This is a genomic window from Paraburkholderia sabiae, from assembly GCF_030412785.1.
GTDB classification, from domain to species: domain Bacteria; phylum Pseudomonadota; class Gammaproteobacteria; order Burkholderiales; family Burkholderiaceae; genus Paraburkholderia; species Paraburkholderia sabiae.
This window is the reverse complement of record NZ_CP125297.1, coordinates 461,372-519,042: the sequence shown is the minus strand read 5'-3', so window position 1 is coordinate 519,042 and position 57,671 is coordinate 461,372. Positions and strand designations below refer to the sequence as shown.

Annotated in this window: 38 protein-coding genes and 19 pseudogenes (2 of these 57 running past the window's edge); 39 read left to right on the top strand and 18 right to left on the bottom strand. The window is 57.6% G+C overall.

Going from position 1 to position 57,671, the window contains the following annotated elements; genetic code table 11:
• Together nifA and QEN71_RS42170 are read right to left on the bottom strand one after the other, a co-directional pair.
• A protein-coding gene (nifA, locus tag QEN71_RS42175) for a nif-specific transcriptional activator NifA (protein ID WP_201661220.1) crosses the window boundary here: on the bottom strand, positions 1–1,467 show its 5' portion. The gene continues 177 nt to the left of window position 1, outside the view; the window shows 1,467 of its 1,644 coding nt (coding positions 1–1,467); it begins with the start codon at positions 1,465–1,467; the stop codon falls past the left edge of the window.
• A 730-nt stretch (positions 1,468–2,197) separates the two neighbouring features.
• Positions 2,198–3,094 carry a LysR family transcriptional regulator gene (locus QEN71_RS42170; protein ID WP_201661217.1) on the bottom strand — a complete coding sequence of 299 codons (897 nt, stop codon included), beginning with the start codon at positions 3,092–3,094 and terminating at the stop codon, positions 2,198–2,200.
• Between the two features lie 550 nt (positions 3,095–3,644).
• Here QEN71_RS42170 and QEN71_RS42165 point away from each other — a divergent pair.
• From QEN71_RS42165 to QEN71_RS42140, 6 genes are read left to right on the top strand one after another with little or no spacing between them, the layout of a single operon-like run.
• Positions 3,645–4,343, top strand: a complete 699-nt coding sequence (locus tag QEN71_RS42165) for a hypothetical protein (RefSeq protein ID WP_201661214.1) — start codon at positions 3,645–3,647, stop codon at positions 4,341–4,343.
• An 11-nt stretch (positions 4,344–4,354) separates the two neighbouring features.
• Positions 4,355–4,663, top strand: coding sequence for a hypothetical protein (locus tag QEN71_RS42160; RefSeq protein WP_233472145.1), 309 nt, complete (start codon positions 4,355–4,357; stop codon positions 4,661–4,663).
• Entirely contained in the window at positions 4,647–4,916 is a 270-nt protein-coding gene (locus QEN71_RS42155) for an ATP-grasp domain-containing protein (RefSeq protein WP_307792598.1), read from the top strand. Before QEN71_RS42160 ends, QEN71_RS42155 begins: the two co-directional genes overlap by 17 nt.
• 52 nt (positions 4,917–4,968) lie before the next feature.
• Positions 4,969–5,223, top strand: coding sequence for a hypothetical protein (locus tag QEN71_RS42150; protein WP_233472143.1), 255 nt, complete (start codon positions 4,969–4,971; stop codon positions 5,221–5,223).
• Positions 5,216–5,398 (top strand): hypothetical protein, encoded by a 183-nt coding sequence (locus tag QEN71_RS42145; protein ID WP_233472142.1) that lies wholly within the window; start codon positions 5,216–5,218, stop codon positions 5,396–5,398. The genes QEN71_RS42150 and QEN71_RS42145 overlap by 8 nt, the downstream gene beginning before the upstream one ends.
• Positions 5,399–5,410: 12 nt before the next feature.
• Positions 5,411–6,742 carry an ATP-grasp domain-containing protein gene (locus QEN71_RS42140; RefSeq protein ID WP_233472141.1) on the top strand — a complete coding sequence of 444 codons (1,332 nt, stop codon included), beginning with the start codon at positions 5,411–5,413 and terminating at the stop codon, positions 6,740–6,742.
• On the opposite strand, the gene QEN71_RS42135 is transcribed toward QEN71_RS42140, so the two are convergent.
• A complete protein-coding gene (locus QEN71_RS42135; protein ID WP_201661213.1) occupies positions 6,710–7,624 on the bottom strand; it encodes a LysR family transcriptional regulator in 915 nt (304 codons plus the stop codon). The two genes, QEN71_RS42140 and QEN71_RS42135, sit on opposite strands and share 33 nt — an antisense overlap.
• 232 nt (positions 7,625–7,856) lie before the next feature.
• On the opposite strand from QEN71_RS42135, the gene nodB reads away from it, so the two are divergent.
• From nodB to QEN71_RS42020, 23 genes and pseudogenes are all read left to right on the top strand, one after another.
• Positions 7,857–8,537 (top strand): chitooligosaccharide deacetylase NodB, encoded by a 681-nt coding sequence (gene nodB, locus QEN71_RS42130; RefSeq protein ID WP_201661210.1) that lies wholly within the window; start codon positions 7,857–7,859, stop codon positions 8,535–8,537.
• 402 nt (positions 8,538–8,939) lie between these two features.
• A complete protein-coding gene (gene nodC / locus QEN71_RS42125; protein ID WP_201661208.1) occupies positions 8,940–10,283 on the top strand; it encodes a chitooligosaccharide synthase NodC in 1,344 nt (447 codons plus the stop codon).
• A gap of 47 nt (positions 10,284–10,330) precedes the next feature.
• Positions 10,331–11,263, top strand: coding sequence for a nodulation factor ABC transporter ATP-binding protein NodI (nodI, locus tag QEN71_RS42120; RefSeq protein WP_290468315.1), 933 nt, complete (start codon positions 10,331–10,333; stop codon positions 11,261–11,263).
• Positions 11,264–12,055 (top strand): ABC transporter permease, encoded by a 792-nt coding sequence (locus QEN71_RS42115; protein ID WP_290468282.1) that lies wholly within the window; start codon positions 11,264–11,266, stop codon positions 12,053–12,055. It begins immediately after the preceding gene.
• A 97-nt stretch (positions 12,056–12,152) separates the two neighbouring features.
• Positions 12,153–12,908 (top strand): sulfotransferase, encoded by a 756-nt coding sequence (locus QEN71_RS42110; RefSeq protein WP_201661205.1) that lies wholly within the window; start codon positions 12,153–12,155, stop codon positions 12,906–12,908.
• A 214-nt stretch (positions 12,909–13,122) separates the two neighbouring features.
• Positions 13,123–13,713: a NodA family N-acyltransferase gene (locus QEN71_RS42105; RefSeq protein WP_201661203.1), complete on the top strand. Its 591-nt coding sequence runs from the start codon at positions 13,123–13,125 to the stop codon at positions 13,711–13,713.
• Between the two features lie 89 nt (positions 13,714–13,802).
• Positions 13,803–14,432, top strand: a complete 630-nt coding sequence (nodS, locus tag QEN71_RS42100) for a nodulation methyltransferase NodS (RefSeq protein WP_201661201.1) — start codon at positions 13,803–13,805, stop codon at positions 14,430–14,432.
• Positions 14,433–14,444: 12 nt separating this feature from the next.
• Positions 14,445–16,163: a nodulation protein NodU gene (nodU, locus tag QEN71_RS42095; protein WP_201661199.1), complete on the top strand. Its 1,719-nt coding sequence runs from the start codon at positions 14,445–14,447 to the stop codon at positions 16,161–16,163.
• A gap of 201 nt (positions 16,164–16,364) precedes the next feature.
• Positions 16,365–16,964: an adenylyl-sulfate kinase gene (cysC, locus tag QEN71_RS42090; protein WP_201661196.1), complete on the top strand. Its 600-nt coding sequence runs from the start codon at positions 16,365–16,367 to the stop codon at positions 16,962–16,964.
• A 203-nt stretch (positions 16,965–17,167) separates the two neighbouring features.
• Positions 17,168–18,766 (top strand): efflux transporter outer membrane subunit, encoded by a 1,599-nt coding sequence (locus QEN71_RS42085; protein ID WP_201661193.1) that lies wholly within the window; start codon positions 17,168–17,170, stop codon positions 18,764–18,766.
• 109 nt (positions 18,767–18,875) lie between these two features.
• Entirely contained in the window at positions 18,876–20,027 is a 1,152-nt protein-coding gene (locus QEN71_RS42080; RefSeq protein ID WP_201661190.1) for an efflux RND transporter periplasmic adaptor subunit, read from the top strand.
• Positions 20,028–20,037: 10 nt separating this feature from the next.
• A complete protein-coding gene (locus QEN71_RS42075) occupies positions 20,038–23,091 on the top strand; it encodes an efflux RND transporter permease subunit (protein ID WP_201661187.1) in 3,054 nt (1,017 codons plus the stop codon).
• 354 nt (positions 23,092–23,445) lie between these two features.
• Positions 23,446–23,652, top strand: coding sequence for a hypothetical protein (locus QEN71_RS42070; protein ID WP_233472149.1), 207 nt, complete (start codon positions 23,446–23,448; stop codon positions 23,650–23,652).
• Positions 23,579–23,908 (top strand): annotated as a pseudogene (locus QEN71_RS42065) (helix-turn-helix domain-containing protein); the annotation flags it as partial. The gene QEN71_RS42070 and the pseudogene QEN71_RS42065, both read left to right, overlap by 74 nt.
• A gap of 250 nt (positions 23,909–24,158) precedes the next feature.
• The gene (locus QEN71_RS42060) at positions 24,159–24,527 is read left to right on the top strand and encodes a substrate-binding domain-containing protein (RefSeq protein WP_233472140.1); all 369 of its coding nucleotides are present in this window, start codon (positions 24,159–24,161) and stop codon (positions 24,525–24,527) included.
• Positions 24,528–25,108: 581 nt separating this feature from the next.
• Positions 25,109–27,778, top strand: coding sequence for a glycosyltransferase (locus QEN71_RS42055; protein WP_201661184.1), 2,670 nt, complete (start codon positions 25,109–25,111; stop codon positions 27,776–27,778).
• Positions 27,778–29,217 (top strand): radical SAM protein, encoded by a 1,440-nt coding sequence (locus QEN71_RS42050; RefSeq protein WP_201661181.1) that lies wholly within the window; start codon positions 27,778–27,780, stop codon positions 29,215–29,217. Before QEN71_RS42055 ends, QEN71_RS42050 begins: the two co-directional genes overlap by 1 nt.
• 142 nt (positions 29,218–29,359) lie before the next feature.
• Positions 29,360–30,241, top strand: a pseudogene (locus QEN71_RS42045) (IS5 family transposase); the annotation flags it as partial.
• A gap of 73 nt (positions 30,242–30,314) precedes the next feature.
• Positions 30,315–30,608: pseudogene (locus QEN71_RS42040) on the top strand (IS21 family transposase); the annotation flags it as partial.
• A 414-nt stretch (positions 30,609–31,022) separates the two neighbouring features.
• Entirely contained in the window at positions 31,023–32,048 is a 1,026-nt protein-coding gene (locus tag QEN71_RS42035) for an IS110 family RNA-guided transposase (RefSeq protein ID WP_201663008.1), read from the top strand.
• Positions 32,049–32,780: 732 nt separating this feature from the next.
• Positions 32,781–34,259 carry an aldehyde dehydrogenase family protein gene (locus QEN71_RS42030; RefSeq protein WP_201662281.1) on the top strand — a complete coding sequence of 493 codons (1,479 nt, stop codon included), beginning with the start codon at positions 32,781–32,783 and terminating at the stop codon, positions 34,257–34,259.
• A gap of 89 nt (positions 34,260–34,348) precedes the next feature.
• On the top strand, positions 34,349–36,412 hold the full coding sequence (treS, locus tag QEN71_RS42025; protein WP_201662278.1) for a maltose alpha-D-glucosyltransferase: 2,064 nt from the start codon (positions 34,349–34,351) through the stop codon (positions 36,410–36,412).
• Between the two features lie 65 nt (positions 36,413–36,477).
• Positions 36,478–36,631, top strand: a pseudogene (locus QEN71_RS42020) (ATP-binding cassette domain-containing protein); the annotation flags it as partial.
• Positions 36,632–36,867: 236 nt separating this feature from the next.
• On the opposite strand, the pseudogene QEN71_RS42010 reads toward QEN71_RS42020, so the two are convergent.
• Positions 36,868–37,114 (bottom strand): annotated as a pseudogene (locus tag QEN71_RS42010) (transposase domain-containing protein); the annotation flags it as partial.
• A gap of 490 nt (positions 37,115–37,604) precedes the next feature.
• On the opposite strand from QEN71_RS42010, the pseudogene QEN71_RS42005 reads away from it, so the two are divergent.
• The 3 genes and pseudogenes from QEN71_RS42005 to QEN71_RS41995 form a co-directional block, all read left to right on the top strand.
• Positions 37,605–38,449 (top strand): annotated as a pseudogene (locus QEN71_RS42005) (recombinase family protein); the annotation flags it as partial.
• 207 nt (positions 38,450–38,656) lie between these two features.
• Positions 38,657–38,825 (top strand): annotated as a pseudogene (locus QEN71_RS42000) (AAA family ATPase); the annotation flags it as partial.
• A 430-nt stretch (positions 38,826–39,255) separates the two neighbouring features.
• Positions 39,256–39,816, top strand: a complete 561-nt coding sequence (locus tag QEN71_RS41995; protein WP_201662275.1) for a hemerythrin domain-containing protein — start codon at positions 39,256–39,258, stop codon at positions 39,814–39,816.
• 510 nt (positions 39,817–40,326) lie between these two features.
• Here the strand turns inward: QEN71_RS41995 and QEN71_RS41990 are convergent.
• Both QEN71_RS41990 and QEN71_RS41985 read right to left on the bottom strand, forming a co-directional pair.
• A pseudogene (locus QEN71_RS41990) lies at positions 40,327–40,428 on the bottom strand (IS6 family transposase); the annotation flags it as partial.
• A pseudogene (locus tag QEN71_RS41985) lies at positions 40,427–40,549 on the bottom strand (IS5/IS1182 family transposase); the annotation flags it as partial. The pseudogenes QEN71_RS41985 and QEN71_RS41990, both read right to left, overlap by 2 nt.
• A gap of 152 nt (positions 40,550–40,701) precedes the next feature.
• Here QEN71_RS41985 and QEN71_RS41980 point away from each other — a divergent pair.
• Positions 40,702–41,220, top strand: a pseudogene (locus tag QEN71_RS41980) (MFS transporter); the annotation flags it as partial.
• A 275-nt stretch (positions 41,221–41,495) separates the two neighbouring features.
• Here the strand turns inward: QEN71_RS41980 and QEN71_RS41975 are convergent.
• The 6 genes and pseudogenes from QEN71_RS41975 to QEN71_RS41950 all read right to left on the bottom strand — a co-directional run bounded on the left by QEN71_RS41975 (position 41,496) and on the right by QEN71_RS41950 (position 45,838).
• Positions 41,496–42,295, bottom strand: a pseudogene (locus QEN71_RS41975) (IS5 family transposase).
• Positions 42,296–42,349: 54 nt separating this feature from the next.
• Positions 42,350–42,906 (bottom strand): annotated as a pseudogene (locus QEN71_RS41970) (response regulator); the annotation flags it as partial.
• A pseudogene (locus QEN71_RS44930) lies at positions 42,903–44,455 on the bottom strand (response regulator). The pseudogenes QEN71_RS44930 and QEN71_RS41970, both read right to left, overlap by 4 nt.
• Positions 44,452–44,970, bottom strand: coding sequence for a hypothetical protein (locus QEN71_RS41960; protein ID WP_233472198.1), 519 nt, complete (start codon positions 44,968–44,970; stop codon positions 44,452–44,454). The pseudogene QEN71_RS44930 and the gene QEN71_RS41960 overlap by 4 nt, the downstream one beginning before the upstream one ends.
• Positions 44,916–45,392, bottom strand: coding sequence for a hypothetical protein (locus QEN71_RS41955; RefSeq protein ID WP_290468280.1), 477 nt, complete (start codon positions 45,390–45,392; stop codon positions 44,916–44,918). Before QEN71_RS41955 ends, QEN71_RS41960 begins: the two co-directional genes overlap by 55 nt.
• A 152-nt stretch (positions 45,393–45,544) precedes the next feature.
• On the bottom strand, positions 45,545–45,838 hold the full coding sequence (locus tag QEN71_RS41950) for a hypothetical protein (protein WP_201662257.1): 294 nt from the start codon (positions 45,836–45,838) through the stop codon (positions 45,545–45,547).
• A gap of 225 nt (positions 45,839–46,063) precedes the next feature.
• Here QEN71_RS41950 and QEN71_RS41945 point away from each other — a divergent pair.
• The 4 genes and pseudogenes from QEN71_RS41945 to QEN71_RS44920 all read left to right on the top strand — a co-directional run.
• Positions 46,064–46,308 (top strand): annotated as a pseudogene (locus QEN71_RS41945) (hypothetical protein).
• 26 nt (positions 46,309–46,334) lie between these two features.
• Positions 46,335–46,544: a hypothetical protein gene (locus QEN71_RS41940; RefSeq protein WP_201662255.1), complete on the top strand. Its 210-nt coding sequence runs from the start codon at positions 46,335–46,337 to the stop codon at positions 46,542–46,544.
• A 210-nt stretch (positions 46,545–46,754) separates the two neighbouring features.
• Positions 46,755–46,976, top strand: coding sequence for a nitrogenase-stabilizing/protective protein NifW (locus QEN71_RS44925; RefSeq protein WP_201662252.1), 222 nt, complete (start codon positions 46,755–46,757; stop codon positions 46,974–46,976).
• Positions 46,977–47,430: 454 nt separating this feature from the next.
• A pseudogene (locus QEN71_RS44920) lies at positions 47,431–47,606 on the top strand (IS5/IS1182 family transposase); the annotation flags it as partial.
• A gap of 31 nt (positions 47,607–47,637) precedes the next feature.
• Here the strand turns inward: QEN71_RS44920 and QEN71_RS41930 are convergent.
• Positions 47,638–48,513 carry a cytolethal distending toxin subunit B family protein gene (locus QEN71_RS41930; RefSeq protein WP_201662249.1) on the bottom strand — a complete coding sequence of 292 codons (876 nt, stop codon included), beginning with the start codon at positions 48,511–48,513 and terminating at the stop codon, positions 47,638–47,640.
• Between the two features lie 361 nt (positions 48,514–48,874).
• On the bottom strand, positions 48,875–49,582 hold the full coding sequence (queE, locus tag QEN71_RS41925; protein WP_201662284.1) for a 7-carboxy-7-deazaguanine synthase QueE: 708 nt from the start codon (positions 49,580–49,582) through the stop codon (positions 48,875–48,877).
• Between the two features lie 2,186 nt (positions 49,583–51,768).
• Between queE and QEN71_RS41920 the strand changes: the two genes are divergently transcribed.
• The gene (locus tag QEN71_RS41920) at positions 51,769–52,002 is read left to right on the top strand and encodes a hypothetical protein (RefSeq protein ID WP_201662244.1); all 234 of its coding nucleotides are present in this window, start codon (positions 51,769–51,771) and stop codon (positions 52,000–52,002) included.
• 421 nt (positions 52,003–52,423) lie between these two features.
• On the opposite strand, the pseudogene tnpC reads toward QEN71_RS41920, so the two are convergent.
• Positions 52,424–52,978 (bottom strand): annotated as a pseudogene (gene tnpC, locus QEN71_RS41915) (IS66 family transposase); the annotation flags it as partial.
• A gap of 25 nt (positions 52,979–53,003) precedes the next feature.
• Here tnpC and QEN71_RS41910 point away from each other — a divergent pair.
• Positions 53,004–53,547, top strand: a pseudogene (locus QEN71_RS41910) (IS66 family transposase); the annotation flags it as partial.
• Positions 53,548–53,638: 91 nt separating this feature from the next.
• Here the strand turns inward: QEN71_RS41910 and QEN71_RS44725 are convergent.
• The 3 genes and pseudogenes from QEN71_RS44725 to QEN71_RS41900 form a co-directional block, all read right to left on the bottom strand.
• Positions 53,639–53,884: pseudogene (locus QEN71_RS44725) on the bottom strand (transposase); the annotation flags it as partial.
• Positions 53,775–56,860 (bottom strand): annotated as a pseudogene (locus QEN71_RS41905) (Tn3 family transposase). The pseudogenes QEN71_RS41905 and QEN71_RS44725, both read right to left, overlap by 110 nt.
• A 190-nt stretch (positions 56,861–57,050) precedes the next feature.
• Positions 57,051–57,671: the 3' portion of a response regulator transcription factor gene (locus QEN71_RS41900; protein ID WP_201662415.1), read on the bottom strand. It continues 87 nt past the right edge of the window; 621 of the gene's 708 nt are visible here — the last part of the coding sequence; the start codon falls outside the window, past its right edge — the gene reads right to left on this strand; it ends in the stop codon at positions 57,051–57,053.

Genomic DNA, 57,671 nt, shown 5'->3' with positions numbered 1-57,671 from the left:
GCCGTTAAGATCGGCGGCGTGGCCACTTGCCACCGCGTTCGGCGCTTCGCTCGCAACAAGGTTCGACGAGGGACCGGGACGCACAGCATCTTCACGCTCGATGTGATGCAATACCTTTGTCAGGCACTGGTCGATCTCGCAGAGGAAGGAAAGGCGATCTATGATGTCATGGTGGGTCATCGTCGCAGTGCGCTCAACACAGTTCTCGAGTTCGCGCACGTTGCCGGGCCAGTAACAGTTCGACAGCACGCGCAATGCTTCGTCGCTGAAGCGCAGTAAGCGACCGTTGTCGCGGTTGAAACGATCGAGGAAATACTGTGCCATCGCCGGAATGTCTTGGCGACGCTCGCGCAGCGGCGGCAAAAGAATACTTACCACGTTGATGCGGTAATACAGATCCGCGCGAAACTCCCCGTCCCTCACCATTCGTTCCAGATTGCGATTCGTCGCAACAATCAGCCTTACGTCAACTCTTACCGGCGTCGCGCCACCTACCCGTTCGAACTCCCGCTCTTGCAAAACGCGCAAGAGCTTCGCCTGGAAGGACGAAGAGATATCGCCGATTTCGTCAAGAAAAAGTGTCCCACCGTGCGCTAGCTCGAAACGCCCCTTGCGTTGAGATTGCGCCCCAGTGAACGCGCCCTTCTCATGGCCGAATAACTCGCTTTCGAGCAGCGTTTCCGTGAGCGCCGCACAATTCACCGCGATGAATGGCTGCTCCTTGCGCGGGGATAGACGCCAGATTGAACGCGCGATCAATTCCTTGCCCGTACCACTCTCGCCCCGCAACAGCACCGTCGTTCTAGCCGGCGCCACTTGATGGACCTGCGCGAATACCTGCTGCATCGCCGCCGACGCACCGATCGTGTTATCGAGCTGATATGCACGAATGGTTTCCTTACGCGGGTGCCTGGCCGGCTCTGCGCCGTCGTGCATGGCCTTCTCGCGACGATGAAGCAGCAGCGCCTGTGCCATCGGCGCCGCTACAATCTTCATAAGATGAAGGTCATCGCCGAAAGAGCGCTTGCCGTCCGCATTCTCGCAAAAAGCCACAAGCACGCCGAGCGGCCGCCCTTCGTGCCGGATCGGAGTCCCGAGCAGAGCGACATGTTCACCTTCCGATACACCGAAGGCTCCGATGTCGTCCGCCAAAAGCGGTTCTTCATTCAGCTCAGGCACAACCACTGCCGCGTCGCTCGAGTGCAACCGTCCTACGATCCCTTCTCCAGACAAGAATCGCGCACTGTCGCGCCACCCCTCTGACAGCCCAGTGCTGCACAAACTGCACAGATGTCCATTCGGTTCCCTGACGGCGATGAACGCGGAGCGCCATCCGAGCGCATATGACAGATAACGCAGTGACCTGTCCAACGTCCGCTCGGCATCACGGGACGAGACTAGCGTCTTTACTACTTCGTACACTACATCGAAATCTCGAGCTCTCTCGTTGACATGAAAATGCGGCATGGATTTGAACTCCGGCGCTAGCGCGCCAAGCGCCGCCGGCAACACGGCTCGACAAAAAAGTCGATACTGTGCTCGCGTCGGCGATGACAAATTTGCACGCCACAACTAAGCGCGTGTCGACGACGCCGACAAAACGGACAAAGTCGCAACTGCGATATCGAATAGGGGCGACAACTACAACAACGTGCCCGTATGCGCGCCTAGGATACTAACGGAAAAAATTGGAGGTTTTACTACAAATTAACGTCATCTTCAGCATCGGGCAACTTACGAGTCTTGCTTATTAACTTGCACCGAAGCTCGATACAAACGGACGGGGGCCGCGTCTAGCCGGAACGCGACATACGAGTGTGGCGCCATGTTACGAGAACTACGCCTCGCCTCGCTCATCTCTTCTGCAACAGGTCATCTCTCAAGCACTGCGCCCGGCAGGCATTCGGCCTTGAGCGTATGAATCGATCAATCGAGCATCCGCTTACTGTTCGAATGCACCAATAACAAGAACGACCTGCTTGAGGGAAGGAAATCTGATTGCATGTCCTTCTAGATTTTTCAATGACATTTGTCAAGCTTCATTCACCGACTTGCTGGAATATCGCCGTCCCCCCAGAGATTCCCCTTGCGCCTGGACGGTGGCAGCCCGGCGCATTTGTCTCCCGCATATACCGCGAGTTCTGATGCGTCGAAAGCTCACCCCGTCCGACGCAGCCCGCCGGAAGCCGGTACGCCCTTAGTTGAGCGCGCCGTCGTCTGTGGATCCCAATTGCAACGCGCGAAAGAGGAAGCGCTGCAGAGCCGCTGCTGCGGACGTGCTGTCGTGTGCATTCGCGGGACTAAACAGGCCGAACTCCGCGACAGGTGGTATAGGCAGCCCGACAGAACACGGATCGATTGCCCGCATCGTATCGCGCCGCACATGCCAATCGAGAAGCAGGGCAATACCAAGCCCGGCCTCAACGGCCGACTGGATTGCGGACAAACTGGTGCTCGTGCACGCGACGCGCCACGCGATGCCGGCGTCAAGCAATGTCGCAAAGAAGTTCTCCTGCCATCGACATGCTCCGCCGAATGCAACGATAGGCAGGGGCCCACCTCGCAGGTCAGCGTTTCGTGTGCGTGCGACGGCCCAGCGAAGCGGATGCCGCCAGGTAACGAGCGGCTCGACGTGAATCAGCGCAGGATCGCCAATCGCAAAATCCAGCGCGTTGCTTGCGAGCCGCTGCGATAACGCAGGGCTGGCGTCGACGACGATCTCCAGTGCGACGTCGGGAAACGATGCCGAGAACTGCCTGAGTGCATGACGGAGGTGACTCATTGCGACGTCTTCCAGAATGCCAATCCTGACGGTACCTGAAACGTCGCCTGCATTGAGTGCGGAGCGGGCGGCAAGCCCAATTTCGAGCAACTTGTGCGCGTACGGTAGCAGCACACTGCCCGCCGAGGTCGGCTTCACGCCGCGCGGCGAACGTTCGAGCAGGCGTTGGCCAACTTCGTCTTCAAGACGACGAAGCGCCATGCTGACGGCAGCCTGGGTGCGATGAAGTACCATTGCAGCGTTGCTCACGCTGCCGGCCTCAATCACCGTCACGAACGTACGCAGCAGCGCGCTGTCGAGATCGCGAATCATCAATTTCCCTCATGCAGACATAAAGATTATCAGCTTATACCACGCATGCACCTGGGGTTAATATCCTTTCGTCACTCACGCAGAGAACATGCGCTAGCGAGAATTTGAACGCAAAACAAGTCGAGGGCGACCACTTCGGGCTCAGGCCCAATCGCGCCGATGTGCGCTCCCACGCCCGCCCGTAGGTGTTGCCAAGGACTGCACCATTGCCATTCATTTGGGCATACCGCGCGATTCGCACAACGTGGCTGCGGATATGCGCCGCAAATCTGAAGGAGTTCTGCGTGTTGCCGAGCTACTAGCAGGAAGACCCGAGCAAGTCCGTTCTAATCTAATCAAACGTCATTGAGAAGCATTTGAAAGTCTTGCGTCTCACCACACAACGACTGCGGCCTGCGCAACTCCGGAGAGAAAAGCCTCATAAGTCCCGACGTACATATTGCCTTGCCCGAAAATCACCCGGTGTCTTTTGCTCTTCCAGCCAGTGAATAAAGAGTGGCTACAGCGCTGTTTTCTCCGTTCTTGTTTTTCTATTTTACTTGGAGGTTATATGTCAACAAGCAACGATCGCGTTCATCTAGAGAAAGTCGCTGAGCAGGCGATGAAGCAGATTTTTGCCACTTCGCCGGAAACAGCTGCGTTCCATCGTGGAGATTGGATCGACAGTGAATACTATCGCCGGCATCTCGTCGAAACCGTGTTACGAATCCGGCTCAACAACGAAGTCGACGCACTCGCACTTTACAAAATCAGCTACAGCGACAAAGTGCTCGCGCAGTTTCTCGCGCGATACCTCGCAGAGGAATACGGGCACGATGGACTATTCTTACGTGACATCGAGAAATTCGGCCTATCCGCAGCCGACGTCGATCGCACCGCGCCCTTTCACAGCACCGACAAATTGATTGGCTACCTCTATCTGAGCATCGGCCGCGACGGGCCGCTGCCGACGATGGTGTGGAATTGGTTTGTCGAATGGTATTCGGATCGCTACAACAAAGTCATCACTGAAGCTGCGGCGCGCGCCTTCGGACACGACTATGTGAGGGGTTCGCTCGGCCACATCCACTATGACGAATCGCGCGATCACAATGAGCGGATGTGGGTCGCTCTGCAGCGGGCAATCGACAACTGGGGCGGGACGGAAAAAGCGGAGACCTATCTGTGCCATTTCGTCGAACTGATCCGCGAATACTTCGACGAACTACTTGTGACAACAGTGCCTCAAGCTGAACCGGTTGCCCCATAAGGCGCATCCGCGTGACCGCCGTCATCGTAATCGAACCGGCGTCGTCGGACGCGTCGCTTATCACCGCTGCTGCGCGCCTCGGTGTCGCCCCGCATGTGTTTTCGGCCAACAACGAGCGCGTCGTTGTGCCTGCACTTCGCAACGCCGCGGCATCTTTCACCGTGGTCGACACCGCTTCCCCAGACGCCGTCGCCGCAACGGCGCGTGCCATGCGCGTCGACGCAATTGTCCCGGGGTTCAAATATACAGTCGGCGTAGCCGCGCAAGCGGCGGCCCGGCTCGGTCTCCCCCATTTTCAAGCCTGTGGACGGCTGCGGTAGCCAACTGGTGACGCGCGTCAACTCGCTTGCCGAGCTGCAGTTCGCGGTCGAGCACGCCCCACACCAAGGCGTTGTAGACATGGGCCGCAAGATTGGCAACATTTTGCTGCTTGAGCAAGATCTCAAGGGTCCGGAGTATAGCATTGAAGGTTACATCGACGGGCGCGGGCCGCGTGTTGTCGCTGTAACCGAAAAGCTGCTGAGCGCCGAGCCGTATTTCGTCGAGATGGCACACACGGTTGAAGCACGCTGAAGCCAGAGCACCGAGCGGCGCTGGTCGCATACGTCGAAGACATACAGCACGAATGGGCCTTACACTCGGAGTCTTCCATGCGGAAGCCCGCATCACACGCGACTGTCCGGCGCTCATCGAGATCGCCGCGCGGCTCGGAGGGTACCGCATCTACCGTCTGGTTGAACTCAGCAAGTCACTCTCGTTGCCGGAAGTGATGATACGCAGCCATCTCGGCGACACCTATCCGGCGCCCGGCTATCCTCCCGCCTATAAGGGGCCGCTTCGCCAGCGCCGCCGCGGTCGAACGGCTGCGCGCAATGCCTAGCTTCGAGGAGATCGAGGTCCATCGACCTATCGGCGGTGCCGTGCCACAACTGATGGATTTTCGCGGCCGCGCCGGACATGTGCTGTTTACCGCTGCCGATCGCCCGACGCCTGATTCACGTCTCGCCGAGGCGCAAAGCGCTCTTAGGTTTAATCGCACCCTTGACGATATGTGAAAACCTTTCGACATGACAATCAGCCTGTCTTCCAACATCGGACGCATCGTTATGCTTAATCGTTGGTCCGACGACTTCGCGGCCTACCATCGCTATATCGACCATGCCGTGCATGACGTGGCATACGTCTGCACGCCAAACGCCGCGGCAGCACTGCGCGCGTCGCGCATCGCTCACATTGAGCAGCTATCCGAGTTCGACGATGAAGATGCGCTGCACGCGGCCGTGCGCGCCTGCCGCTCGGCACTAGACGGCATCGACAGGCTCGTCGCGCTGTCCGAATTCGAACTGATGGCGGCCGCGCGGCTCCACAATTCGTTCAGTATCCCTGGTGATCTGCCTGATGCAGTCGTCCGGTTTCATGACAAAGCGGTCATGAAGCACGCCATTGCGGCAGCCGGCCTGCGTGTGCCGCGCTTCGCAGCGCTGGAAAATCTGACCTCTCCCGATGCGGAGCCGATCAATACAACGCGTTTTCCGCTCATCGCAAAGCCGCGCACCGGTGCCGCAAGCGTAGGTGTACGGCGGGTCGACACGGAGGCGCAGTTCAATGCACTGTTGCCCACTCTACCGCTCGTTGAGTGCGAATGCGAGGAGTACATCGAAGGAACGATTTACCACGTTGACGGCTTCGTCGTTGACCGTGCATTTGTGATCGCGCGCGCATCACGCTATATCAACACTTGCCTCGAGTTCGCGCGGGGCAAACCCCTCGGCTCCGTAATGCTTGATCCCGGGCCGCTGAATGATGCACTGCTCGCGTTTGCAGATCCCAGCCTCCGCGCGCTCGCGCTGGTCAATGGACCGTTCCATCTTGAGATCATTCGAGGCCCCGACGCTCTGTACTTCCTCGAGATCGGTGCGCGCATGGGCCGGGGGAGATCCCTTTCCTGTTTCGCGATCTGTACGGTATTGACCTGTTCGCCTTGTGGTTCGCGCAGCGGTCAGGTGACAAGGCATGTTTCGCGGAGCAAGTACGAGCGGCGTTCGCCGCATCGACGTTGCGCGCGCGGCAGATTCCTGATGCTACCGGAGACAGTCGGCAAGGTGTTCATCGATGCGCAATCGCCGAAAGGAATCGCGGCGCTCTGTGAAACCGTCTTGCCAAAACAAAATCATGTCTTCAACGGCGCTGGCGGCTACGATACGATCCTCGCGCGCTTTCGCTACCGGGGTGGAACAGAACACGAAATCGCCGCGGCAATTCATGCGACGCTGCGGGATTCTCGCTTCACCCTCGCGAAGGTCGCGACACTCGCGACCTTCAAAAGGAATTTGGCCCGACCCGAATTCGCCGTGAAGCCATCGATACTAGCCAGCCACAAGGCTTTGCGCCTCCTGTAATAACAGCTCGCGCATCCAGATGCTTGCAGGGTCAGCGTTGTGCAGCGCAGGCCATTGGATCGATTCAGTGAACGAGGATAGGGGCAGTGGTACCTGGACGATCCGGAGGGGAACCACTTCGGCGAAATGCCTTGCCAGCCTCATAGGGATCGTTGCTATACGGTTGGTACGCGATAGCATGGATGGAACCAGATCAAAGGTCGGCACGACAACCTCTTCGCGCCTCTTGAGACCGAGATCGAGTAAGAAAAACTCGTCGATCGAGGGCCTGCGCGCCCGTCCGAACCTCACTGTCACGTGTCCCATCGACATGTACTTCTCCAACGGGAGCCGCCGCGACAACTGTTTGTTTGTTGGACATCCGACACATACGAGCTTCTCCTCGAAGAGCGCCGCTTTGGGGTGAGAATCTGCCAGCAACAGCTCCGGCAAAATCAGAAAATCGGCGTCGCCCCGACGAAGCAACTCGCCGGGCTCGTCGTCAGGAAAAAGCAGTTCAAAACTCACTGAGGGAGCTTCGCGCGCGACACGTTTTACGACATCCTGGAAATAGACAAGTGTCATGAAATCAGAAAGGCAGACCCTAAAACGGCGATTCGATTTGGCCGGTTGGAAGACGTCGCGCGAAATGATCGAAAACTGTATGTGCGACAGAGCTTCCCGAACCGGGCCTGCGAGCTCCAGCGCCCGAGCTGTCGGAACAAACTCGCGGCCCCTCATCACGAACAGGTCGTCAGAAAAATAATCTCGTAACCTGCCGACCGCGGCACTCATGGCAGGTTGACTCAAATTGATGTTCTGCGCCGCGACAGTCAGATTGCGTTGCGTCATCAGCGCATCCAGCGCAACGAGAAGATTGAGATCGAGGCCTTTGAAGCGCATGTTCAGGTATTCGCTGTGTGGATGCAACGTATCGAAACAATCGATTGTACAAATTAATTGTCGTACCGCAAAGTTACGCCTATCAAGACTAAAACTGCAAGAGGTCGCATGAAGATTTTCTTCGAATTACTGATCGACCGTTTTTTGTAAAGTCCCAAATTGTGAGTGATAGACAGATTTTCACCACCGCGACGTTTTCTGCGCACCACCATGAATATTCTATGACTTAGAGATGAAGGATGACACACCACAACGAGACGGGTCCGAACCGATTCGGTTAGTGTCCGAAGTGCCGGACAACTTCGACCGCCAACACCAATCCCGTCAGGTATACCTTACTTTCGATGACGGTCCAGACTTAGTATGGACGCCCAAGATACTTGACGTATTGGGGCAGCATAAGGTGCCGGCAACGTTCTGCGTACTTGGCCTCTACGCGGCAAGTCATCCACAGTTGATAGAACGAATCATCGCTGAAGGTCACGAGATCGCCAATCACACCATGACGCATCGGGATCTTTCAAAATGCGAACCGGAACAAACACGGCGTGAGATATTGGAAGCGAACGCAATATTCAAGCGGACATGCGCTGCCGCAACAGTGCGGTATGTGCGTGCGCCATACGGAATATGGACGGAATCAGTAATTGCCGAATCGGCAAAGGCGGGACTGACGGCACTTCACTGGTCGATAGACCCGCGAGATTGGTCTCGCCCCGGTGTCGACGCGATTGTGCACGCTGTGCTGGCGTCCGTGCGACCAGGCTCTATTGTCCTTTTCCACGATGGGAGCCCTCCTGGAGAGTCGTATCCGGATGCTCGCGCCACATCGCGCGATCAGACCGTCACGGCGCTGTCGCGCCTGATTCCGGCTTTGAAGGAACGCAGGTTTGTAATCAGTTCACTGCCTTGATGTGGACAAACTGAACCGATGAGCCGCCGCAAAAACCGGCACCATCTATCAAGGCTGGTGTGGCTCATTACAAGAGGTTTCTCAAATCATAAGCAGCAGCTTGTAAACGGCTTCGACATGGATAATCAATATGAACGCATCAGGAACTCCTGACGCAATAAACAGGAATCACTGACCGAGCTTTCTGCATCGGCCGATGGATATATTACTTGCCAGCTCGCTATCATGGCCGTGCACTACCTGAGAAACTGAGACGAGAGAGTATAAGATACTGCGATCTCGCTAAGACATAGCGAGACATCCGTGGATCTCTTTGGGGTTTTCCACCTTTTCATTGTCTAGATCACCAGGGCAGGCCTGTAATCAGATCATTTCTTAACGCCACTTAGCAAACTGACCTCGATGAACATCCCTGCCACGATCAACACGACCTCCATTTTATTGTACGCACTACTTTCGACCATTTATAAAAGCGCGCAGGTTCTACACGCCATGCCGGCTAGCGGGCCACCGGCGAGAAGTAACTCGACCAACTGCTGCAACTCCCTGCCCGACGTCGACGTTATTGTGCCGTGCTTCAACGAAAACCCGGACACACTGCGGGCATGCCTCGCTTCAATCGCGACTCAGGGGTATGCTGGCCCCGTTAAAGTCCACGTGGTCGATGACGGTTCAGCCAATCGAGACGCCTTGAGAATGGTGTACCACGAATACGAGCACGATCCGAGATTCAATTTTGTCCTCCTTCCCCGGAACGTAGGAAAACGCAAGGCACAAATCGCTGCGATTCGTTCTTCGTCCGCAGAACTGGTACTTAACGTCGACTCAGATACGACCCTAGCGCCCGACGTCGTGGAGAAACTCGTATTAACAATGAGCGACACGGCGATCGGGGCCGCCATGGGTCAATTGACAGCAAGCAATCGCAGCGACACATGGTTGACCCGTCTGATCGATATGGAATACTGGCTCGCCTGCAACGAAGAGCGTGCCGCTCAAGCCCGTTTCGGTGCCGTTATGTGCTGCTGCGGTCCATGCGCCATCTATCGGCGATCCGCGCTTCTTTTGCTGCTGAACCAGTACGAGACTCAGACGTTTCGCGGAAAACTCAGTGACTTTGGCGAAGATCGTCATTTGACAATTCTTATGCTGGCAGCTGGTTACCGAACGGAATATGTTCCAGACGCGATCGCAGCTACCGTTGTACCAGACAAGTTGTGGCCGTATCTGCGTCAACAACTACGTTGGGCGCGCAGTACTTATCGCGACACGCTGCTTGCGCTGCGCCTCCTGCCTCGTCTCGATCGTTACCTTACGCTGGACGTGATCGGGCAAAACGTAGGGTCGCTTTTGCTTGCCGTTTCAATGCTTGCCGGGTTCTTGCAGATCGTTCTGACAGCCTCGGCACCTTGGCACGCATGCTTTCTAATAGCCTCAATGACTATGATTCGCTGTACCGTGGCCGCAGTTCGGTCTCGAGAAATTCGATTTCTCGGATTTTCCGCACACACATTTATCAACCTTTTATTATTGCTTCCTGTAAAAGCCTACGCATTGTGCACGCTGAGTAACAGCAACTGGCTTTCCCGAGGGTCTGCCGCCGACGACTGTCGCGAATACGTCGATCCGTCTGGACACGCTGCGGCGACAGACGCTAATGCAGCGACGGGTATGGATGCGCAGTGTGACAGACATTGCAAGCCACCGTCATTCAGAACGTCGAACAATGTAGTCCGCAGTGAATGATGCTTAGATCTCGTGCGCAAATCACGATCTTCTTTTAACAAAGCCACATTTCGACCTTCCGTTCAATGGCTGCTGCAACGATAACGTTTACTGGCGTGAGAAAGCTATATGACGGCAAACCGGTCGTTAATGGACTTTCATTTCACGTCGAGCAGGGCGAATGCTTTGGCCTGCTGGGACCCAACGGCGCTGGCAAGAGCACGACCGCGCGCATGATCCTCGGTATGGCGTCGCCCGACGCAGGTACTATCACTGTCCTTGGAGAGCCCGTGCCCGTACGCGCGCGTCGAGCACGGCGGCGTATCGGCGTGGTTCCGCAATTTGACAACCTTGAGCCCGGGTTTACGGTCCGTGAGAACCTGCAGATATTCGGGCGCTACTTTGGCATGAGCGCGAGCGAAGTCGAAGCGGTGATTCCGTCGCTGCTTGAATTCGCGCACTTGGAGAGCAAGGCTCACGAGCGCGTCTCAGAATTATCCGGGGGCATGAAGCGTCGGTTGACCATCGCCCGGGCGCTTATCAACGACCCACAACTGCTGGTAATGGACGAGCCCGCGACCGGCCTTGATCCACATGCGCGCCGCCTCGTCTGGGACCGCTTGCGCTCTCTACTTGCGCGCGGCAAGACAATCCTTCTAACCACTCACTTCATGGAAGAGGCTGAACGATTGTGCGATCGGCTCTGCGTGATCGATAAAGGACGCAGCATTGCGGAAGGTGCCCCTCATGCGCTAATCCAGGAACAAATTGGGAGCCACGTGCTGGAGATATATGGCGGCGATTCGTACGAACTGCGTGCATTGCTCGAGCCATACGCGCAGCGCATGGAGGTGAGCGGCGAGACGCTGTTTTGCTATGCGGCCGAGCTGGAACAGGTGCGCATGCAGTTGTGCAAGCGAACGGGTCTGCGCGTTCTGCAACGTCCCGCAAACCTGGAAGACGTGTTTCTTCGGTTGACCGGACGCGATATGAAGGAATAGATGATGCGTGAACTATTCACGATGACTATGCCCACCAACACTTGGAACTGGCGCATGGTATGGCGCCGCAATTATCTGGCGTGGCGAAAAACTGCACTCGTTTCGCTTATCGGTAACCTTGCGGACCCGATGATGTATCTGTTCGGATTGGGTTTCGGCGTGGGAATAATGATAGGTCGCATCGAAGGCACTTCTTACGTAGCCTTTTTGGCGGCTGGAATGGTAGCGACAAGCGCAATGACTTCCGCGACGTTCGAAACGATTTATGCGACTTTCGCTCGCATGCACATTCAGCGCATGTGGGAAGCAGTCTTGTGTACTCAACTCACGATCGGCGACGTCGTTCTCGGTGAATTGGCGTGGGCAGCAACAAAAGCTCTTTTGGCCGGCACGGCTGTTACGGTGGTTGCCACGACGCTGGGCTATGCGGCGTTTCCGGGCATTCTTTATGTCATTCCTGTCGTTATCTTAACTGGCCTCGCCTTCGCGAGTATTGCGATGGTCCTCATCGCGATCGCGCCGAGTTATGATTACTTTATCTTCTATCAAACACTTGTTCTGACGCCCATGCTTTTTCTGAGCGGTGTCGTCTTTCCGGTCGCCCATCTTCCAGGTGCATTTCGACAGCTTGCGCGATTCTTGCCGCTCACACATTCCGTTGAACTCATCCGCCCTGCGATGCTTGCGCGCCCAGCCGCCGGAATCGGTCTGCATGTGATTGCGCTTTGCGTCTACACAGTCTTGCCATTCTTTCTGTCGGCAATACTGTTTCGCCGACGTCTCTTATTTTGACGCAGATGATTGAAAACCGAGCAGGATCAGATCCTTGTTATGGACTGCAGGAATCAGTTTTTAGAACCATCGTTTCCGATTCTGTTGAAGATGCGCTATGAGCTACCCCATGCTGATAATTAATCCGTTTGTAATCCTCGGGATGCCAAGGACAGGCACGCATTATCTTGAAGAATTGCTAAACGAACATCGCAACGTATCAAGCAATGGCGAGTTGCTCAATCCTTACGACGCGACTTGGCACAATCGCAAACGCTTGCTACTTACCGATCACGAACTCCTCGAACTCGCCTATCTACACTATCCCGCCCGAGCCGGAAAGAACGCGATCACACACGTCGGTTGCAAGATCAACCAACCTCAGCTTCAGGAACGCCCTGGGTTCTTCGAGGAGTTGGCTAGATGGCCATACCTCAAGGTGATGCTTGTGATCCGCAGAAATACATTGGAATCGCTGCGATCGCTGGTGCAGGCAAGGCAAAGTGGTCAATGGTTAAAGTTTGGCGCATGCAACGACTCCGGTCCGCCTCCTCAGGTAACCTTGAAGATTAAAGACTGTGAGGACTATCTCAAAGCTGCTGACGATTTCCACCGATTGGTGATGGATTCATTCGCACCAGCGAACATTCTTACCGTCGAGTATGAAAGTCTGCTGGACAATCCTGCTTCATGTCTGCAAGCGGTTTGGTCTTTCCTCGAAATTCCTGTGCGGCCATACTCTGGCAGCACAGTCCTTCAACGTCAGGAGCTGAGGCCACTGGAACAAACGGTACTCAATTTTGAAGAGTTGAAGCGTCACTTCGCAGGCGGGCAGTACGAGAGCCTCTTCGAAGGTGGGAAGATCGATTTTTAAACACCCCTTGCGAATAACTCTATCGTATAACGCACCTGCTGACAGATCATTTTAAGTGTCGTCGTGTCTCTAGGCGAGATCTGTTTAGCTAATGAATGATCGGTTCGATTAATCCTTGCGTTCCCTTATAGCCATAGAAAACTGATGCCCACCATCGGTATGTGTGGCCGCTCGCGCAGCAGGCGATGAACGCGTCAAAACGAGGTAACTGTGCATGTCATCAAAAGTGCAGTGGAGATTATGCTGGGAAAATGAGCTTGAACTTACCGATCACATCGAGTTGGCCCGATTCTTTCGAACGACGTATGGGCCGACCGGCGCTTTCAACGCAAAACCGTTCGAGGGTGGCCGAAGTTGGGCCGGTGCGCGGCCCGAACTCCGCGCCATCGCCTACGATTCGAGGGGTGTTGCAGCTCACATGGGATCGCTTCGTCGTTTCATCAAGGTAGGCCCGGTCGATGTACTTGTAGCCGAATTGGGACTGTATGGGGTGCGTCCGGATCTCGAAGGGTTCGGAATCGGTCATTCGATCCGCGCGATATATCCAGTGCTGCAGGAACTCCGCGTCCCATTTGCGTTTGGCACAGTCCGGCATGCCTTAAAGAATCACTTTGCCAGATTGTTTCGGAATGGAATGGGGACAATCTTGGATGGGGTGCGCGTGCGATCAACGCTCCCGAACGTTCATCTTGACTTACCTCCTACGCGCATTGAAGACGTGCTGGCTGTGATTTTGCCGATCGGTAGCCCGCTAAGCGAGTGGCCGGACGGCGCCGCCATCGAGCGCAACGGACCCGAGCTGTGAGGCACGCTGGTTTTGTCCGAAAAGCGACGCGTCCCGCACAGCGCGTCTTACAACGACGTTGTACTGGACTACTAGTAAGGTAGACCAAATTGAGAAATGTAACGAATTTTGAATTACTGCGTCGAGAGTTGGATGCGGACGACCCGTGGCAACTGGACAGTAATCCCTTTGAACTCCAACGCCATGAGCAAATGCTCCGAATGTCACTCGTCGACGGATCTGTCTCCAACGCGTTAGAAGTCGGATGCGCAGGAGGAGCGTTTACGGAAAGATTGGCACCTCATTGCCAACGGCTCACCATTATCGACGTTATGCCACAAGCGCTCTCGAAAACACGCCAACGTCTGAAGGAGCCACCGAACACAGTCTGGATTGTTTCAGACGTACAGCATTTTTTGAGCCTCGACAAGTTCGATCTGATCGTAGTAGCGGAAGTTCTTTATTACCTAGGCAACATCGAGGAGGTGCGCGCCGCTATTCGCAATCTGGTACGGATGCTTGTACCTGGTGGTCGATTGATATTCGGGTCGGCGCGTGACGCGAGCTGCCGGCGGTGGGGACACCTTGCCGGTGCAGAAACGATCTTGGAAATTCTGAAAGAAGAACTGACCGAAGTTGAGCGCGTGGAGTGCGCCGGTGAGTCGCCCAATGAAGACTGTCTGCTCGCGCGCTTCCGGAACCGGGCTTTCCTTTCGCCTCAACCCAATTACCCTCTTTGAGTAGGGGATACTATGCGCATTTGTGGCCTCAAGCTGACACACGACGGAGCAATCGCCGTTGTCGAGGATGGAAAACTCGTTTTTTGCATCGAACAGGAGAAGCGGGAAAACAACCCGCGATACCAAAAAATTGAGAACCTGGATGCGGTTGCGGCCGCATTGAGCGAAGGTGGCTTGCGTGTCGAAGATATAGACCAGTTTGTTGTCGACGGCTGGGACGGCGAAGTGGAGTCACAGTTTCGGATGGTCAGTGGCTCCACGCTGGTCAGCCTAAATGGCGCCCCCTATATCGAACGCAAAGTGGACCATCTTCTTGCCTCGGTCGACGGCACCGGACTGCTGCTCGGCGGAGCGTCACGTTCATATAAAAGCTATCCTCATGTGTCAGGCCATGTTGCCTCCGCGTACTGCACCAGCCCGTTCGCTCGGAGCGAGCAGCCCGCGTTCTGCCTGGTGTGGGATGGTGGAATGGTGCCGAGGCTGTACCACGTACAACGCCACGGAGCGCGCCTCGTTGACTGCCTTTTTCCGCTCATCGGCCAAATTTACGCTGCGGCAGGTCATCATTTCGGGCCCTATAAGAAGGCGGACGGCGCGGAGTGGGATCTTGGCGTGGCCGGCAAGCTTATGGCATATATCGCGCTCGGGTCCCTCGACGAAGACATCGTCGCTGAGTTTCATCGGCTTTACCAGGAACGCTTTGCCGGCGATACGGAAATTGCGCGAAATTACCGCCAGAATGTCCATATTCCGGAAACATCGCTCGCAGCTGTACGCGACTTCTTTGAAGCGAGCCTGCCACAACTAAAGACCAAGCCTCACGAAGACGTACTCGTCTCCTTTCATGTATTCCTTGAGCGTCTTCTCGTTCACGAAATGGGAATGGCGCTCCAGCGACATTCGATTCCGGGGCCGCGAAATTTGTGTATCTCTGGCGGATGCGCACTCAACATCAAATGGAATAGCGCATTACGTGCGAGTGGCTTGTTCGACGCAATCTGGGTCCCGCCCTTTCCGAATGATAGTGGATCGGCGATCGGCGCCGCTTGTTGCGCGATGGCCGCGGACAAAGGCTTCGTACCGTTGGAATGGTCGGTCTATAGCGGACCGGCCGTGAAAACTGGCGACGTGCCGGCCGGATGGACGGCGTCTCCTTGCTCCATTGCGGAACTCGCCCGGATGCTCGCGGACAATGAACCCGTCGTTTTTCTTGCCGGCCGCGCCGAGCTGGGGCCTCGGGCATTGGGTGCCAGAAGCATCCTGGCCGCTGCGACTTCGCCCGCTATGAAGGCTATCCTCAACGATATCAAGTATCGAGAGCATTTCCGCCCCGTGGCACCAATATGCCTCGAAGACCGCGCTCCTGCCGTATTTTGCCCCGGCACTCCAGACCCCTACATGCTGTTCGATCATCAGACGCGCGCGGAATGGCGGGACAAGGTTCCTGCCGTTGTGCACCTCGACGGGTCTGCTCGATTGCAGACGATCGCAAGAACTTCCGAGCATCCGGTAGCTCAACTACTGATCGAATACGAAAAGCTCACGGGTCTTCCGTTGCTATGCAACACCAGCGCCAATCATCACGGGCGAGGCTTCTTCCCGGACGCTGCTTCAGCCTGTAAATGGGGACGCGTCGAACGTGTATGGTGCGACGGTCTTCTATTGAGCAACGCACGCGGGAACGGCCTGCCGTCGTCAACCGACGAACCCGCATGCTGTGTACCAGTATGAGTGGCAAACGACTGCACCGCTCGGAATATTCGATTCGTCGCGCTTGGGCCTTGAATGATAGGCGGCAACCTGCTGCGTCGACGGCAGATCCGTGGACGTCCATTTCCAGATCGTCCACGTTCAACTGACGTGACACTGCTGCAATGCTCGAGCGCGTACCCGAATTCGAGCAACCATCCCAACCCGCTTACGTAGGCGTGTATGACGAACGAGACATCGACTTCACATCTTTACGCGCACGACTTTCGCATTGATCCTGAGTCTAGACGACGATTGCTACGACAAACGCCCGCCATTCTGTGGTTCACCGGTCTGTCCGGGTCTGGAAAATCGGCTATCGCTGACAGGGTTGAGGCGCGTCTTCATGCGTCCGGCCGACTCACCTACACTCTCGATGGCGACGCCGTCAGGCTCGGTCTTTGCAAGGACCTCGGCTTTAGCGATGAGGATCGACACGAGAACGTACGGCGCGTGTCGGAAGTTGCAAAATTGATGGCTGACGCCGGCATCGTGGTACTGGTGTGCCTCATCTCCCCCTTCCGCTCGGACCGAGAACTCGCCAAATCCAACGCAGGGAAGCATAACTTCGCTGAAGTTCATGTCCACGCATCTTTGGCCGTAGCCGAGGCTCGTGATCCCAAAGGGCTCTATCGGCTCGCGAGACGTGGCGCAATCCAACATTTCACCGGCGTCGACTCGCCGTACGAACAGCCGACGGCACCAGACGTGTTCATCGACACTTGTTTGCTGTCGATTAATGAGGGTGTCGAAATTGTTTTGAACTGGCTTGACAGGCGTTGACCACGCGTGAAGGATGTGTTCGCAATTGTTATAAGATGCGCGCGCCCGAAGTTCCCTGCGGAGGCGAGCCAAATATCGCCCCAAATCACTCATGCTTACATTGACCGTCTCGCAGGAAGACCAGCGCAGCGGGGACGGGCAAGTTCTGCATCCGCAATTTTGACAACGCGCCGCTCACGCGAACTAAGGTGGATAGGTGTTCCATGACGTCAACCGCAGTTGGTCGCAGCCGATTGCATCGGCAACTTAGTGGTGCATTTCGGCGCCGCATTGCGCATCGCGTTTCGGCGCGCATCGCACCCATTACAGTCCTGCTTTCACAGTTTTGTTCGCTGTCGGGTTGCGTGTTGGGTCCCGATTACCAAACGCCCGCCCCGCCCGCCACCGAGACCTACACGCCCACGCCGCTGCCCGATCAAACGGCGTCGTCGCCGGGCGCATCGGGCGCCCCGCAACAGTTCGTCGCCAGCCAGGACATTCCCCCGCAGTGGTGGACGCTCTTTCATTGCGAGCCGCTCGACGCGCTCATCCGCGAAGCGCTCGCCAACAGTCCCAACGTCGCCGCGGCGCAAGCGGCGCTCAGGCAGGCCAGCGAGAATCTGCGCGCCCAAATGGGCACCACGCTGTATCCGTCCGTCGATGCGAAGGCCAACGCGACACGCGAGAAATTCAACGGCGTCACGTTCGGTCAGCCCGGTCTGCATAGAATACTGAATCTGTATAACGCATCGGTGAGCGTGTCGTATGACCTCGATGCGTTCGGCGGCGCAAAGCGCGGACTCGAATCGCTGCGCTCGCAGGTCGATTACGAGGGCTTCCAGTTGCAAGCTGCGTATCTCGCGTTGTCGGCGAACATCGTGACGGCCGCTGTCAAGGAAGCCTCGCTGCGCGAGCAGATCGACGCGACCGAGCGCATCGCCACCGACGAGGACGCGCAGCTCGGCGTGTTGCGCAAGCAGTTCGAGCTTGGCGGCGTGAGCCGCGCCGCCGTGCTCTCGCAGGAAACGCTCGTCGCGCAGACGCGCGCGACGTTGCCGCCGTTGCGCCAGTCGCTCGATCAGACGCGCCACCAGCTCGCCGTGCTGGCGGGCAAACCGCCCAGCGACACGGGCGTGCCCGAGTTCACACTGGCGATGCTCACGCTGCCGCAGAGCTTGCCCGTCAGCGTGCCGTCGTCGCTCGTGCGGCAGCGGCCCGACATCCTCGCCGCCGACGCCACGCTGCATCAGGCGAGCGCGCAGGTTGGCGTGGCGACGGCGAACATGTATCCGCAACTCACGCTGTCGGCGAGCTACGGCCCGCAGGCGCTGACGCCCGCGGGCCTACTCAAGTACGCGGACATGATCTGGAACATTGGCGCGGGTGTCACGCAGCCGATCTTCCACGGTGGACAGCTGAGCGCGCAAAAACGCGCAGCCGAAGCCGCATTCGATCAGGCCAACGCACAATATCGGCAGACGGTGCTGCTCGCGTTCCAGAACGTCGCCGATGCGTTGCGCGCGCTCGAACACGATGCGACAGGTCTCGCCGCGCAAACGGAAGCATGGCGCGCGGCCCGCGATTCGCTCGATCTGACGCGCGCCCAGTTTCGCATCGGCGGCGTCAGCTATCTGGCGTTGCTCGATGCACAGCGCCAGTACCAGCAGACCGTCGTGAATCTCGCGCAGGCGCAGGCCGCGCGCTATGCGGACACGGCGGCGTTGTTCCAGGCGCTCGGCGGCGGCTGGTGGAACGACACGGCGACGAGTCAGGCAGCCCAGGCCACGCCGGCAGCCGTTCCGGCGCCTCCCAGGCCGCAGTGAATCCTTTCGCAATAGCCGCGGGTCGCATGCGAGCGGACGGCAGCGCCGCCGGACGAGTTGGTTTGCGCCTCATCAGTACCTCAGCAGTTTGCCGTGCAAGGACGAAACGATGACAACGAAAAGACCGATGATCAAGCGGATGATCATCATGCTGATCTGCGTGGGCGTACTGCTCGGCGGACTGATCGGCTTCAATCTGTTCAAGACGCACATGATCAAGAAGTTCATGGCGAGCAACGCGGTGCCCTCCGCCACCGTCACGTCCGCCGTCGCGAGTTATCAGCAATGGCAGCCGCAGCTGTCAGCCGTGGGCAGCCTGCGCGCGGTTCGCGGCGTCGACGTGACGACGGAAGTGGCCGGGCTCATGCGCGAGATCGCATTCAGCTCGGGCCAGGAGGTGAAGGCAGGCCAGGTGCTCGTGCGCCTGAACGACGATTCGGACCGCGCGCAGCTCGCGTCGCTGCAGGCCGCTGCGGAACTCGCGCAAACCGTCTATAAGCGCGACGAGGCTCAGTTCGACATTCAGGCGATTGCGAAGGCGCAACTCGACGCCGATGCCGCCGACCTGAAGAGCAAGAAAGCCCAGGTCGATCAGCAGGCCGCGCTCGTCGAAAAGAAGACGATACGCGCGCCCTTCGCGGGACGCGTCGGCATCACGACGGTCAACCCCGGCCAGTACATCAATCCGGGCGATGCGATCGTCACGCTGCAAGCCATCGATCCGATCTACGCCGACTTCTATCTGCCGCAACAGCAGCTCGGGCGATTGCAGGTCGGCCAGGCGATCGTCGTCGATACGAATGCGTTCAGCAACCGCACGTTCGACGGCAAGATCCGCTCGATCAATCCGCGCGTGGACAGCACGACGCGCAACGTGCAGATCGAAGCGACCGTTGACAACCGCGAGCGCAAGCTGCTGCCCGGCATGTACGCGAACGTGAAGATCGACGCGGGCGGCGTGCAGCGCTATCTGACCTTGCCGCAAACGGCGATCACCTACAACCCGTACGGCGCGACCGTGTTCGTCGTGAAGCCCGGCGCGCAAAAGAATGCGCAAGGCAAGATCGTGCCTGTCGCGCAGCAGGTGTTCGTCACTCTGGGGCCGACGCGCGGCGATCAGGTGGCGATATTCAAGGGCATCGGCGAAGGCACACAGGTCGTGACGAGCGGTCAGCTGAAACTGAAGAACGGGACGCCGCTCGTGATCGACAATCGCGTGCAGCCCGCGGACAGCCCGAATCCGACGCCTCAGGAACAATAAGGGGCCGCCGATGAAATTCACCGACATCTTCATTGAACGCCCGGTGCTCGCATCGGTGGTGAGTCTGCTGATCCTCGTGCTCGGCTTGCGTTCGCTATCCGCGCTGAAGGTCGGCGAATATCCACAGACCGAAAACGGCGTGGTGACGATCAAGACGTCGTACTACGGCGCGAGCGCAGACACGATGGCCGGCTTCATCACGCAGCCGCTCGAATCCGCAATCGCGCAGGCCCAAGGCATCGACTATATGTCGTCGAAGAGCAGCGCGGGCGTCTCGACGATCACCGCTACGCTGCGCCTGAACTACGACTCGAATCGCGCGCTGACGGAGATCAACACGCAGATCGCGTCGGTGCGCAACCAGTTGCCACCGCAAGCGCAGCAGCCGGTGCTGACCATGCAGGTGGGCCAGACCACCGACGCGATGTACGTGGGGTTCCACAGCGACGTGCTGCCGAGCAACAACGTCACCGACTATCTGCTACGCGTCGTGAAGCCGAAGCTCGATTCGATCCAGGGCGTGCAGACGGCGGAAATTCTCGGCGGCCGTCAGTTCGCGCTGCGCGCCTGGCTCGATTCGAACCGGCTCGCCGCGCACAAAGTCACGGCCGCCGACGTCTCGACGGCGCTGGGCAACAACAACTATCTTGCGACGCTCGGCACGACCAAAGGCCAGATGATCAGCGTCGATCTGAATGCGGGCACAGACCTTCACTCCGTCGACGACTTCAAGAAGCTCGTCGTCAAGCAGAAGAACGGCGCGATCGTGCGCCTCGAAGATGTCGCGAACGTCGTGCTCGGCGCGGACAACTACGATTTCAACGTCGCGTTCAGCGGCAAGCGTTCGGTGTTCATCGGCATCAAGGTCGCGCCCGATGCGAACGTGCTCGACGTCGCGAAGCGCGTGAAAACGATCTTCCCAGATCTGCAGAAGCAGTTCCCGACAGGCATGACGGGCGACATCGTCTACGACGCAACCGACTTCATCAACACGGCGATCGAAGAAGTGGTGAAGACGCTCGTCGAAGCGTTGCTGATCGTGACAGTCGTGATCTCCCTGTTCCTCGGCAGCTTCCGCACAGTGATCGTGCCGGTGATCGCGATGCCGCTGTCGCTGATCGGCACGTTCTTCGTGATGCAACTGCTCGGCTACTCGATCAATCTGCTGACGCTGCTTGCGCTCGTGCTCGCGATCGGGCTCGTCGTCGACGATGCGATCATCGTCGTCGAGAACGTCGAGCGGCATATGAAGGAGGAAGGCAAGCAGCCATTCGAAGCCGCGCTGATCGCCGCGCGCGAACTCGGCGGACCGATTCTCGCGATGACGGTCGTGCTGGTTGCCGTGTACTTGCCGATCGGTTTCCAGGGCGGGCTGACGGGCGCGCTCTTCACCGAGTTCGCCTTCACGCTGACGGGCGCCGTGACGGTATCGGGCGTGATTGCGCTGTCTCTATCGCCGATGATGTGCTCGCGCTTCTTCCGCACGGATCAGGAGTCGGGCCGCTTCGCGCGCTTCGTCGACCGGCAGTTCGAGCGCGTGCATCGGGGCTATGGGGGTCTTCTGCATGCGATGCTCGACACGTGGCCCGTGTTCATCGTGATGGGCGCGCTGTTGTTATGCGGCACCGTGTACCTCTTTACGACGTCGAAATCGGAGCTTGCGCCGCAGGAGGACCAGGGCATCGTGCTGTCGAAGATCCAGGGGCCGCCGAACGCGACGATCCAGCAGATGCAGACCTACGCGGACCAGGTGTTCGATATCTCGAAGCAGTTGCCCGAGTACTCGCAGATGTTCCAGCTGACGGGCGCGCCGACACTGAACCAGGGCTTTGGTGGCGTGCTCTTCAAGACGTGGGACAAGCGCAAGAAGGGCGCGACACAATTGCAGAACGAGCTTCAGCAGAAGTGGGACAGCATTGCGGGCGCGCGCGTCGCCGCGTTCCAGTTTCCGCCGCTGCCGGGCGCGCAAGGGTTGCCCGTGCAGTTCGTCATCAGCACGACGGAGCCGTTCGAGAACCTCAATGAAGTGTCGCAAGCCGTGCTTCAAAAAGCGCGCGAAAGCGGCATGTTCTTCTTCGTCGACAGCGACCTGAAAATCGACAAGCCGGAAAGCGTGCTGCTCGTCGACCGCGACAAGGTCGCTTCGCTCGGCCTGTCGCAAAGCGATGTCGGGCAGACGCTGGGGGCCGCGCTGGGCGGCAACTACGTCAACTACTTTTCGATTGCGGGCCGCTCGTACAAGGTGATTCCGCAGGTGCTGCAAACGGACCGCCTGAACCCGTCGCAAGTGCTCGACTACTATTTGCGCACGCCTGATGGCAGCGTGATTTCTGCATCGACGGTCACGCATCTGAAACAGACCATCGTGCCCGAGTCGATCAATCATTTCCAGCAGCTCAATTCAGCGACGATTTCCGGCGTGCTCGCGCCGGGCATCTCGCAGGGCGAAGTGCTCGACTTCCTGCGCAAGGCCAGCACCGACGTCGCGCCGACGGGCTATACGACCGACTATTCGGGCCTGTCGCGGCAGTTCGTGCAGGAGTCGGGCGGCTTCGTGATCACGCTGCTGTTCGCGGCGATCATCGTGTTTCTCGCGCTCGCCGCGCAGTTCGAGAGCTTCCGCGATCCCGTCGTGATTCTCGTGTCGGTGCCGATGGCGCTTTTCGGCGCCCTCATCTTCATCAATATGGGACTCTCGACGCTCAACATCTACACGCAGGTGGGTCTCGTCACGCTGATGGGCCTCATCAGCAAGCACGGCATTCTGATCGTGCAGTTCGCGAACGAGCTGCAACGCGCGGGACGCGGCAAGCGCGAGGCGCTCGAAGAAGCGGCCGGCGTGCGCTTGCGGCCTATCCTGATGACGACGGCTGCAATGGTGCTGGGCGTGCTGCCCCTCGTGACCGCATCGGGCGCGGGGGCGGCGGGCCGCAATGCGATGGGGCTCGTGATCTTCACGGGGCTGTCGATCGGCACGCTGTTTACGCTCTTCGTCGTTCCCGCCATGTATATGTTGTTGGGCGCAGACCATCACCTGAAGTCGAACCAAACGGGTGCAGTTTGATCCGACAATCTGCACAGGTGGGAACGATTCGTGCACAATCGAATGCTGAACACCGATCCTTACTGGTACAGCCGCTTGGAGCAGATGTATTGGAGGACTAGGCCTTCCGCGCCTCCCGAGTCTTCGCAGCCCCGAACGGCGACTGTTGGCACATGATGTTCATCACACGAGAGCCCGTGAGCCCAGCGATCGGACGCGGCGTGTTCGGGCATGCGATGTCGCGCGATCTCGAGCATAGATCGCTGCGCCCGCCGCTGTTCCGCTCGAAAGTGTTCGGGCAACGGAAATACCGCAGGTCTTCGAGCATCAGGGCCGCTGATACTGCCTATCGAGCCGACGTATTGCCGCAAGCGCATGTCCGAGGCGATGAAGGGCACGCACGATCGGATTGCCGATCATCCGCTTGGCGAATGGAAGCTGGTCGAGGTCGGATTCAACCGGTGGATGCAGCACACTGAAACCTGCTCAGGCAGTGGGAGTGTTGCAGATGAAACAGCGACGCCGGATCTATTACAGCGAGACGCAGAAAGCGTTGATGTGGGAGCGCTGGCAGAAGGGTGAATCGCTCCAGCATATTGCCCAGCTCTTTGACCGGAACCACTCGTCCGTCCATCGGATTCTGGCCGAAACGGGCGGCATCCGCCCGGCCCAACGACATCGATCGCCGTTGGGCACTCACGCTCGCCGAACGCGAGGAAATATCGGGGCGCTCGTTGCTGGCGATTCAATCCAGTCAATAGCCGGAAGGCTTTCACGGGCTCCCTCCACCATCTGCCGTGAGATCAAACGTAACAGCGGGCCGGACGGATATCGGGCAAGGTTGGCAGGACAGCGGCAAGACCGGGATACGCGATGAAACTCAAAGATCTTGCGCACAAGCTTGGAATGTCGCGAACCAGGGTCAGCCGTGCGATCAACGGCCACCCGGGAGTGAGTGTGCTCACAAGTGACGGAGTCTCGGGGTTGCGGCGAGTGTCGGCTACCGCCCCAATACCGAACACAACACGGGCGCGTAAGGGCGCATTGACGCGATAGTCGCCCCCGGTCTGCCCGTAGACGCGCGCTACATGATCGTAGGCACGCTCAGCCGCGCCAGCAGATTAAAAGCAATGACGCGTATCCTTTCATGCAATCCGCGACCGACTGCCGTGATCGTGGAAAACCCTCCGTGCGGTGCCGGCACCATACGTGCGCTTGTTGAAGCTGGGGTTACACACGGAAGCCAAATGTCGATCATCTCGAATGGTGGCAGCCATCCAGACACGCTCATGGGCTACAACTCCACGATCCTGCAATCGGCCTTTCCGCATGATGGCGGTATGACGATCATTGAGCTGATGCTTGCAGTGCTCAACGGCGAGCCCGCAGAGAAGTTGGACGTTCTTTGGCAGCCTAGCCTCGAGATCCGCAATTCGGACGGGCCCTGCATCGACTAGATATAGGTCTTCGTAACCTTGGGGACACACAGAAATTACCCCGGATTCGCAATATCTAATGCTCGAAGTGATTCTGTAGCATTTTCCCGAGAATGGGTCCCGCTACTGCAACAGCCTTCCTTACCTCGCCCAACGTGACGAACGCGACTCCCACATCGCCGGACACCTCAACGCGGCGATGGCTCACGGGCCGGAAGGAGAAAACAATTCAATCTTGTTTTGCGGCAAGCGTTGTTCGCGGTCGCGTAGCACGGCTTCCTGAGTAACCGGGGGTCACAAGCTCGGGACGATCGTCCTCGCTGACACCGTTCCAACTATTCTGCATTTCTAATGTTTCGTCTGCACGCGGCCGACAATTTGTCACCCGCTTGACGAGCGAGTCGTCGGTGCGGATCCTGGAACGCAGAGATGTATCTGCGACACGACGCGCTTCATCGTCCCGACCGCATAGTTCGAAGCCCAGCGCGCCATGAAGCACTGTCGGAAATCGCGCTCGAAGCCACGGCGACATTGTGTCGCAAACGGATGATTTTTGGTGGCGGTTATGATTCATATTCACAAATTGTTTAGGGTGATTCGGAATGTGTCGCAAAGATATGTATGCCTCGGCCATATTTATATCATTTGATGCCGTCGCCGTATCAGGCATCACAGTTGAAGCGTCAAAAATGGCCAAAATTCTTGCGCAGAATCAAATTAAGTCTTATCTCGACTTAGGCTATGATATAAAGATAGATAAAGGAAAATTCGGCAAACCGTATGATCACGAAAACGAGGTCTATCGAGGTATATTCGATCTGGTTCGAATTGACGATATTGATTCTATTCCCCACTACAACGTTGATTTCCTAACCCACTCGCATAATGTTTTGATGGGTCGGGTCCCATCAGCTTCTTCCACAGAACAGGAAGAACTCCTGCTTGCAATTAGCGAATCTTCTCTACGACTGGCGCATCGAATCGTTCAGCTATGGGAAAAGCTGCGTATCAGTTATGTGATTGTTGAGAATGGAACGCTTCCAGAAAATATTATCTATACCAAGGCGCTATACACAGCGATTGAGGATTACGGGAAACGTAATTGCTTAGGGAATTACGTCATCTGGCGCGATCACGATCTAATGTGGAACAGCGAAAAAAATGCGATGAAATACGGCGCAGCACCTTATCCTCATGCCGTTAAGCCCGTTAAATCTAAGTATATAACATACGTCACACTCAATAACCATCTGAAAAATGAACTTGAAGCGTGGTGCGATCACGAAGTAAACGTCAAGGTTAAAAAAAATACCTATGATTTCACCGAACACGGTAAACATAGCAGTATCAGGGAGAACTTCTTCATCCGCGATACCGACATTTTGATTGCCCGCACCACTCGCATTATTCCGCAAAAGCGTTTGGACCGGGACGTTTTTCTGGTCCATCGACTAAACCAACTTTTTAGTCAGAACGATATCGACCGGAAAGTTTATTTGGTTGTGGCAGGCGATCCCGATGAAAACCGCTCTTACCATCGGAAACTGAACGCATTAGCTAAAAAATTAAACGTCGAGTCATTTATCAAATTTGTTGGTCCGCTTCGGCACAAATACGTGTCTTCACCGGGGGAAGCCGCTGCTATTGAGGACTTATATTACTCCTGCGATCTGGTCTCTTTCCTTACTTCGTGGGATTACGACAGCTATGGAAATCCTGTTGGAGAAGCGATTAGCAACCAGCGCTGCTACATCACTACCAGCTACGAATATTATTGGGAGGTCTACGGTCAATATGGATTTGAGGCGCCGGTTATGCGGATATCAGAGGAGCAGGATGGTTTGCCTGATGAAGCATTTATTTGGGAAGTGTACCGGTTTGTCAATAATAAGCGGTTGATGCATGATGTTGCTGGGCGAAACTTTTCCATTGGTAAGCAGTTACTCTCCAATAATGTTAATGACATTCTCGACGTGGACTGTTCTGAAGGAAACATGCGCGATACTGTATTTGTATCAGTTGTGCTGCCGGTTTATAACGAAGGCAATCGCATCTGTGAGGTATTGCTCTCTCTGTTTAACCAGAAAACACATAACAGCATAATTACCCACAACAGCTACGAACTGATTCTTGTCGATAATAATTCCACGGACGACTCCGTTGAAAAAATAAACACTTTCAAAGCTCGAAATCAATCCATGGAGATTCATGCTCTCCATGAGCCCATTCAGGGTGTCTCGTCCGCCAGAAAACGCGGTATGGATTACGCTTCTGCGCGCGCAAAAGCCCGCGATAACCGGCTAGGAGTTCAGAAGAAACACTATATTGTGTCGGCTGATGCGGACTGCACCGTAGATCCTTACTGGCTGCACGCGCTGATTAACAAAATGGCAGAGGCAAATGGGGATCTTGGCACGTGCAATTACTACTACAACGAAGAATCCTTCCGCAATCGCCCCAATCTTTTCCGGGAAATCCAAAAAACCTTGCGCTGCCGTGACATGTCGTTTTCACTGTTCGGAGGCTTTCCAGACGGCAAAGGGTTTGCCGTTGAGCGCAGCCTGTACGACAAAGTGGGAGGTATCGAGATTTTCTACCAGCTAAACAATGGCCGCTTTGTACAACACCTCTCCGATGACTGGGACTTCGGGATCCGGGTAATCGCCGAGGGAGGCAAGCCGGTTTACGCCCGGGATTCCCGAGTGGAAATTAACAGCCGTCGCGTGGATACCGTTCTGGAGGAAGTGATTGGCGGCATCGCCTATGGGAAGGATGGCATCATCATCATGAAAGACGTACGCCCGGACGAGCAAAAGCAAATGTCAACACTCTACGACACCACTCCCGCACAGTCGCAGCAGGCCTGGTTTTACTCCGTTAAAGACTACGTTCCCAAAAACATTGTATTGCCGGCACTACTCAATCCGCAGATTTTGCTGGAGGACATCGCCGTGCGCGAATTTTTTACCGAGCCAGTGGCTGACCGTCTGTATCACCGCATACATGAAATTAAGCACGACTCAAAAATTATCGACTTCAAACCGATCCATGCTTACAAAACCCCGGCCTATCGGCTCTATTTCGAGTTCTCGGATGAAATTTTCGGTGCCATGCGTCGCGCCGTTGGTGACGATATCGGTTTTCCGCCGCCGTTGCCAGAGTGTTTCGATGTGGTCAAACCGGAAGATTTCGAGCGTTTTGTCTACTATTTCTGTGAAGACCGTGAGTCCGGCGAAGCGCACAATTACTTCGCTAATGGTGGGGTCTTCTGATGAACAGCGAAACTCTAAACTCACTAAACGATATCGATACAAATTATCCAGTGCCGCGAGTATATAGTTTTCTCTCCCGCCCGGAGAACATCGCATTTTTGGAATATGTATTTAAAGATCCGTTCGGTTGTCACGTCTTCCCTGGCGATATCTGTGATTATCCACTCGCCGCTTTCCTTGATGACATGAAGCGTGATATAAAACAGGCAAAGCAGATTCATCTTTGGTCATATATCCCCACCTGCCGTTACCGCTGCCATTTCTGCCAATACCCGACGCTTATTCTGAATCCACAGGCCACTTCATCACAGGCAGTATTCCGGGATCTGGTGGATTACAACATCAAAGAGGCCACTATGTGGCTTCAGAACGTTCCATGTCTCGCACATGCCGAAGTCGGCGAGTTCAACATTTTCGGCGGTACGCCATCGCTGCTTCCTGAGTCTGAGTTGCGGCGTCTGATGGATTTTTATCAGGGCCACTTTAACCTCTCTGTTGCTACCAGGCGCTTTGAAGGCGAGCCGGGTACCCTGACCAAACAGTACCTTCGACTGTTAAAAGAGTTGAACTTTACCAAAATCAGCTTCGGTGCTCAAGCCTTCGACGACCGCATTATCTCAGCCTGCGGACGTATGCACTCGGCCGAACAGTGCTTGGACGCAATTTTTAACGCGCGTGAAATCGGCTTGGATTGGGTCAGCGTCGACCTTATCTACGGCATGCTTGACCAGAGCGTGGATGATGTAAAATATGACATCGAGAAAACCCTCGAACTGGAACTTTCTCACGTAGTCTGCACCAAGCTCCATATGGAAAAGTTTCTGAAAAAGCGTACCGGTGTTTCCGGAGAACGAGAAAGTCTGTGGCAGAAAAACGGGCTTATTAACAGTCGTAAGATGAACTTCCCGGGGCTGGGTAAGCAGTATCAGATGCGCGATCTAATCGAGCAGTACCTCTCGTCCGGATATCTCGAACATCCGACTACGTACTTTCACCAGAACCATCAGCATCCGGAGAAATGGAAAGGGCTAGTGACCGACCTCGATAAGCAGTACCCGGAAGTGGCGATCGGCCTCGGCGCCAGCTCGAAATGTACCCGGGCCGAGGCCATCAACATCACCGGCTACAAAAGATACAAGGAAGCTCTGGATGAAAACCGTCTGCCCATTGAGGAAAGCCGAGGGGTCTCCCCGCTTCAGCGCGAAGTGAACGCTTTCAAAATGGCTCTCTCCACACTAGTTCCGGTGAATGACAACGTGTTCAGGCGGCGTTTTGATGGCAGAAGCTTCTTCCACAATCCGATCATCCGCCCCACGCTTAGAACGCTGGTTGACAAGGCGTTGGTCATAATCGATAGGGATGTGGTAACACTTACCCCCAACGGAATTACGCTGGTCGAGGCCGTGATTAACACCCAATTCGCGACACCTAACGTCTAAGGAGTCGGGTCTGAATAATTCGAATCACCTTGTACAGCAAGGGCTTGAAGTGGAAAGTGGTTGATGCATTTGCATGGGACCTGCCAGATCATGGGTAGTTTCCCGGAAAATTCCGGTGAGCGAAGGCGATCTGTTCTAGCAGATCAATCTGAAGCACCCGCAGGTACATCTGGCCGATCTGATCAACAGGGATCGGCTTGATACCTCAATGAGCGCGAGCTTCGTCTCACGCTAGGGTTGTCCGGCAACGTCACCGAGGTCAATTGCTGGGCTGTTGAATCTCCAGCATGCGTTCGATCTGTCGGACGAGGAAGTGGTCTGGCAATGGGTAGAGAACCCGTATCGTCCAGGTCTTTACCGGCGAGACGTATTTGCAGACGGAGCCGCCGGTCGATCCGTCGAGGCTGACGCGCTGGCGCAAGCGCCTGGAAGAAGCCTGCGTTGAAGAACTGCTGGCCGAGAGGATCCAAGCGGCGAAGCGCAGAAACGTTATCAAGGCCTCAAGCGCAAAACGCGTGATCGCGACACGACAGTCATGCAAAATCCGATCGTCCATCCAACCGATTCGCGCCTGCTCGAACGGTGTGAGAATATCTGGTGAAGGCTGCAGCACGGCACGGACTGAAGCCGCGGAAGATCTACAACCGCGAGGCACCGCATCTGGCGCGTCAGATTGGCCAATACGCCCATGCGAAGCAGTACAAGCGCATGATGAAGGCCCTGCGTACATTGCGCTCGCGCCTTGCCCGGGTGATGCGTGACGTGGAGCGTCAGTTCGAATCGGTTGCTGACACCGGGCGCAATCCGCTGCCGGAGTTGATCGGCCGCACTAGGCGGATCCTGTCGCAGAAGCAGAAGGACAGGAACAAGCTTTACGCATTGCATGCACCGGAAATCGAATGTCGGGCCAAAAGGCAAGGCTCGTACGCTGTACAAATTTGGCGTCAAGGTGTCAATTACGACAACCCACAAGGAAGGGCTCGTGACCGGCGCGCGTTCGGTGCCGAGCAATCCGTACGACGGCCAAGCATGATTCCGTGCAAATCAACACCGACCGCTATGAATCTCGCGCGGGCGGCGCCGTACTGGACTAGTTGGTCCAAGTGGTCGAACGCTAGATCATGGCGCGCCTGCGCCGTCATCGGTTTGCGTCGGTCCCACTCGGTCAATGAAGTGATCCGACCGCTGCTCAAGAACCTGAACGAGCGTCCTTTCCAGAAGCTCCCGGGATGCCGTGCCAACACATTCGCCGAATGGACGCGCCGGCACTGCAGTCGCTGCTAGCTCAACCCTATAAACTTGCACGATTCAACACGGTAACCGTTCACATCGACTACCGCGTTGAGATCGACAAACACCGCTGGAGCCTGCCGCACGCGCTGATGGGGCAAGGCCATTTATGGTTCCGCGCGGTTCCGGCGAACATGCTGCTTGAGACAGAAATGCTCCGGGGGCACGCCTCTTCCGCCATTTGCCATGACGCCGAGCCCGCGTAATCCTGCTCGGCGCGTAAGTCGTATGCCCGTTTCAGCGGGCAATGTCGTCGCCGGAATCTACGGCCGCCGCACCGCATCCAACCGTTGCCGCTTTTTTCGTCGGCGAAGCTGCCATGGATATGACGCGTACACCAGATGTCTCGGTTTTCCTTTAGTGATTCCATGTCATTCGATACGGCTACGCGCATAAGACCGACCGACACTGAAGCTGTGTCAACTTAATGGGATGGACGCCCCCACCCGATACGGCATCAATGTGCCAGAGTGGAAGTGTCGAAGCAACCACCTAACCCGAGGGGAGCGCCCATCATGAAGATTACGACAATTGGCATCGATCTGGCTAAATCTGTGTTTGCTGTGCATGGCGTAAATGAGCATGGCAGAGCGGTCTTGAAGAAGGTGCTCAAGCGGGATCAGATGCTGCCGTTCTTCGCGAACCTGCCAGCCTGTGTGATCGGGATAGAAGCCTGCGGGAGCGCTCACTACTGGGCCCGAAAGCTTCAGGGCATGGGACACACCGTTCGCCTAATCGCACCACAGTTCGTGAAACCGTACGTCAAGACGAACAAGAACGACGCGGCCGACGCCGAAGCCATTTGCGAGGCAGTCGCGCGGCCCAACATGCGATTTGTGCCGATCAAGAATGTCGAGCAGCAATCAGTGTTGTCGCTACATCGCGTACGTCAGGGCTTCGTAAAAGCCCGTACGGCACAGGCGAACCAGATCCGCGGACTGCTTAGCGAATTTGGGCTCGTCGTTCCACAGGGCATTGCTCACATCGCCCGTCGCGTGCCAGCTTTAGTTGAAGATGCGGCTAACGACCTGACCGGATCGTTCCGGTTGCTGATTCAACGTTTGATGGAACATCTGAAGGAGCTCGATCGACAGGTCCGGGATCTGGAGGCACAGATCCAAAGATGGCATCGCGACAATGACGCGAGTCTCAAGCTCGCGCAGGTGCCCGGCATTGGGCCGATTACGGCAACTGCATTAGTAGCTTCGGTCGGTGATGCCAAAGGCTTCACCAGCGGGCGCCAGCTCGCTGCATGGCTCGGCCTGGTACCCAAACAGAATTCAAGCGGCGGAAAAAATATTCTGCTCGGCATCAGTAAGAGGGGCGACACTTATTTGCGAACCTTGTTGATCCACGGGGCGCGTGCCGTCATCCGGGCTGTTCAACGCAGGAACGATCAAGAAGGTTGGCTGCCTCGCCTGCTACAGCGTCGCAATCCCAATGTGGTAGCAGTCGCGCTGGCCAACAAGAACGCCCGGATCGTATGGGCGTTGCTGGCTCACGGGCGGTCATACCAGCTCGGTTATCAAGCTGCCGGCTGAACGTGTAATCCCCGACGGCAACAATCTCGCCACAAAAGAAGGACACTTCCACCGATTGCCTGGGCAATCATGACGTGATGGCAACACAGGTCAGACCGTGACGGGTCAAACCCGACAAATCTCAAGGAGCGCCAAGCTCGCCAACTTGATCGGGACCCCGTCAGCATATTCCATCAGGGACAGCCGGCCTGCGCACGGCAACAAAGTCCGGATGCATGGCTGCAATCATGACCTTCGATACATCGCATCATGAAAGCTTGGCAAACCGGGGGCGTCCATGCATGAGGTTGCGTTTGACAACACAACGTAACTTCGGGAGTGGAAGCGCCGACGATGTATTCAGTACAACGTAGTCATTCGTTGATTGCGATCAAAGGCACAAAAGTCCTTTTCGCTATACTGCGCATTAGGCGACTCGGGTGTGCTGTTTGTTTTGATTTTTACACGCTCCTTCCGGATAGTTTGCATGCCATGGAGGAAATTTCAAAAGACCGGTTCGGAACATTGAAAATCTCCACCGGCAAAGGTGGCATCCTATCGTCAGCAATCCCTTGTAAATGTCGACGCGTCTTTCAAACCATATGAGCAGACGACGAAAGTCGGGGGAGCCATGCTTCAGTACGCCCAGCTGCCCAGCTCACCCTGGAGAGCCTGCGGTCGAAGCTAACGGGTTTGGCTCTGGATTAACAATCCCGGCAGTTCTTCTTGAAACTCTCTCGGACTGAGAAGCAGATGTTGAATGCACAGAAGTTTTACATCGACGGCATCTGGGTCGCGCCGTCGGGCTGCGCGCGCCTCGCCGTTGTCGATCCCTGCACGGAAGAAGCGTTCGCGCAGATCGCACTCGGTAATGCCGACGACGTGGAGCGCGCGGTGACAGCCGCAAAGCGCGCGTTCGCGTCATTTTCGCTGACGCCGCTGACCCAGCGCGTCGCACTGATTCGCCGCATACTCGATGCTTATACGGCGCGTTACGACGAGATGGCCGATATCATTTCGCGCGAGATCGGCGCGCCGAAAATGCTTTCACATACATGGCAGGCCGCGCTCGGCAGACGTCACCTCGAAGAACTCCTGCGTACCTGCGAGCGCTTCGCGTGGCAGCGCAAGAAGGGCACGACACTTGTCAATTACGAGCCAGTCGGCGTGGCCGCGCTCATCACGCCGTGGAACTGGCCGATCAATCAGATTGTCTGCAAGGTCGCCCCCGCGATTGCCGCCGGCTGCACGATGGTGCTCAAGCCGAGCGAGATCTCGCCGCTGAACGCCGTGCTGTTCGCCGAGATTCTCGATGCCGCGGGCGTGCCGCCGGGCGTGTTCAATCTCGTGAACGGCGACGGCCCGACAGTGGGCGCGGCGCTCTGCAGTCATCCGGACGTCGACATGGTGTCGTTCACCGGGTCGACGCAGGCGGGAGTGGAAATCGCGAAGCTCGCAGCGCCGACCGTCAAGCGCGTGCATCAGGAACTCGGCGGTAAGTCCGCAAACATTCTTCTCGACGATGTGGACCTGGAAGCCGCCGTTACCTCGGGCGTCTATGAGTGCTTTGGCAACAGCGGCCAGTCGTGTAACGCGCCGACACGCATGCTGGTGCCCGCAGCGCTGCACGACGAGGCCGTGCGCATTGCACAGCATGCGGCGGCCTCTCACTGTGTGGGCCCCGCGAACGACGACCGCACCACGATCGGCCCTGTGGTGAGTGACGTGCAATATACGCGCGTGCAACGGCTGATCAAAAAAGGCATCGAGGAAGGCGCACTGCTCGCAGCAGGCGGGCCGGGACGTCCCGATGGCCTGACGCGCGGCTACTACGCGCGGCCAACGGTATTCGCAAACGTCGACCCTTCGATGACGATTGCACAAGAAGAGATTTTCGGTCCAGTGCTCGCCATCATGCCGTATCGCGACGAGGATGACGCGATCGCGATTGCTAACGATACACCGTTTGGACTTGCTGCATACGTTCAATCCACGGATCCGACGCGCGCCCGGCGTCTGGCGTTCCGGCTGCGGGCGGGCAGCGTCTATCTGAACTATCCGGCGTGGGACGCGGGCTCGCCGTTCGGCGGTTATAAGCGATCGGGCAACGGCCGTGAATATGGCGAGTGGGGTCTGGAGGCGTTTCTCGAAGTGAAGGCTATCGTCGGCTATGACGGTCAGGGGGGACCCGGCACGCGCGGTGACGTGCGCGCAAACTGTAGCGAGGCATGAAGGCTCATTGGCCTCGTGGTATTCCACGGCGCTGGTTGAGCGCGCCCAAACGCTGAAATCGCCTCAAGAATATCTCGAGGAGGTCTGCCATGAATGTTCCGGCTTCAGAGCATATCCAGTGGCTCGTGAGTCTTTCAATGCTCCACCAGGTTCGCGCACGGGCACGCAGTTATGCGGGGCAAGCCAAGCTTTGGCGTCACCCCTATGCCGAGGCCCGCCCGCGTGGGGTGTGCGCAAATTCGTCTGTATGGTTCACCGCGTACCCAAGCGCGGTTATAGCCGCACCGGGACAGTCGGTACTCCAGGCATTGGGAAGCGAGACACTGTGGCGTTCGTTGTCCTCGATGGGTATTAATGCACTTCACCCGGGTCCAACCAAAGTCGCCGGTGGTCTTAATGGCGAGCGCTTTACCCATTCGGTAGACGGCAACTTTGATCGCATTGGCCTGGAGATCGATTCCAGATTCGGTACAGAAGAAGATTTCATAGCAATGAGTCGCATGGCGGCAGCGCACAACGCTGTTGTCATTGACGATGTCATTCCTTTGCATACTGGCAAAGGCCCCGACTTCCGGCTCGCTGAGATGAATTACGGGGACTATCCGGGCCTTTACCATATGATCGAGATCATGCCTAGCGACTGGAACCTTTTGCCAGACGTACCGGGTGGAAAAGATTCCATCAATCTGCCGGCCGACGTGGTCGACACCCTGAAAAGCAAGTGCTACATCGTTGGCCAACTTCAGCGGGTAATGTTTTTTGCGCCAGGCGTCAAGGAAACAGACTGGAGTGCAACCGCGCCTGTACTTGGCGTAGACGGCGTAATGCGCCGGTGGGTATACCTTCACTATTTTAAGGAAGGTCAACCGTCACTAAACTGGCTCGACCCAACGTTCGCCGCCCAACAAATCAGTATCGGTGATGCTCTGCACTCCCTGGACGTCCTCGGCGCTCGCGGACTTCGCCTAGATGCCAACGGCTTCCTGGGCATCGAGCGAAGACCACACGGCAGTGCATGGTCGCAGAGCCATCCACTCGCGGTCGCGGGCAACCAGCTTCTCGCCGGGGCGATTCGTAAGGCCGGTGGGTTCAGCTTTCAGGAACTCAATCTCACCCTCGAAGACATGGCGGCAATGTCCAAAAATGGCGCTGACCTGTCTTACGACTTCGTCACACGTCCTGCGTATCAGCATGCACTTCTGACGGGAGACACTGAATTCTTGCGACTGATGCTACGCAAAGTCCATCAGTACGGCATCGACCCGGCGTCTCTCATTCACGCACTTCAGAACCATGATGAACTGACGCTGGAACTCGTACATTTCTGGACGCTACACGCTAACGAAACTTTTATTTTCCAAGGGCAGACATGGAACGGCAACACTCTTCGGGAGCATATCCGGGAGAAGATGTACGAGCGCTTGAGCGGCGAGCATGCACCCTACAACCTTCCTTTCGTGACAAACGGCGTGTCTTGCACGACAGCCAGCGTCATCACTGCGGCACTCAATATTCGGGACCTGGACGCCATAACGCCCGGGGACAGAGACAATATCCGACAAATTCATCTTCTTCTTGCGATGTTCAATGCATTGCAGCCAGGCGTTTTTGCAATATCGGGGTGGGACCTTGTCGGCGCACTGCCCTTACCCATTGAGGCCGTCGAGGAGCGAACGACTGACGGAGACACGCGCTGGGTACAACGCGGTGCTTATGATCTGACGGGAGAAAACCCGCACGCATACACATCTGATGAAGGCATACCGCGCGCAGTGGCCTTGTACGGTACGTTGCCGGAGCAGCTCGCCGACCCTGCCTCTTTCGCTTCGCAACTCAAGCGTCTCCTCGCTGTGCGTGACTCGTACGGCATCGCCGCGAGTCGGCAAATCGAGATTCCTGACGTTGTCGCGCCAGGCCTCCTGGTAATGGTTCACGAACTTCCTGGAGGGAAAGAGACTCAGATTACAGCTCTGAACTTTGGCGCAAGCACCGTCGATGAGACTATTATGCTACCCTGCACCGCGCCAGGACCTGTCATCGACATGCTCGCCGATTCGATTATCGGTCACCTCGACGAACCGGGTAAGCTGCGAATACTGCTTGAGGGGCACCGAGGTGTATCACTGAGAATTGCGAGTTCTCTTTCCCATTGACGTGCATTAAGGGCACACACCCGGCAACATCCCGGCAGTTGAATTAGACGCAGCGCTTCAGAATAGGTCTCGACACGCGTTATCCGAATGAACTGTCGGGCGGCCAGCGCCCGGGCGTCGCGATTCGCGCGTGCGCTCGCGATGCGGCCCGAGTTGCTGCTGCTCGACGAACCGATGTCAAATCTCGACGCGAAGCTGCGCGAGGAAATGCACATCGAACGTAAGCGCTGCTTGACTGACATGGTGACAAGGTAAGATGAGACGTTTTCAGGACGTTTGGTGGCGGGGATGATTCTGCGAGACGGTAAATACTTGGCGAGTTGTAGGGAACGGAATGCGTTGTCTGCTGCGATCAATGGGCATGGTGCCGTGTTTCCGCAGGCGCAGTGCACGATAGTAAAGGGCACCGCGATCTTCGATCGGGAAGGGAAGGAAGTGTGGCGTTGCAACGTCTCCTACGCGGAAACGCATTTCAGGCTTGAACCACTTGAACGACCCTGATTAACTGCGCCGGCAACTCTCCATGGGAGTAGTTCGCCAACGCGGTTGATTGGATGACTTGCGATCCGGGCGAGAACGGTGTCCAGATAGGTCTCAGGATCGATGCCGTTAAGCTTCAACGAGACTGTAAATCGCTGCGGCACGTTCTCCGCCAGAGTCCGCTCCCGCGAAAAGATAGTTGCGGCCGATGGCAGGTTCGCGATCATTCTGCCTATATCGGGCAGGAAGTTTAAGTCCATTACCGTTGGCATCCCTTGTACGGGCGACGCGTCAAGGCACGAGACGTCGAGGAACGAAACGGCGGTCGCGTGGTGCACGTCGAGTCCAGCCCAGGCGTAGTGAGGTTGGTGTCGGCGTGGATGCTGGTCGCGTCTCGTGTACTGCTATAGCCTTGGGCGAGCCGCGCGTCACAGTTGCGGTGCTGAGCGAACTCGAGCGACTGCTCGTTGACTGGCGCTTGCGAGCACACTCGTCGGACGGTTCCACTTCCGTCCGGGAGAAACGCAATGGCCAAGCTGCCAAGGGGGCGTCCTGCTGCGCCCACAACCGCCTGCGCTGACGCAGACGCGTCTCAGGTTCGATACCGCCGATCTTCAGGGAATGAGTGCGGCACAGCGCGCAAGGGCAATCACACACCTGGCGAAGTTGCTGCTCCAGACCGCAAACGTCGCCCTCGGCAAGGAGTCTGACGATGACGAACGCTGATCGTTTGCCAGACCCTCTGCTCCAGCGCAAAGCAGTAGTTTATGTCCAACAGTCGACGCAGGCTCAGGTTCAGATGAACACCGAGAGCAAGCGTCGCCAGTACGAGCAAGTCGGAGAAGGCAAGCGTCGCGGATTTTTGACATCGAGGTGATCGATGACGATCTCGGCCGCTCGGCCAGCGGTACGGTCGCGGGCCCCGGTTTTGAGCGGCTCGTGGCGTTGCTGTGCGCCGGCGAAGTCGGCACGGTGCTTTGTCTGGATGCGTCGCGTCTTGCCCGCGATGGACGAGACTGGCACCATCTGCGACCGGTTGCTGCTGGGCATGAAGGGTAGCATCAGCGAATTCGAGCTCAACGGTCTTCGAACAAGGATGCTGGATGCAGCTCGCGCCAAGGTTCAGCGGGGCGAACTGCGTATTAGCGTACCGATCGGCTATCTCTGGCACCGTGATATTGGGCTAGGCCTGGATCCAGACCAGCGGCTTCAGGAGGTCATACGCCTGATCTTTGCGCGCTTTCGTGAACTGGGCAGCGCGCGACAAGCCTTCCTGTCGTTGCTGGCCGAACAGATCCAGTTTCCAAGACCGACCGACGGCAGGACGCTGACGCAATTCGATTGGACGCTATACGTTATCGCAACGTCATATCAGTGCTTAGGAATGCCTTATACGCCGGAGCTTATGCCTATGGCAAGAGTGGCAGCCAGACGACCATCGTAGATGGCCGTGCACACAAGACGTACAGGCATCGAAAGCCGTTTGATCAATGGGAGGTTTTGCTCAAAGAGCACCACGAAGGTTACATCGACTGGGGGGCGTTCGAACGCAACCAGACGCGAACCGGTGGCGCAGTTCATCTGTTACGTCGCGCGCAGAATGAGGAGCGGTATCTCGCGCTATTCGAGGTTAGACAGGTAAGCTCCGTCGCGGGATCGGTAATATGACGCGGGAACCGCGCTCCAAAACATACGTCAGACGACCAAAGGCCGACCGGGTGCGAAGCTCACCACCCTGATGCACATCTAGGCGGGCAATTGATCTCGCACGCGCTGCTGTCCGACTCCGGGCTTGAACTTCCGCGACAGGCCTCACGAGGGTTGCCACGGCAGGCGGTCCGCATCCTGCGCACCGCCATGCAGCCGGCCGTACCGAAGGCGCTGAACCCATATCCCCGACGAACTGCTGCAACAGGACATTGAGGAGTTCTGATGAACGTGTAATCCAGACGTACGAAGGCCCGAAACCGGCAAGCGGATTACATACCGCGTACGCCAACGCTGCCCGAACTCTCCGACGAAGCGGCCGAGCAGATCCAGCACCTGCTCTCGGAATGGTTCCTGTGTTTCAGCGCGGAGTATACGTGAGCCGATCCGGCGCTACTACGAACCGTGATCGTGCCTCCGTGGACCGCGACAACCATGTTGACTGGCGTGCTGCTTGACGCTGCCCCAAGCCGTCCGTGCCGCGAGCGATCACTGCCTATCAATACCACAGTGTATTGATCTGTGTCAGTCCTTCTTGGCGGTGCACCTGGTAACATTTCGATTGTACCGGTCGCGCTGCGGCACTATCGATCACGCCGACAAGGGCGCATTCACCGTTTGGTTAAGACAGTCTGTACCTGACCATGGAGCATGTCATGACAGACTCACTTTCTGTATGGCACACCGAGCACGTTAGTTTTTCCCGGCTGCTCGATCTTCTCGAAGAACAGCTGGCTGTGCTCCGTCGGGGCGAGAGTCCGAATTACGGGCTTATGAACGACATCCTTTACTACATGCGTAATTTTTCCGATCGTATTCATCATCCGCGCGAGGATGTCGCGTACGCTCGGCTTGCCAAACACGATCCCGGGATTCAAGTCGTCGTGAATCGAGTCCTTCAGGAGCATCGCGTGGTTTCCGCGGCCGGCGATGAACTCCTAAATCGCATCAATGAAGCCGCTGGAGATGTCATCATCTCCCGCACGGCTCTGGAGGCGGCCACGGCCACGTACCTTGTGTACCAACGTCACCACATTTCTACTGAAGAGCGAGATTTGATGCCTCGCGCCGCGCAGGTGTTGACGGAACAGGACTGGGCAGCGGTCGATGCCGTCGTTTCTGCTAGCCCCGATCCGCGTTTTGGAGAAAAGGTGCTTGAGCGTTTGGAGGCGCTTCGCAAACAGATCGCAGTAGATGCGCGGATGCAATACACATGAGCCCAGCCGCCGGTCGCTCCTTGCGCAACTCGTACTGCAGGCAACCGGTTAATGGCTCTCCTTTCGCACATTCTGCCATCGTGGAACGGTCACGCATACGTGATGGCCGATCGATGATCGGCAGGAGTCCATTCATTCTGACATGATGGCCGTCGTGAACGCTTGACGAACTATTCACCTGCCGAAGATCGAAAGTCGAGACGAGACCTCGTCGCCCGACATTATTTGCCACACACGATATTGTTACGGTGCGGCGAACTGGGAACGTTGCAAAGCAGACTTGGGGTCGCGAACCCAATGAGCCGGGCACGAACCAGTAACCCCAATACTCGGGTGTCGTCGTGCAGAAGTCAAATGCACCGGCAACCAACTCAGTGGGAATCAGGCAAAGAGGGTTGCCTCCATTGACACTCAGGGCCCCGGCAGCCTGAAAACCAACTGGCTCTTTCGCAAACAAGAAGATGAGAAAGCTCTGAGACTAAAATAGGATCCTACGTAACTAGCGAGTGGGAACTGCTCTGCGGCGGTTCTGCCTATATCACGTGTTGCAGCTGCCCCCTTGCAGCCCATATGCATCAGTTCGATGCCGACAAGAACGATGCGCGCACACTTAACTAAATGATGTTTGAAGCTTTCGCCAGCATATGATGCAGCAGGCCAGCTTCATGAAAGCTTCATGGATGAAAGCGAAGCGTTCGAAGCGCATGCGCAAGCGTCGGAAGTTGTGAAGCCAGACGACAATCAAACGGCTGGTCTGAGCCCTATCGACGAGCAAGATCTATTGACAGTAATTAGACGACGAGCGCAAGCGTCTAAGAATCGACACAATGACGGCAAACCGACATCTCGCAACCCGACATTGTCAGATGTTCGACATAGCGAAAGATGAGTGCCTTTGAGTCAGGCCTCATAACTTGCGCGTCCGCTTTGGGTGCCGTGTTCACACGCACGGTTGCCACACGCGTACTGAAACGCTACGGCTTCCGTTCTGTGCTGGTGGTGAATGCCGCGCTCTCGGGCGTGTCGGTCGCAGCTCACGGATTTTTTTTCCCGTGCACGCCAACGTGGGTCATCTGGGTAGTTGTGCTCGTTGGCGGCTTCTTTCCGCCGCTGCAATTAACGACCCTCAACTCGTTAACCTATGCAGAAGTCGCGAGTCGCGACGTTGGACGGGCAACGAGCCTCGGCAGTGCTGTGCACCGGATGTCGCTCGGTCTAAGCGTGACGATCGGCGGCATCATGCTGCAGATTTCCCACCTAGCGAACGGGCACGCGTCTATCATGTGGTCGGATTTCTGGCCCGCGTTTCTGCTGGTGAGCTTGTGCTCGCTGGGGTCGATTCCCGTCACGCTGCGCTTGCCGCGTCGCGCAGGAGAGGAAATTACACGCGCCAGCCGTATCTGATCTTCAAACGAATTCTTCGCCGCCCGTTGAATCGCACACTTCACGATAACCACTGGTGAAATGGGTCGCGCAGGTGGCTCGCGTATTGCTAGCAAGCCTGATGAAATCCTGTCGCGGCCCGCTGTAATAGATTCGGCCGCCCCTGCAGATGCTCTCGATACTCACTTATTCCTGCATTCCGCGGCATCCCGCTCCCCGACAATCAACCCGCGCCGGATCGCGCACCGGATCACCTCAGAATTGTTGGAAAACCCGAGTTTCTGCATTAGACCGTGTTATGAACTTCGAAGTACTGGCACTGCATGCACGAGCATAAGCATGGCAAAGACAACGAAATGAAGCCCAGCCAATGTTTCAGGTAATCTCTCATAGTCGCGCGCGAGGCGGCGAAAACGGTTGAGCCAGCCGAAGCTGCGCTCGACCACCCAGCGCCGGGGCAGCAGCACGAAGCCTTTTTCGCTTCCTGCAGTTTGATGACCTGCAGCTCAATGCCCTCATTGCGTGCAGCCTGAGCAGCATCTTCACCTGTGTAGCCCTGATCTGCGAAGGCCACCTTGACCGTCTCTCCCGTAATGTCCTGCACCTGACGCGCGAGTTCGCCTACCTGCGCGCGCTCCTGTTCATTCGCCGGTGTCACATGTACCGCAAGCAAATGTCCCAGCGTGTCGACCGCGATATGGACTTTGCTGCCACGCTTGCGTTTGTAGCCGTCATAGCCCGCACGTGGACCACTCTCGCAAGTGGATTGCATCGTCCGCCCATCCAGAATCACGGCGCTGGGCTGGCCCTGCCGACCTTGCGCAACACGGATGATCGGGCGTAAATCGCAGACCATGTTCTCAAAACAACCTGCCTGCAGCCACCGCTGGGTCTGCTGGTACACCAGCTCCCACGCAGGAAAGTTGTTGGGCATCATTCTCCACGGCGCACCGGCACGCACGATCCAGCGTAACGCGTTGAACGTTTCGCGCAGTTCGTATTTGCGCTGCGGGGCCGCTTCATCCATCAATGTCAGATACGACGCCACGAAACTCCACTCTTCGTCGGACACGTCTGTTGGGTAAGGCCTGCGCATTTCTTTTGTCATGCGCCCAGGATACCAGGTTATACAAAAAGTCATAACACCGTCTAGGCGCGTCTTGTATGTACTGATCGTTTTCGCGCTGAGCGAGCACGTGTCGGCGATTTCGTTGATGCTCCGGCCCGCCGCGAGCATCTGCAGCACCTGAAATTCGCCGATCCGACAGCACTTCGTGCGGCGGCACGTCGCCGCGCTGTGTTTCGAAGACCATGGCATCGACGAGTTTCGGATCGATGAAGCGGCCGCCGTCCGCGAGCTTGCGGATCGCCGCGAGCAGCACGTCCGGGCCGCTGTCCTTGGTCAGATAGCCCGTCGCGCCCGCGCGCAATGCGCGCGACGCCACCTGCGCCTCGTCGTGAATGCTCAGCACGAGTACGGGTAGCGAAGGCTGCTCTGCCCGTACTCGACGGATCAGGTCGACGCCGCTGATGCCGGGCATCGTCATGTCGAACAGCAGCAGATCTGACGCAACTGCGCAGCCTGTCGATCACTTCTGTCCGTTGCACCGCTTCCGCCGCGACGACGATATCGCTTGTGGTTGCGATGATCTGCCTGAGGCCGCCACGGACGATCGCATGATCGTCTGCAATGAGTATCCTGATCATGTTCGAGGTCCGCCATCGAGCGGACGTGAATCGAAACCGTGGTGCCCGCGCCCGGCGCGCTGCCGATCAAAAGCGATCCGCCGATCAGCCGCGCGCGCCCGTTCATGCCGAGCAGTTCATATGAATAGTTGCGCCCCACCACTTGCGGATCGAAGCCGCGGCCGTCGTCACGCATCTGCAATTCGAACTTCTCCGCCGTCGAGTTCAGTGTCATGTCCGCGCGCGCCGCGTCGGCATGCCCTGCGACATTCGTCAGGGACGCCTGCACGATGCGGAACACGGCCGTTGCGTGCGCATCCGGGAGCGCAGGCTCGCCACCGACGATGCGCAACTCGCAAGGAATCGGATTGCGGCGGTTGAACTCGTCGACCAGCCATTCGAGCGCCGATACGATGCCGAAATTCAGTGCAGCCGGCCGCAAATGACTCGCGACGTTGCGTACCATCGAGATCGTGCCGTCGACCAGTTCACGCGTGTCATCGGCTTTTTTCGTTGCTTCGCGATCGCGCATCAGGCGCATCTTGAGCACCGACACGTCCATTTTGAGCGCCCGTCAGCAACTGGCCAAGCTCGTCGTGAATCTCAATCGATGCGCTTTCTCTCCTCTTCGCGGATCGCCTCCATGTACGCGGACAGCTCGCGCTGCTGCTCGCGTGATCCGTCGAGTTCCTGTTCCATCTGCTTGCGCCCGGTGATGTCGTTAAGGCCAACATAGATCGCGGGAGAATCGTCGTAGGTCGCGACGCGCGCCGTCGCCATCGCCCAGAACCGCGTGCCGTCGGGGCGCCGGAACCGCACCTCCGCATTGCGCAGGCTGCGCTCTGTCCTCAGATGCTGGATCAGATGGTCGCGCGCGCCTTGATCGGCGTAAAAATCCGCGATATTGGCCGGACATGCCTTCGTCCATGCCGAAGAGTTCGCGCAGCGGCGCGTTCGTGTAAAGGATGTGTCCGTCCGGCATCGACGTGATGCACAACCGCACCGGACTGGTTTCGACGATTGCGCGAAGGCGCGCGCCAGTTCTTCGGTGCGCGACGCGACGCGCCGTTCGAGGTCATCGCGCGCCTGCGATAGTGCAGCCTCCGTTTCCTTGCGCACGGCCACTTCGGCGAGCAGTCGCCGGTTCTGTGCGAGAAGCTGCTTGTGCATGGCGCGCAGCTCAAGATGCACGCCGACGCGCGCCAGCGTCTCGTCGACGCGCAACGGCTTGGTCACGTAGTCGACCCCGCCCGCCGAAAAGCCCGCGACGCGATCCTCGTTGCCTGTCAGCGAGGTCATGAAGATCACGGCGATATCGCGCGTGCGTTCGTCGCGCTTCGGACGGCGACCCGTCTCGAAGCCGTCGATGCCCGGCATTTTCACGTCGAGCAGGATCACGTCGGGCTGCGCGAATGCCGCGCGTTCCAGCGCTTCGATGCCGTCAAGCGCGACCGGCACGCGGATGCCGCGCGCTTCGAGACTTGTCGACGACCATGCCGAGATTCGCGGGCGTGTCGTCGACGATCAGGACCGTGCCCGTGTGTGCGACCGGGGCGGCGAGAGGGCTCATGATGCGGTGCTCCCCTCCAGGTACCGCTCGACGAGTTGCAGGATCGCCTTCGATTGATACACGCGCGCCAGTTCATGCAGCCGCGCGGCGAACGCTGCATGCGCCGGATCGCTTGCCGCGATGCGCTCCGCCCACTGAATGATGCCGCGCATGTTGCTGTCGCGCGCAAGCTGATGAAATTCCGAGGATCTGCGCATAACCAAGGATGCAGTTAAGCGGCATGCTTCGCGCTCGATGGACGCCTCGCGCTCGTCGAGATACGCACGATGCAGGCGCATACCCATCCCGTCGAATGCCGACGCCACGCGGTCGATCTCATCCGCCGCGCGCGGCGGCTCGTGAAAATTGCAATCGTTGACAGTGCGCGCGATCGCCGCGAGATGCCGCTTGACGAGCCGCCGCAGGATATAGAACGTGAAGAGCGCGACCAGAAACGTATTCACGCCCTGGCTCACGAGGATCACGAGCGCGGTGTGCACAAGCTCGTGATAGAGATTGGCGAGCGTCCTCCACATACAAGGTGTCGATGGGTTGCACCTTGTCCTGCACGCGGTACAGGATCCGAAACTTCCGCGCGACGGTCATCTGCTCGCCCACGGCCACGACCATCGCTGTGCCGGCCTTCGCAACTCGCGCACTTGGGCGGCGCGAATATCCGCGAGGCGAAGGCTGAGACTGGAAGGCATGGCTTCACTTGCGGCTGATCGAGCTGCCATAGCGCTTCGCCGAGACTGTCGCGATAGCTGCGGTCGATATCGACGAGACGGTTCTGAATCTGCGCGATGCCGCGCTCGTAGTCGCGATAAAGCTGCACCGCCGTCAGGATCAGCGTGATCGCGCAGCTAAAGGCGAGCACCGTACCGAGCAGCCGCAGCACCACACTGCGCCGCACGTAACGGAGCCCGCTCCACCATGCGTCGAACCTGTCGAGAACCATATCTTCCCGTAAGTGCCGCCTTTGTGTGTGTCCTATTCTGCACTCGATGCCAAAGCCCCGTCTACCGCACCCCACCCCGGGGTTTCAAACGTCCGATGAAACAACGCGCCCCCGCCGCAGCGATTGTGCCGTGCCCGCATGTCTTTGCGCCTTTATGACCGCGCGCGCGCCGGACCTTCTACCAGTTCGTCGATCAGATCGGCCATTTCGCACAGCGCCTGAAAGCCGTACGCGTCGAGCTGGTCCGCGTGATGGCGCCGCAAATCTCGCATCGTTTCACCCAGCCGCCGCAGAGCGCCCGGCGCACTGTCGGTCAACGGCCGGCAACGCAACAGATACGCGAGCGGCGTCACACTGCCCGTCTCGCACCAAGTGTCGAAAAGCCGCAGACAGAGCGAATCGACCTGCTCGACAACGTTCTCCCGCTCGGACAAATAGGCCATCATGATGCATCGGTTTGACATCGCGTTTTGATGGCTTATCATCTCCGATCAGAAACTATGCCGCAGTCAGCGCACGCGCAAAGACGGTCGCGTGACATCCTGATTTCCGCGTCGGGAAACCCTGACGGCTGGAATCAGCGCTTCCTGAGACGACATTCCGCCGCCGCCGATTGGGCGCGCGCGCCGATCCCCCGTAGCATCGATTCATCGTGCATCGCGGGGAAAGTCATGGCGGGCAACAGATCGCTGCGCTCTCAGGTCGAAAACTGGTCGGCTCGACGCGAGGCCGGACAGCGCGTGTGCGCCTGCTGGAACGCTCGCGCTCCGGTGGAACATGTCGCGTGTGCATTCAGATCGACCGGCCGACTGGCTCGTTCTCCCTCTTCTTCTTTCGCCATGCCGACGGCACGTGGCACGTGTTTCCGCCGGACAGGCGCCGACCGGAGATGGGGATAGGCTGCAAGGCAGCCTGATCGTTCTGCAAGCCAAGGAGATGTACATGCACGACGACGCCTCGAATGCATTGCCGCAATATGTGATCGAACTGCGCGCGTGGCTCAGCGACTGGTACGACCATGCGTTCAATGTGGGCTACATCCGGCCGCCCTTCACACTCGACGAAGCGATTGCGGACCGCCTCGAGGGGTATTTCAAGGCAGGCCTGACGCCAGCAGAAGGCGCGATGGCGTTCTTCGGCTCCGTGCATTGAAAGGCAATCGATCAGGTTCGAAGGGTTCGATGCCCGTCTGCCGCGCCTGCTGGGCTTGATGCCCGCAGGGCCGAGTAACGCCCTGTGTTCAACAACAAGGCGCGCAGCGTGCACGCTTTGCCGATATCCTTGACGTGCTCGATCAATTTTCGACCTACGAAGCCTTCGCCTTCTTCCAATAGGGACGCCAGCTAGAAATGCGAGCACTGATTGGCCGAGGATGTACTGCAATTTGGCATCGCGTTCGACCAGAAGGTTGCGAGCGTCGGCCGCCTGCACATCCTCAGACGCTTCTCGCCCCTTCCAATATTTTCAGCCACGGAAGCCGTGCCGCATGACAATGCGACGACCCTGCTCACCGTCTATCAAGGCCCGCGCCAACATGCCTTCAACATTTCGTCGTGTCCCCGCCCGCTGCGGAGAACGTATTAAAGGTTGTTCCAAGGAATCGAGGGACACCGACCCATCTCTCTCGACAATCTGCAAGCGTCGTTGCCGACGTGTCGTACCGCCTGGCCCGGAGTGTCGCCATGCACGCACATCGTCGCCTGCGTCCCAGCAGGCTCCTGATTCGGCGCTGGGGACCACTTCGGCGCTCATGTTGCTCTGCACGGGATCGCCCCCAAGCCGAAGATGCATTCCGCAAGTGAATCATGGTGCCTACGACGCCGTGCTCGTCACCGATTGCGCGTTCGTCGGTGCAATCACGCTTGCGACCGTATGCGTTCGCTACCGCCATCCTGCAGATCGCAAAGAACAGGCGGTCGATATCGCCTGCACCAAGGATCATTACCATCGACGAGATTTCTTGCAATCTCGGTAGCTGCTGCGCGCGGTTTTTGCGTGTTCGGGGCAGATTCTCCTTCTCCTGCGCGTCATCGCCGTTCGGCCGGGAAGCCCATGGCGCCACCTGCCAGTGTGCTTCGTCCGGTAACAGACCGCGTTTACGTTTTTCCCGATTGCGACGGTGTCTGGCAGCGGGTTGCGCAGCCATTGGCTGGCGAAACGAAAGTCGAACACATCCTGATCGCCTCGACCATTGGGCGTGCACACCAACGTTCGCCTTGCCAATCATCTTTGTCGTTCTCGCTGTCTATTTCTTCGGCCAAAGTAAAACAGGAGAATGATCTGATACCAACTGCCCTATTAGGCTCGGCGTAAATAAGCTGCAATCAAAATTAGGGCCGCCGGATGGATTGTTCAGCTGTCCAGCAATCCCATAGTCTAGATTGTGGCCGCTTGTTCTATGGGTGGGCCGATCCTCATACTGGAAAGTCACGTTTCTATATTCTTGCGGATAGCCTCTCCGAAGGAGCTCGCGCAATTGATTGGGCTCGCGATTAAAATCACCAGCAATCAACCATTGGTCCGATATCTGATTTTGATTAAAATACTCCCAAACTCGAGCAACGATCGCTCCGGAATCCGTTCCGCCGTTTGCCAAGGCATGAATCCCGAAATAATAGTCAGATCCGAGTCTGATTCCCAGTATTGGCCTTGCTCCACTCCAAGCCCGCGGTCTAAGCAAGATTACTTGATCAGCCTTTTCTTTGCTGAGAATAGCCAGATTTACTCGATTGGCACCAGTATCGACTCGCGCAAAATACACGTAGTAATCGATTGGCCTTCGTGAGGTACCCAAATTCCAGACATATTCGTTTATAGGAGCGACAACCAGATCCGGGTTCACTAATCGGCCTTCCAATGGAAGTGGCGGATTAGTCGTAATTGATGAAGGTAGTGTTCCAGCCTCCTGGATCATCATAACATCAATGTGCCTTGAAACGGGTATCGGTCCGTCATCCCGGTTTCCAAGTAGCACCGTACGAATATTTGAATTCCATTTACTCTCCGTGCTTGCGCTGGAGCCTTGGAGGTTCCAAGTCACTACGCGACGATCGTTGACTGCCGTCCACGCATTACCAGGAAAATAGATTATCAGAAGAATAAAAACTGCCAAAACTCTCATCGGTTCACCTTCTTTTTTTCACAAATACAATTCAGTGGAGTTACACAACCGAGTATCAGGCGCCGTGCTGGTGGGTAAAATCCCATGCCACGCCTAAACCGAACGACATATCGATCTGAATCGTAGCGATTCAACGGATATCTCGTATTGCGTGCTCATCGCGAGCGCCACGGCGAAACAGCCTGGGCGAGCCGCTCGCGTTCGGGCGTGATGCAAATCCATCCCGCACGGGCGCGTTCGTCCACACGAGCACGGGAGAAAGCCCGGACGGGAGCGGCGCGTGGTCCGGGTGACGCAACTGCTCTCGATCAGCTTGAGCATCGTGGGCGTGGACTTTCTTCCTCGGGCTGGAATGATGACGCTACCTGATGTTGATGAACTTATTCGTCTGCAACGAGACGCGCCAGCCGTAGCGGTGCGCCGCCTTCATGCAGATGCCCGTGGCGCGGGACGACAGACTCAGCGGCTGCAACCAGATCGGGGTGCCCCGCGCGCGCTGGATCGGGTCAAGTCTCTCGAGCACGATATCAATGTCGCGCTGCTTGCCGACCGGATACTTGATCTCGTTGGCGCGCGCCAGCGCCTCATCGAGCACCGGGCGTCCACTTGGCATTCCGTACTTCGGGCTCGTGGTGACGAAGGTGCTCGGCGTGACGAGCGGCACGTAAGTGCCCGAGGTTTCGACCTGGACACGGTGATGCCACGCTTCGAGCTTCGCGATCAGCGGGCGCAGGTCGTACATGCACGGTTCGCCGCCCGTGATGACTACGTGCTCAGCGTCTGCCGCCCGCACAATGTTCGCGAGCGTCGGCACGTCACACCACGCATAGCTGTCGCACGGCCGCCCCGTTTTCTCGCCCATCGTCCCGACACTGATTTCGCGCTCTGGCATCACCTGCCACGTGTGCTTGCTGTCACACCACGCGCAGCCCACCGGACACCCTTGCAGACGGACGAACACTGAAGGTGTGCCCGTGAAGTTGCCTTCGCCCTGTAACGACTCAAAAATCTCGTTGACGGGATAGCTGCCAACGGGTGGCACAGCTACCGACGGTACGTCACAGTGCATTTGCGTGTCTCCTAAGTCAGAAGTTCCCCCAACCGCACGTCGGTGGCTTCCAGCACTTCGAGTGCCGAGCACGGTCACCAGCCACCGCGCCATGCTCTTGGCGGTTGGATTGAGCGGGACACCCTGACCATCGACGTATCCATGCCGCGCACGTAGATAGAAAGGGGCGTCGTTCCACAGCAACATGCGGTGATCCTAGTAGTCCTTGAAATAGCAACGTCTTGCCTTTATGCCCACAACCATGCACATGGGGCAAATCAAGTTCGACGACGGAGATCGAATAGTTATCCCCAGTTCTGTTCGCTTGTGGTTTTGGTAATCGTCATCGTAATGGGCTTAATCATCCTGATTCCACTATCGCGACACAGTCAGTTGATGCCGGTTTGCCGCTTCGCCGCAAACTTGAGAAGGGGGAAGTGCCTTTGATTCTCTAACATCGCGCTCCGTCAGATGTCGAGAGACGGTCTGGCGTAGTACTGCTCGTCGGTAACCGGTTTTAGCCAATCGACACGTTTGCTGTCATGCTCCTTCTGGAGGGCAATCAGCCTCACGGAGGTCCATGGTGACGCACCGTGCCAATGTTTTCGGTTCGGCGCAATGCAGACCATATCACCAGGATGCATCGCCACAATCGGTCCGCCTTCACACTGCATCCACCCGCATCCCGCTGTCACGAACAATCGTTGGCCTAACGGGTGAATATGCCAGTATGTTCGGGCACGGTGCTCAAATGACACTATCGTGCATGACAATCCGGCCGGCAATGGCACACCGCGTGGGAGACGGAAATGTATTGTACCGGTACCCATATCAGCGAGGCTACGTGTCGACGGTGGCGGGTTCGGTCGATCACAATGCATGTTCTTCAACTCCTTTGTTACCAGCCATAAACAGCGATTTAGGCTTTGCGCGGGTCGCGTCTTCAGCAGATATCCGAGAACTCCATACACCGTTAGTTGTCCGGCAACGCTTTCGTTCGAGCCAGCGAATCCGATCCTTTAGGTTGACCTCCCATCCGCCGCTGGCTGCCATCAGCGTCGACGAGGTTGATCAGTGGATAACGAGTTGTCGCGTGCTGTCGAGTTCTCATTGTCCGGAGCGTGCCCGTGCAAACAGCTTTCCCGCAGGTTTCGTGCCATTCACGTCCGCATTCTATACAGCGCTCTTCATTTCTATTTATCCCACTGCATTCGTTGTGTACACATCTGAAATCGTCATGTCATCTTTGCGACAAAGCATCCGCGATCGTGTAACAAAAGCGTCAAGATCGCCTTTGGTGTTGGGACGACATGAGCTGAGAAATGCGCTCTGTTCCGTTGTTAACCGGTCTGTATTCGCGGGCATGCCTATGGTGCGACCGATGGCGGAACAGGTGCTGAGCGAAGACAAGCGCTCGCAATTCACTTCGTTAGTGCGTTCACGTTCGATTTCGAGGGGCCGGTCGCGCATGCGCGCATCGTACGGCTCTGGCGCGTTACCGAAGTCAAGTAGAGAATTTCGAATCGAAGGGTACGACAAGCGCAAGCAACTCAGCAAGGCCGTTCGTTTTTTCGCGTGAGCGTGTTGCATGATCCGGACACAGCCTGGATGCCGAGTGAAGCGGTGTCCATGTTCCATTCTCCGGATCAGCCGCCGTCGTGCTGGTGGCAGTGACAGAATTATTTCGGTCGACGGTTGCATCGTCCGGTGCGACGTATATGGCTCCGGCTGTTGCACTCGTGATCGGTTAGGCCGTTGGAGAAAAGTTTGCCCCGCTGGAGTTTGCGGCGCTCATATTCATCATCGCGAGCGTAATGATTTTGCACGTTGGCCGTCAACGCACGCTTCAAAGTGCTGTCGGAAAGGTAGATGTCGCTTCCCACCGTCCAACCGGCCTGTCAATTGGCGGATTCAAGCACTTCTCAAGAGGCGGGAATTGGCCGCTTGTCGCCTCTCGGGACCGAGAATTGAGGCTTCGGGTCCAGACAGCAGGACCTTGATTTCGCACTAATATTTATTGGGGTCGGCCCGCAAAGCCGCATGAGCCGAGAGCGTTCTAAACCGGAAATTTGCGCCGAAATCAAGGGGACCCCTTATGTCAAGTTAGCGCAATGTGTGTACTACCGCACATGTGCGTGTTGCATAGACCTTTGGTCAGGGTCCATCGTCTCTTCTTCGGCCACTCAACCTGTGACAGGAGAATTATCTTGAGCAAAAACCCAAGTTTTCACGTCTTCAACGACGAAGAACTGCGCCAACATGACCTTGAGGTCGCAGCGCGGATCGACCAAATCACGGTTGCCCGCATAGTATCGGAAATGAACCACATGAATGCCGCCCAGATCCTTCGCACCAAACGCGGCGACGGCAAGGAGCTGCTTATGAGCCGGGAACAACTCCATGCAGCCCTCGATCAAATCGATAACGCCAGGAAAAAATAGGTTACTACCGAAGCCCGAACGCAGTGCGCACATCGAGTGGGCCGTTGCTGGAGCGTTGGCATGCAGTCGTGCAGAGAGACGAGCGCATGCACGGATCCCTATTTTTGCTGCAGCCCCCCGGGTCCAAGTGACAGCACACCGCTGATCCAATGCGGCAGCGTTCGGGATGGGTACACATGCAGTCGCATCTTCCATGTGCGGCGGCCATGAGCCGTTCAGTTACCGCGCAAGCGCGGTGAGCAAGAATCGAGTCCCGACAGCAGCTTTGTTGCCGATCGCGAGTCCATATGCACTCGGCGGCGCCGCGCCTGAGTTTCTCGCACAGAAAGCGATCGATCAAGAAAAAGCGTCCGCAATCAGCAGAGGTACGCATCTGGGGTAAGCGTGGCAGCAGCGATGTCTTGACGGGGGATCGTGATTGTCAGGCTGGGCTGCGGAGCTGATCGGCGACGGCCCACGGTGTGAGTTCGTCAATGCGATTGATCGCATGATCGGCGATGCGTGCGAGCACGAAGCGCAGATACGCCTCAGGATCGATGCCATTGAGTTTTGCGGTGCCAACCAGGCTGTAGATGGCGGCGGCACGTTCGCCGCCAGAGTCTGCTCCAGCGAACAGATAATTGCGGCGACCGATGGCCACCCCGCGTAGCGCGCGCTCGACTGGCAGGTTATCGATTTCGAGCCGGCCATGATCGCAGTAGCGTGTGAGCGCTTCCCATCTGTTCAACGCATAGAGGATCGCCTGACCCGCGTCAGATTTACGCGAGAGTGTTTCGAGCGTCGTCGTGAGCCACGCATGGAATCGGTCAAGTAACGGCCGCGCGTGCTCCTAGCGATAGGCGCGGCGCTCGTCGGGAGGTTTGCCCCTGATCGTTGCCTCAATCCGGTATAGCGCGCCGATAAGCTCGAGCGCTTCGGTGTTCAACGCATTGGGGCGCGCTGCGTGCAATTCATAGAACTGGCGTCGGGCGTGCGCCTTATGCCGAGCTCGGCATAAGGCGCACGCGCGCCGATACGTATTCGACGTCCATGAAACAGCCCCGTCGGAAATCACGAAGCAATGGCTCGACATGATTGGCGATCTCTACGAAATCGAGGCGGCTATCCGCGGAAAACCACCCGATGAGCGGCGACGCGTCAGGCAAGAAAAGAGTAGCCCGTTGCTCGAGGCCCTCGATATGCCGATGAGGGAGAAACTGGCTACGCTCTGGCCGAAGGCACCATTGGTCGAGGCGATTAACTACTCGCTGAATCGCTGGGATGGACTCACGCTATTCTGTGACGACGGCCGCGTCGAGATCAGCAACGTGCTCGCCGGAAATGCCTTGCGCTGCGTGGCCCTTGGTCGCCTCCGACAGCGGTGGTGAGCGAGCCGCCGCAATGTATAGCCTGATCGGCTCGTGCAAATTGAACAACATCAATCCACGTGCCTACCTGGAATTCGTGCTTACGCACATTGCGGATCACCAGGCCAACCGCATCGACGAACTGTTGCCCTGGAACGTCGCGAAGCATCTCCTCCCATCTACACCTGCCTCGCTTTGATCCCTTCTGGCAGCGGCACGATGTGCCCGCCGCGTTCTTCGACGCTTGTCCATAGAATTCTCAACGGCCCTCCGGCTACGCTTACCCCGATCGGCAGTGTGTCTTCGCGGTGCGACGGCACCAATGGTGCGCCATTCAACACGGAATGCGCCATGCTGTGGATCTCCAGGATGTCGTCTTGTAACCCCTCGGGATCATGGAGTTGGGTGCGGATGCGATCGACGATATCAACTGCAGCCAGCAGGCGGGTTGTGTCGTAGCTCGATTCGAGCCGCTCCAGCGCAGCGGTGTCGACGTCGCCAAAATAAGTCGTAGTTTTGGCCGGGCGTGCAGTCATGAGCGGGACGCGTAGGTACGGGCAGTTGGCCGAACAGCGGGTCCCGGATCCAGGCTTCCGGCCGACGATCTAGATGTAGCTTATAGTGGCCGAAGCGCCGGATGTTGTGGGTCGGATACGGGCTCAAAAACTCAATGTCTTCGGCGCGCACTTTCTCGCGGTTTGCCGCCATCTCGCGTCGCGCCTGCATCATGTCCACCGTGTTCTGCAAGATCACGGCCGACGCGACGAGGTCGTTGTAGCGTAGTCGCCTCTGCTGCTCCTCTGGCTCGTTCTCGGCGATCACGTCCCCGCCGAAAGACAACCACTTCGAGAGGCCATTGTACGACTCGATCTTGTTCGTGTTCGCGTTGACCTCCTGACGCAATTCGATGCTGCCGATCCACTCAAGCAGGAATACCGCGCGAACGACGTGGCCGAGCTCGCGCGCCGCAAGATACAGCCGGTTCTTGCGGCTTTCGGAGCCGAGCCGGCGCAGCAGCAGCGGCGACGAGATGGTACCGGCATGAATCGACAATGCGACCTGCATTAGCTCCTGCCAGTGCTGCTCGATCAGCACCCAGTCGATGGTCGCCGTGAACAGCTTGTCGATGTGCATGTACTTGGCCTTGCTGTCCGGCCGGTACAGCACGAGATCCTTCCAGTTGCGAATCCGTGGCATCAGGTTGATGCCGAGTAGGTACGTGAACGCAAAAACGGCGGCGGACTGCCCCTGCGTGTCGGCATGAACGGTATCTGCCTTGACCGACAGGCCGGCCTTCAGCAAGCCCTCGATCACATAGATCGACTCCCACACGCCCGGCGGAATGAAGTGCTGGAAAACCGCGATTTAGTTGTCGGCGACGTGCCGGTATGCGACCGCGCCCATTTTCCGGTAGCGAAAGTGATAGCCAGCCAGCAGGTTGTTGTCGTAGAAGTCGTACTGCGTGCCATCGGCCGCCACCGTCTTGCCATCGCCCCAGTGTTTCGGCAGATCGAGCCGAAGGTACAGTTCAATCAGCTCGCGTTGTGCGGTTTCGAGCTTGATATGCCGGCGATTGACGAACGACAGCATGTGCGCGGTGACATCGGAATCAAGATGGCGGGCCGCCTGGGTCGGACCGAGATTGCAGCCCATCGCAAAAATGGTCAGCAGGTAGCGCTCGGCATCCTTGCGAATCTGCGGATCACTCCCGGACAACGGCCCGAAGTGCCGCGTGAAATGGGTCCAATGCTCGATGTTCGCGAGGATGTCCAGCATGTTCCGAGTCGGCAGTCGGGCGCTGAGCCGCTCCTGCAAAGCGCTCGCCGGGATCTCCTTGGCGACGGTTTTGCGCAGTATCGGCTCGCCATGACGGTCGATCACGACGTGCTCGCGCTTGCGCGGTAATTCGGCGTCGAGCTTGTGGGAAGCGTCTGTCAGCCATTGACGCAGATGGCGCACGAAGTCACAGCCGGTTGTGGGCATGCCGAGCTTGTCGCAATAGTCCGGCAACTGCTGCTCGCATTGCCGCCACGGCAACAGGTGATCGCGATAGTCGGCGTACGCGTCGGAGCCCGATACGCACAGATCGCCGACCCGCAGTTCCTCGGCCATGTACGAGAACACGCAGAGCTCGAGATACCGGCGATTGGTCGGCGATCCGTCGCCGTGCGAGCGCCGCACGAGCTTGCGCCACCGCGGCGCGGCGAAGCTCACGCCGACGTCCGCATCGATCCACTCACGATGCAGCGATTCGTTCTCCAGCACCGCATCGAGTGCGTTCAGCAGCGAGCGGACCGGGCTTGTCGAATCCCATTCGAGCGTAAGAGCGACACGCATCATGACCGAACGGTGCGCCTTGAAGTGCTTCCAGAGCAACGGTAGATAGTTGCGGCCGCTGAACGCGCGGATCGCCGCACAGCTCTCGCGCAAGGGCTCCAGGTCGCCTTTCGGCGCGAGCAGCTTCCTGACCGCTCGGGCGATAGCCGTCTCATCGGATTCGTCGGCAAGGATGTCGACAACGCCGTCGAGCAAGCCTACGAGGTCTTCGACCTGATCACGCTGTTTGCGCTGAATGGCGTCCAGCTCGTCGCTTGCGCGCTTGTGGATGGCACCCATGCGCCGGACAAACATGTCGGCGAGATCGTCGCGGGCGCGTACACGCATGCGGTTGAGCAGCGCGACGATCAATGTGTAGCGCTTCTCGGGCAAAGTGTCGTTCCTGAGCGCGGACGCGTCGAGCGCCATCGCCTGATTGGCGAGCGAGCGCAGCTTCGAGGCCGGAATCCCGGCGATGGCCAGTGAAAAATCGCCGAGCTCATCGAGCCAGGCAATCTGGTCGATCAGCAGCTCCAGATGCTGGCGCGACGGGCGTTTCGCATGACGATTGATCCTGTGGTAGGCAGTCTGTCGATTTGACAGATCCCGCGCGAGCAGCCGGTCAAGCGCGAGCTTCTGTTCATCGGTCAAGCGCCGCGTGGCGCGCTTGAACAGTCGGGACTGCGCCCGGGCGTGGATCTGTTCAGTCAGCCGGTCGAGCGTCGAGAACGCCGGCAGCTCGATATCGCGCGCGATCAGCTCGTCGATCGTCGCGTTGATGATGTCCACCGGCTGGTCCATCGTCAGCGACGCCGTATGCGCTGCCCGTGTCGCGATCGCGTTCGCGTCGGTGCCGTAATACGGTTTCACGTCGAGCCAGGTGCGAACCGCCGTGTAATGCCGGAACAGCGTTGGGGAGGTCTCAGTGTCGTAGCCGAATTGCACGGTGTCGCCGATATCGGCGGCTGCCCGAACGTGTTCAACGACGCCGGCCGGAATGGTAGCGAGCGGAGGGAAATAGTGCAGTTGCTGAAAGACCTTCAGCAGCACCAGCAGGCCCAGTCGAGGTCGCTCGCCGCGCGTTGACCGGCGTGCCCATTCGAGCTCGTCGGGCAGCGGCGTGTAGCAGGTTTGCAGTTCCCGGAGTGCCAGGACTTCGGGAAGCGCGGGTACGAGGTGCGTTCGAGGGTAGCCATTGCGGATCGTCCGGATCGCAGAGGGCCGCTCAGATTAGCGCAAGAAAAATCAGACGTTACTGCACAAATCGTAATAACCGGCGCAGTCTTTATAACTACAAGGCTTATGATAGGAATTTACGCTTACCTTGTTGATATCTCTTAACGGCATTTGGCGCAGCGCAATGCGCCGCCGGTTGGACGACCTCCGTCACGCCGCCCCCCCTTGCAGCTTCTCCACCTTTTCCAGTCGGTACCCATAGCCGTAGATCGGCGTGAGGCGATAGCCGTGTTCGGGTCGCAGCCCGAGTTTTGCACGCAGCAGCGACACGTGCGTGTCCATCGTGCGCGTCGGAATCTCCGTGTCATGCCGCCAGACAGACTCGAGGATATGCGCGCGCGACAGCGGCTGGCTCAGATGCCGGAACAGCAGGAGTGCAAGCTCGAACTCCTTTTGGGTCAGCCTCACCGCTTCGCCGCGGGCACGTACCTCCCTGGATCTGAGTTCAAACTCGAACTCCCCAAAAACCTCGCTACTTACCGACCGATCGATCTGATAGGCCCCGCGCAGCAACGACCTGACCCGCGCCAGCAGCACACCGGCCGAAACCGGTTTGACGACGTAATCGTCGGCTCCCTTGTTGAGCATCGAGGAAATGTCCGTCTCACGGCTGCGGCCGGTCATGAACAGGACGGGAAGGCGTTCGGCAAGAGTTTGGCGCACCCATTGCAGTACCTCTTCGCCGGACATTGTCGGCACGTTCCAGTCGAGTACCAGAAGGTCGAAAGTCTCTCGCCTCAACTGCTTCACGAGCACGCGGCCCTCTGCGAA

Coding starts and splice junctions, on each gene's coding strand:
- QEN71_RS42145 (WP_233472142.1), top strand. CDS start 5,216: ATGCCTAGCTTCGAGGAGATCGAGGTCCATCGACCTATCGGCGGTGCC.
- QEN71_RS41950 (WP_201662257.1), bottom strand. CDS start 45,838: ATGATGGCCTATTTGTCCGAGCGGGAGAACGTTGTCGAGCAGGTCGAT.
- QEN71_RS42140 (WP_233472141.1), top strand. CDS start 5,411: ATGACAATCAGCCTGTCTTCCAACATCGGACGCATCGTTATGCTTAAT.
- QEN71_RS41960 (WP_233472198.1), bottom strand. CDS start 44,970: ATGTGGAGGACGCTCGCCAATCTCTATCACGAGCTTGTGCACACCGCG.
- QEN71_RS42085 (WP_201661193.1), top strand. CDS start 17,168: ATGACGTCAACCGCAGTTGGTCGCAGCCGATTGCATCGGCAACTTAGT.
- cysC (WP_201661196.1), top strand. CDS start 16,365: ATGACGAACGAGACATCGACTTCACATCTTTACGCGCACGACTTTCGC.
- nodC (WP_201661208.1), top strand. CDS start 8,940: ATGAACATCCCTGCCACGATCAACACGACCTCCATTTTATTGTACGCA.
- QEN71_RS42115 (WP_290468282.1), top strand. CDS start 11,264: ATGATGCGTGAACTATTCACGATGACTATGCCCACCAACACTTGGAAC.
- QEN71_RS42150 (WP_233472143.1), top strand. CDS start 4,969: ATGGGCCTTACACTCGGAGTCTTCCATGCGGAAGCCCGCATCACACGC.
- QEN71_RS42055 (WP_201661184.1), top strand. CDS start 25,109: ATGTGTCGCAAAGATATGTATGCCTCGGCCATATTTATATCATTTGAT.
- QEN71_RS41995 (WP_201662275.1), top strand. CDS start 39,256: ATGACAGACTCACTTTCTGTATGGCACACCGAGCACGTTAGTTTTTCC.
- QEN71_RS42035 (WP_201663008.1), top strand. CDS start 31,023: ATGAAGATTACGACAATTGGCATCGATCTGGCTAAATCTGTGTTTGCT.
- QEN71_RS42030 (WP_201662281.1), top strand. CDS start 32,781: ATGTTGAATGCACAGAAGTTTTACATCGACGGCATCTGGGTCGCGCCG.
- QEN71_RS41930 (WP_201662249.1), bottom strand. CDS start 48,513: ATGAGAGTTTTGGCAGTTTTTATTCTTCTGATAATCTATTTTCCTGGT.
- QEN71_RS41940 (WP_201662255.1), top strand. CDS start 46,335: ATGCACGACGACGCCTCGAATGCATTGCCGCAATATGTGATCGAACTG.
- QEN71_RS42050 (WP_201661181.1), top strand. CDS start 27,778: ATGAACAGCGAAACTCTAAACTCACTAAACGATATCGATACAAATTAT.
- nodB (WP_201661210.1), top strand. CDS start 7,857: ATGAAGGATGACACACCACAACGAGACGGGTCCGAACCGATTCGGTTA.
- QEN71_RS42170 (WP_201661217.1), bottom strand. CDS start 3,094: ATGATTCGCGATCTCGACAGCGCGCTGCTGCGTACGTTCGTGACGGTG.
- nodU (WP_201661199.1), top strand. CDS start 14,445: ATGCGCATTTGTGGCCTCAAGCTGACACACGACGGAGCAATCGCCGTT.
- QEN71_RS42165 (WP_201661214.1), top strand. CDS start 3,645: ATGTCAACAAGCAACGATCGCGTTCATCTAGAGAAAGTCGCTGAGCAG.
- QEN71_RS42070 (WP_233472149.1), top strand. CDS start 23,446: ATGTCCGAGGCGATGAAGGGCACGCACGATCGGATTGCCGATCATCCG.
- treS (WP_201662278.1), top strand. CDS start 34,349: ATGAATGTTCCGGCTTCAGAGCATATCCAGTGGCTCGTGAGTCTTTCA.
- QEN71_RS41955 (WP_290468280.1), bottom strand. CDS start 45,392: ATGGTTCTCGACAGGTTCGACGCATGGTGGAGCGGGCTCCGTTACGTG.
- QEN71_RS42080 (WP_201661190.1), top strand. CDS start 18,876: ATGACAACGAAAAGACCGATGATCAAGCGGATGATCATCATGCTGATC.
- QEN71_RS42135 (WP_201661213.1), bottom strand. CDS start 7,624: ATGCGCTTCAAAGGCCTCGATCTCAATCTTCTCGTTGCGCTGGATGCG.
- queE (WP_201662284.1), bottom strand. CDS start 49,582: ATGCACTGTGACGTACCGTCGGTAGCTGTGCCACCCGTTGGCAGCTAT.
- QEN71_RS42105 (WP_201661203.1), top strand. CDS start 13,123: ATGTCATCAAAAGTGCAGTGGAGATTATGCTGGGAAAATGAGCTTGAA.
- QEN71_RS42060 (WP_233472140.1), top strand. CDS start 24,159: ATGATCGTAGGCACGCTCAGCCGCGCCAGCAGATTAAAAGCAATGACG.
- QEN71_RS42075 (WP_201661187.1), top strand. CDS start 20,038: ATGAAATTCACCGACATCTTCATTGAACGCCCGGTGCTCGCATCGGTG.
- QEN71_RS42110 (WP_201661205.1), top strand. CDS start 12,153: ATGAGCTACCCCATGCTGATAATTAATCCGTTTGTAATCCTCGGGATG.